This is a genomic window from Pseudomonas sp. PS01297, from assembly GCF_029959305.1.
GTDB classification, from domain to species: domain Bacteria; phylum Pseudomonadota; class Gammaproteobacteria; order Pseudomonadales; family Pseudomonadaceae; genus Aquipseudomonas; species Aquipseudomonas helleri.
In genome coordinates this window covers 1-57,671 of sequence record NZ_JASCPQ010000018.1, presented here as the reverse complement: position 1 = coordinate 57,671, position 57,671 = coordinate 1, and the positions used below count along the sequence as shown (strand labels likewise).

Here is a 57,671-nt window from a genome sequence, read left to right as displayed (position 1 = left end):
CACAGTCAACCTGATCCGTAAAAAACCTACCCGCGAATTCAAGGCATCGGTCAGCGGCAGCGTCGGCTCATGGGATGACTACCGCACCGAAGGCGATATTTCCGGCCCGTTGAATGAAGACGGCAGCGTGCGCGGCCGGGTGGTGGCGGTGTATCAGGACGCAGACTCGTACCGCGACCATTACTCCAAGAAAAATGACGTGTTCTACGGCATCATCGAAGCCGATCTGACCCCCGACACGCTGTTCACTTTCGGTATGGATTACCAAAAAATAAAGCCGCGCGGCTCGTCCTGGACCGGTAACCCGTACTACTTCTCGAACTACAGCAAGACCGACTTCAGCCGCTCGTTCAACCCGGCCACGGACTGGAGCCGTCGTGATGTCGTCGCGCAAACCACCTTCGCCTCCCTTGAGCACACCTTCGCCAACGACTGGAAGGTCAAAGGCACGCTGAACCAGCAAACAAACGACCACGACACCCAACTGGGCTCGGCCAGTGGCGGCACCCCGGACCCGGTAACTGGTGAGGGCATGTTCTTTTACTGGGGCAAGTGGGAAGGCCATCGCGTACAAACCACCGCCGACATCAATGCAACTGGCCCTTTCACTCTGTTCGGCCGCGAACATGAACTGGTTGTCGGCGCCACATCACAGTCGTCACGCCAAACCGGCGCGACCTTTGATGGCAGCGCGTTCGGTGAGGTTCCGGGCAGTATCTTTGACTGGAAGGGCCATTACCCGAAACCGGACTTCCCAAAAAACGGCAAGTACGAGAAAAACACCAATCAGAACAGTGCCTATATCGCTGCCCGCTTCAAGCCTGCAGACGATTTGTCGGTCATTGTGGGCAGCCGCTTGAGCGACTTCCAGTACAACGAAACCTACAAGTATTACGTGCAGTCGTCTGCATTCAGCGACAACAAAACCAGCTCCAAGCAGCACGGCAAAGTCACGCCTTACGCCGGTGTGGTGTATGACCTGAACGACACCTACTCAACCTATGCCAGCTACACATCGATCTACAAACCGGTGACCGAGCGCAGCCAGTCCAACACCAACCTGCCACCCACCGAAGGCAACAGCTACGAAATCGGCTTGAAGGGTGAATACTTTGGTGGCCGCCTGAACGCGACGGTGGCGGTGTTCCGCACCGAGCAGAAAAAACTGCCGATCTTCGCCGGCACAGACGCGGATACCGGGCGCGACTACTACGAGTCGGTTGACGGAGCAAAAACCAAAGGCATCGAGTTTGAACTGGCCGGTGAGTTGATGCCGGACTGGAACATCATGGCGGGCTACACCTACGCCCAGACCAAAACCGATGACGGCAAGCGCCTGTATGGCTTCCCGCTGGAAACCACCAAGCCTGAAAACGTGGCACGGGTGTTCACCACCTATCGCCTGCCAGGCGCGTTGAACAAAGTCACCGTTGGCGGTGGCGTGAACTGGCAGAGCCCGTTCTACGGCCGGATCTGGAACGACCCGAAAGGCGACTACGACATCATCGAGCAGAACAGCTACGCGCTGGTTAACCTGATGACCCGCTACGATTACAACGAGCACCTGTCGTTCAACCTCAACGCCAACAACGTATTCGACAAAAAGTACCTGTCGGGCCTGGGTAACTTCAGCACCGTTTACTACGGCGAGCCACGCAGCCTGTCGCTGACCACCAAATACACCTTCTAACCCCGCAAAAATCTGTAGGAGCGAGCTTGCTTCGCGATCTTTTGATGGTTTAAAAGATCGCGAGGCAAGCTCGCTCCTACAGTGTCCATGTGTTTTTCGCACATTGCCCTTACACTGAGCACCCCTTGCTCACAGGCACGATCATGGACCTCGACCTGGCCCGTACCTTCCTCGAAATCGTCCGCTGCGGCAGCCTCGCGGCAGCCGCCGAAAAACTTCACATTACCCAGACCGCCGTGACCGCCCGCGTGCAAAAGCTCGAAAGCCTGCTCGGTGCCGGGTTGTTTGTGCGTAACCGCGCTGGTGCCAAGCTGACCCCGGACGGCGAAGCCTTTGTGGTCTACGCCAATCAACTGATGCAAACCTGGGAGGCCGCCCGCCGTGATGTGCCGCGCCCCGAAGGCTTGCACAAAATGCTGCACATCGGCGGTGAAGTCAGCCTGTGTAACCCGCTGATTCTGAGCTGGGCGAAAACCTTGCGAGAACACCTCACCCAGCACGCCTTGCGGATTCAGATTCGCGACGGTGAGTTTCTGTTGCGCCAAATCGAAATGGGCCTGCTGGATGCCGCGCTGGTGTATCAGCCTGAGTATTGGCCGGGGATGCAGGTTGAGCAGTTGCTTGAGGAGAAGCTGATTCAGATTCGCCGCCCTGCCCTGCCCGAACCTTATGTGTACGTGGACTGGGGTGAAGACTTCCGCCGTCAGCATGACGCCGCATTGCCTGACAAGGCCCGGGCGCCGATCAGTTTTAATCTGGGGCCGGTGGCCTTGCATTTCATTCTGGAAAACGGCGGCAGCGGCTACTTTCGTACCCGGGTGGTCAAAAGTTACCTGGACAGCGGCGCCCTGGAGCGCGTGCCCAAAGCCCCTGAATTCAGCTACCCGACCTATCTGGTGTACTCACGCGAACGCGACAGCCCGGCGTTGCAACACGCCATCGAACTGTTGCGCGAACTGGTCAAGGAAGACGGCGACTGGTCGCAGCGCTGGGGCCCGGAGATTTAACCCGCGGCGGTGCGACAACCGGGCGTCTTGTGAAGATGAAAGCTTTCAGCTTTTGAGCCAATCTCTTAATCTGCGAGCGCTGAATAACAAGAACCCCACAGGTGGCACATGACCAATCTCACGCGTACCAACGAAAGCTGGCTGACTTCTGCCTCCCATCAACAGTGGCTGCACGACCAGGGGCAAGCGCTGGTGGATTTCGCCAAGGCTGCGCGTGTGCCGCTGGGGTTTGCCAGCCTCGACCGCTTCGGCCAGCGCCCGGACGATGCGCAGGTGGATACCGTGACTACCGCGCGGATGGTTCACAGCTTTTCCCTGGCGCATATTCAGGGCCTGCCGGGCTGCGGGCCGTTGATAGATCATGGCCTCTCGGCCCTGGCCGGCGCGCTGCAAGACGCCAATCACGGCGGCTGGTTTGCGACCCCCAATGGCGAGGATGGCAACCGCCGTAAGTACGCCTACCTGCATGCGTTTGTCGCCCTGGCTGCCAGCTCTGCGGTGGTCGCCGGACGCCTGGGCGCTGCTGAATTGCTCGCAGAAGCCGTGGGTGTACTGGAGCGTCATTTCTGGTGCGAAGAGCAAGGCGCCTTGCAGGAAAGCTTTGCCGAAGACTGGAGTGACTGCGAGCCGTACCGTGGGGCCAACAGCAACATGCATGGCACCGAAACCTTTTTGGCACTGGCCGATGTGCTCGACGAAGACCTCTGGCTCGACCGCGCCTTGAGCATCGCCGATCGGGTGATTCATCAGCACGCCGCGCAGTCTGGCTACTTGCCCATTGAGCATTTCGACGCGCAGTGGCGAGCGCTGCCCGACTACAACATCGATAACCCGGCCGACCCTTTCCGGCCTTTTGGCAAGACACCGGGCCATGCGTTTGAATGGGCGCGCCTGTTGCTGCACCTTGAAGCCGCTCGCAAGCAGCGTGGCCTGGAAAACCCTGAATGGTTGCTGGACGATGCCCGCCATTTGTTCGCCAGCGCTTGCCGCTATGGCTGGCAGGTGGACGGTGAACCGGGGATTGTTTACACGCTGGACTGGAACCATCAACCGCAGGTGCGTGAGCGCCTGCACTGGACCCTGGCCGAAGCCGCAGCGGCGGCCACCGCCCTGATCCAACGCACCGGCGAGCCCGAATATGACGTGTGGTATCAGCGTTTCTGGGACTACATCGACCTGCACCTGATCGACCGTGAGAACGGCAGTTGGCACCACGAACTGGGCCCGGACAACCTGCCGTCGGCCACTATCTGGCCCGGCAAGGGTGATTTGTACCACGCTTACCAGGCCACGTTGTTGCCGCGCTTGCCACTGGCGATCAGCCTGGCCAGCGCCCTCAAGCTACGTCGTTGAGGACGGGCGTGCATCACCAATCGTATTTGACTTCCAGGGCCGCCGTGCGCTGTTGGCCGTAGTAGCAGCCAAAGCTGTAGTTACACGACGACACGTACTCGCGGTCAAACAGGTTTTGCACGTTGAGGCTGGTGCTGACGCCTTTGAAGCTTGGGTCCAGCGCCGCCAGGTCATAGCTCAGGGTGGCGTCGACCACCACAAATGACGGGGTTTTGAAGCTGTTGGCCGAGTCGCCATAACCTGAGCCGCTGTAGCGCACACCGCCGCCCAACGTCACGCCCCGCAACAGGTTTGCCGCGAAGTGATAGTCAGCCCACACGCTGGCCGCCCAGGGCGCCTGGGCTTCGCTGCGGTGGCCTTTGTCGCTGTAGTTGGATTTGCTGTAAAACGCATCGATGTACGACAGCGAGGCAACCAGATCGACAGCGTTGACGCTGCTCTTGGCTTCCAGTTCGATGCCGCGCGAGCTTATTTCTCCGTTCTGAACCTGATACTCCTGGTATTCCAGGTCGCCGGTCAGCACGTTTTGCTGCTTGATGTCGAACACCGACGCCGTGAGCAACGTGGCGTCGTTGGGCTGGTATTTGACCCCCACTTCATATTGCTTGCCGGTGATCGGTACAAACGACTTGCCGCCACGCTGCGGCGCGGTAGTGCCCACCGACGGCAGGAACGACTCGGTGTAGCTGATATACGGCGCCAGGCCGAACGAGGTCAGGTAGGTCAGCCCCACGCGACCGGTGAATTTGTTGTCGCTTTGCGGCTCCCGGGTATGGGCCAGCAGATCGTTGTTTTCAACTTTGGCCCAGTCCTGGCGGCCACCCAGGGTCAGGATAAAGTTGTCGACCTTGATCTGATCCTGAACATACAACCCCGTTTGCTTGACCACGTTGTCCCACTTGGTGGTCAGGGTTGGCACGCCCGTGGTGCGGTAATTGCTCGGGTTGTACAGGTCAATAACTTCGCTGCCGTACAGGTTGTAGCCCTGGTATTTACGGGTGAAGTGGCGGTAATCGAGGCCCACCAGCAAGGTGTGCTGCAACGGGCCGGTGGCGAAGTCGCTTTGTAGGTGGTTGTCAAAGGTGTACGAGTTGTTCTGCTGACGCCAATCGAGCTTGGTGCGGCTGGCGTGGGTATCAGATACTCCGTCCACGGTGACAAAACGGTTCAGGTAAAAGCCCTTGTAGCGATCATTGACGTCGATATAGCTGAGGCTCTGCCGATAGGTCATAACCTCGTTGAAGGCGTGGGAAAACTGATACCCGACCACGTACTGATCGCGCTTGTAATCGTTCCACTTCGAATCGCCGAGGAACGCATCGCGATGAATTTTGTTGCCCTGCGAGTTGCGATACAGGCTGCCCACGGCTGGCAGGGCCTGATAATCGGCCAGGCCGTCATCACGCTGCAGTTGCGCGTAGACCGTCAGGTCAGTGCTGTCATTGGGCGCCCAGCGCACACTGGGAGCCAGCAGCTTGCGCGAGTCCTTGGTGTGATCCACTTGCTCGCCGCCGGTGTTGCCGACACCGATCAGGCGATAGCTGAGGGTTTTCGCATCGTCCAGCGGCCCAGTGGCATCAAACGCCAGGTTGTACCGGTCAAAACTGCCGGTACCGACTTTGATCTGCTGTTTGGCCTCGGTACTCGGGCGCTTGGACACCAGGTTGATCAAGCCGCCAGGCTGGTTTTGCCCGTACAGCACCGATGAAGGCCCCTTGAGCACTTCGATGCGCTCCAGGGTGTACGGGTCGATTTGCGGCGCGCCGCCCAGGCTGCCGGCTGACGGCAAGTAGGCACCGTCTAGGTAAAGCAGGGTCGGCGCAAAGCCACGGCTGGTGATTTCGTCCGCGATGGTGTTGCGATCGGTGAAGCCATTGGTGCTCAGGCCCGGCGTGTAACGCAGTGCCTGGGTCAGGTCGCGGGCGCCCTGGATCGCCACTTGGTCAGCGGTGACCACGTTGATGGTTTGCGGGATCTCCAGAATCGGCGTGTCGGTTTTGGTTGCGGTGATTGATCGGGTCGCGACAAAACCGTCCACCGGACCACGACCATCTTCGGCCTGATGCGCCGAAATCGTGGTCGCACCGAGGTTCAAGGCGCCCGTCTCCACCAATGGATAAACACTCAGCGCGCCATTTTCGGTGACATTCAACCCCAGCCCCGTGCCCGCCAGAGCTCGCTCTGCTGCCTGTTGCGGGGTATACCTGCCATGCACCGGTGCCGAAGTCTTGCCTTGCAGCAAGTTTGCCGGGATAGACAGGGTCAGGTTATTGTCGCGAGCAATCCGGCTCAAGGTCACGCCTAAGGGCGCCGCTGGCAGATCATAGGCCTGGAGGGCACTTTGCTCATTGGCCAGCGACTGCGCCACCGCACTCAGCGGGTGCCCGGCAATGCTCAGGGTGATGGTCAATGCCAGCAGGCACGGTCTTAGAGGGGCGTACGGCATGTGGGGTCCTTTCTCGTTGTAGTGAAGGCAGTTGTAACCTTGACTAACGAGCAGGACGTTCCCCTCACGCCATTTGAAAATAATTCGTATTTATTGGCTTTTTTAGCGACGCACGTCAATCACCGTCAACCACGGCCCATAGCGCGTGACTTTGAGCGGCAGGGTTTGCGCCAGTGCACTTAAGGTATGCGCGGTGTCGTCCAGCGGGAATACCCCAAAGACGCGCAACCGCGCAGCGTCCGGGCTGATGCGCAACAAGCCGGTCTGGTAAGGGCGCAAGGCATCGATCAAGGACGACAGCGGCTCATCGTGCAGCTCGACCCGGCCTTCCAGCCAATCGGCCTGACTGCGTGAGGTCGGGGTTTGCGGGTCGATCTGATTGGCAGTGAACGACACCGCCTCGCCGGTTTCAATTTTCCGTTGCAGCCCACCCAAGGTGTCGAGTTGCACGCTGTGCTGCTGCACGCTGGCCAGGCTTTCGTCGGTGCCTTGGCGAACCATAAACCGCGTACCCAGGGCTCTGACCTGGCCTTGGTCGGTCGCCACTACAAACGGGCGCTTGGCATCGGCGGCAACATCCACCTGCAATTCGCCTTCTCGCAGCCGCACACGGCGCTGGCCGGCACTGAACTCGATATCGACCGCACTGCGGGCATTCAACGTGAGGCGGCTGCCATCGGCCAGCTCGATGGTTTTGCGTTCGCCGGTGCCGGTGTGTTGATCGGCCATCAAGCCTGCCAATGGCACCACGCGATCTACCACCCCGGCGGCGCCCAGCCCGAGTAACAACAGCAGCACACCGCCTTGCAGGGCTTTTTTGCGCACCGGCGAAGGCGTATCGAGCAAGGCCTTGCGTGCCGCCTGCAACTGACCGGGGCTTCGTCGATCAACCGATTGCAAGTCGGCCAATGGATTTTTCAGCAGCCCGGCGACCCTTTGCCAGGCGGCCTTGTGCTCCGGGTTTTCGGCCAGCCAGGCTTTGAACACCTGGCGCTCGGATGAACAGGCGTGGCCTGACTCAAGGCGCAGAACCCAGTCAATGGCATCACGGGTGATGGGGTCGAGTTTGGTTTTGCTCATGAGCATTACGCCGTGTGTGACAAGCAATGAACAAAGGCACGGCGTAGATCACGTTCTACCGTCGCCAGCGAGACGCCCAATTGATCCGCGATGGCCTGCTGCGGCATGCCCTCCAGGCGGTTCAGCAAAAAGGCCCGTTTAACTCGACGCGGCAGGCCTTCGAGGACCCGATCAATGGCCTCAATGGCTTCGCGCACCAGGGCAATGTCTTCGGCTGAAGGGGCGTAGCCTTCTGGCAGTTCAGCCAGTTGCTCAAGGTACGACTGCTCCAGCTTGCGTCGCCGCCAGAGCGTGCACAGCAGGCGCCGGGCCACTGTGCTGAGGTAGGCGCGGGGTTCTTTGATGCGGTCCAGTTGCTGCGCGTCGAAGGCGCGCAAAAAAGTGTCTTGGGTCAGATCCGCGGCATCTTGCGGGCAACGCACCTGACGCGACAGCCAGCCGCGCAGCCAGGCATGGTTGTCATGATAGAGGCTCGCCAGCAGGGCTTTAGGATCTAGAGGTGCAGACACGATAGATAACCAGACTTAAATAGCAATAAGTCGCATTATCAGCAGATTGAGCGTAATTGCAATGCGCTTGTTCAGAACAAATCGCGCGCCCCGCGATCTTTTGATCGTTTAAAAGATCGCGGGGCAGGCTCGCTGCTACAGTCGTTTAACGCCCGCCGCCCAAATCCAGGAAGGTGCCGGTGGTGTAGGAGGCTTTGTCCGAGAGCAGCCAGATGATGGCTTCGGCGACTTCTTCCGGGCGCCCGCCTCGGCCCATGGGGATGAGGGGTTCTAGTTTGCTGACCCGACCCGGGTCGCCGCTGAGGGCGTGGAAGTCGGTGAAGATGTAACCCGGCCGCACGGCGTTGACCCGGATCCCCTCACCGGCCAGTTCTTTGGACAGGCCCAGGGTGAAGGTATCGAGCGCACCCTTGGAGGCGGCGTAGTCGACGTACTCGCTGGGCGAGCCCAGTCGCGCGGCCACCGATGACACGTTGACTATGTTGCCGCCCTGGCCGCCGTAGCGCGGTGACATGCGCATCACCGCGTGCTTGGCGCACAAAATCGGGCCCAATACGTTGGTTTTAAGGGTATGCATGATGCGCACTTGCGACATCTCGTCGACCCGGGACTTTTGCCCCACGGTGCCGGCATTGTTGACCAGCGCCGTGACCGGGCCCAACTCCAGGTCAACCCGCGAGAACAGGCTGATGACTTCGTCTTCGTCGCTGACGTCTGCCCGAACGGCAATGGCTTGTGCCCCCAGCGCACGCACCTCGTCCAGCACTTGATGCGCCGCCGTGTCGTCAGACTGGTAGTTGATGCAAATCCGGTAACCCTGTTTCGCCGCCAGCACAGCAGTGGCTGCGCCAATACCGCGACTACCACCGGTGATCACGATGACTCTATCCATAAATACGCGCTCCCCATTCAACCAGTGGACATGAGCACAAGAGTAACCACGATGCACCGGTTTTGTCAGGCCGAAGCCGGGTTGCCAGCGACGGGCTGTTCAGCGCGGTGAATATCCACCATAAATTGCTCGGCTGGCAGGGGCTGACCCAGCAAAAAACCTTGCAGGGAATCACAGCCCAAGGTGGTCAGGAAGCTTTGCTGGGTGTCGGTCTCGACGCCTTCAGCAACGATCCGCAAACCCAGCGCCTGGCCCAACGCCACAATCGCCGAGACAATCGCCGCATCATCGCTGTCATGTTCCAGGTCGCGCACGAAACCACGGTCGATTTTCAGCTCGTTGGCAGGCAATCGTTTGAGGTACATGAGGCTGGAATAGCCCGTACCAAAGTCATCAATGGACAGGTCGACGCCCATGTGCGAGAGCTTTTGCAGCACCGTCATGCTCGCGTCAGCGTCACTCATCGCGGTGGTTTCGGTGATTTCCAAAGTCAGGCTGTTGGCGGGCAATTGGTTGCGTTCCAGCGCCGAGACCACGCTGTCGACCAGCCCGGAGTAGCAAAACTGCAAGGCCGACAAATTGACCGCGATGCGCCAGTGGCTGTAGCCCTGGTCAAACCAGATGCGCATTTGCCGGCATGCCTCGTTGAGCACCCACTCGCCAATCGGGATGATCAAGCCAGTTTTTTCGGCCAGCTCGATAAAGTCGTCCGGTTGCAGCAAACCCTGTTGCGGATGCTCCCAGCGCAGCAAGGCTTCAGCCCCGACCGGTTTGCCGTTGCTGGCATCAAACTTGGGCTGGTAGTGCAGGCGGAACTGGTTATGTTCCAGTGCCTGACGCAAATCCTGCAATAGTTGCAGTTGCTTGCGCGCGTTGGTGTTCATCGATACGTCAAAGAAGCTGTAGCCGTTTTTACCACCACCTTTGGCGTGGTACATCGCGGCGTCGGCGTTCATCAGCAGCTCTTCGGCGGTCTGGCCATTGCCGGGGTACAGCGCAATGCCGATGCTCGCAGAGATCTGCAAGTCATGCTCATCCACCCGAAAGCTCTTCGCCAACAGGCTGACTTGGCGGGTGGCCACTTGCGGTGCGTCGTCGGGCTCACTCAAACGCACCAGCAACACAAATTCATCGCCACCAATGCGCGCCAGGGTGTCCTGGCTGCGCAACTGCTCGCGTAAACGCAAGGCCACTTCACGCAGCAAGCGGTCGCCCACGTGATGGCCAAAAGCATCGTTGACCGGCTTGAAGCCGTCCAGGTCGATAAACATCAGTGAGAAGCAGCCGCCCTGCTCCGCGACCTTGGCCATGGCCTGGCTGATCCGGTCAGCCAGCAGGATGCGGTTCGGCAGCCCGGTCAGGGTGTCATGCAGGGCCAGTTGGGTAAGCTCTTCGTTGGCCAGGGTCAGTGAGTCCGCCAGCGCTGCCGTGCGGGCGTCCAGGCGGGCATCGAAGATCGAGGTCAGCAGCGCTATCACCAGCACCGCGAGGCTGGACACCAGCACCAGGTTGTCCAGGCCTTTACCGCTCAGGCCATCAACCAGCGCGCCGCAAAAACTGCCCACCGGGAAATTCGCCGCCGCCATGCCGGTGTAGTGCATGCCGACAATTGCCAGGCCCATGACCACCGACGCCCCGCCGCGTATCAGGCGCACATAGGGGGTTTGCTTGCGCAGGCGAAACGCGATGGACAAGGCTGCTGCCGAGGCGCCGACCGCGATCACCAGCGACAGGCCAAACAGCGTCGGGTCGTAGTCAATGCCCGGATGCATCTTCAAAGCCGCCATGCCGCTGTAGTGCATGGCGCTGATCCCGGCGCCCATGATCAAGGCGCCCAACAGTAATTGCAGTGCCGGCAGGCTGGGCTGGCTGACCAACCACAAGGCAAACCCGCAGGACAGGATCGCCACCAGCAATGACCACAGGGTGAGGCCCAGGTCGTAGCCCAGCTCCAGCGGCAACTCCAGGGCAAGCATGCCGATGAAGTGCATCGACCAGACCCCGAAACCCATGGCCAGCGCCCCGCCCCCCATCCACAGATAGGCCGTTCGCCCACGTGCGGTGGCGATTCGCCCTGTCAGGTCAAGTGCGGTATACGAGGCCAGAATGGCCACGCAAAGGGAAATAAACACCAGGGCGGGAGAGTACGTTGCAGCAACCATGAGCTTTCTCTTGAACGATCCGGACCAGCATCCATGCCCAGTGAAAAATGCGCGATTGTACTGCTTCCTGAAACGAACGCACGCAAATGCTAACCCGCTTCACGCTTGACCTTGTCTATATAACGCACGACTGCCGCAGACTTTTCAAATCGGCGATAGATCAACGACAACCAGGAGGTCGCGTCACACCCTTCGATAGTCCGGTACAGCACATTCGGCAGGCTGATATGCCCCACCACCGAGGCCGGCACCACCGCCACGCCCCGGTTCAAAGACACCAAAGCGATGACAGCCACCAGCCCGCCGGGCTGCGCGCCCAGTTTAGGGGCATAGCCAGCTTGCGCCGCCACGTGCAATGTGCCGCTGATCTGCTCGGGCAAGATGAAGGTCTCGTGCTGCAAATGCTCGGCGCTGATGTGCTTGAGGCGAGTGAGCCACGCGTCGGCGGCTATCGCCAAGACAAACCCTTCGCTGTTCAGACGAATGGCTTCCAGTTCCGGGGGCAGCGCCATCGGTGAGCGCACATAGCCCAGGTCAAAACGCCCTTCGGCCACCATCGTCGGCAAACTGGCCATCGGCGCTTCGCGCACGCTCAAGCTGACTTCAGCAGACGCTTGAGCGTAAGCCTGCACTTGGCGCTGCAATACGCCGGAATACACCGCCGAGGCTACATAGCCCAATTCGATGTGCCCGGTTTCGCCGCGCCCGGCACGTTGCGCATGGCGCTGCGCCAGTTCGAACTGGCGTACGGTGGCGTCGGCTTCGGGCAGCAACGCCTGCCCCGCCTCGGTCAGGCTGACCTGACGCTGTTCGCGCACAAACAAGCGCACCCCCAGGGCATTTTCAAGGTCCTGGATTTGTCGGCTCAGGGTCGGCGGTGCAATGCCCAGCACTTCAGCTGCGCGAGTGAAATTGCAGTGCTGTGCAACGGCCAAAAAGTAGCGAAAGTGGCGTATTTCCATAGCAGCATTAGCTCAAAGGTAATGAAGTCCGAGCAGCCAGCTAACGCAACTCAGCCAGTGCAGCGATACCCTGTTGACACCGCCATACGAGAGAGACTCGCACATGTCCGTCAACTTGATTACTCACAAAGTAACGCCCTTGGTTGGCACAGGGCAACGCCCATGAAAACAGTAAGCCCACGTCTGACCCTGCTGACTGCCAGCGGGGTGTGTTCATTGATCGTGCTCGACACCAATATCGTCGCGGTCACTTTGCCCACCATCGCCCGCGATCTGGGCGCCAACTTTGTCGACATCGAATGGGTGGTCAGCGCGTATATGCTGGCGTTTGCCGCCTTGCTGCTGCCGGCCGGGAGCATTGCCGATCGTATTGGTCGCAAAACCACCTTGATCTGGGGCCTGTGCATTTTCATCCTCGCGTCACTCGGTTGCGGGGCGGCGCCCAATAGCCTGCTGCTGGAAATCGCCCGGGCGGTCAAAGGCGTTGGTGCGGCGTTGCTACTGACCTCGGCGCTGGCCTCCATCGGGCATGCTTTCCATGATGAAGTTGAACGGGCCAAGGCCTGGGCGTTTTGGGGCGCGTGCATGGGGGTGGCCATGACCGCAGCGCCCACCTTGGGCGGGCTGATCACCGAGTACCTGGGCTGGCGCTGGATTTTCTACCTCAACTTGCCGGTCGGCCTGGTCCTGATGGCGCTGGTGCGCCACGCTATCAGTGAGTCCCGTGACCCGCAGTCTGCACGCCTCGACCCGTGGGGCAGCCTGGCCTTCAGCGCCAGCTTGCTGTGCCTGATCTGGGGCCTGATCGACGCTAACCGGATTGGCTGGGATAACCCGCTGACCTATGCCCGCCTGTGCGGCGGCGCCTTGCTGCTGGCGCTGTTTGTGTGGATCGAGTCGGTGCAACAACGTCCGATGATCGACCTGCAGCTGTTCCGTCACCCGCGGTTTATCGGTGCATTGCTGGGCATGTTTGCCTATGCCGGGTGCGCTCAGGTGATGATGACCTTGCTGCCGTTCTACCTGCAAAACGGTCTGGGCCTGACGGCCATTCTCTCGGGGTTGGGCATGCTGCCGTTTGCCCTGACCATGTTGATCTGCCCACGAATTGGCGCGCGCATGGCGTCACGCTACACCCCGGCGAGCATGATGGCCCTGGGACTGACCCTGGTGGGCTGTGGCAACTTGCTCAGCGCCTGGGCCGTGGGTTATGGCGGCTACCTGAGTTTCGCCCTGGCCACCGCCGTGACTGGCGCGGGGGCCGGGTTGCTGAACGGAGACACGCAAAAAAACATCATGGCCTGCGTCCCGCGAGACCGGGTGGGCATGGCGTCCGGCATGAGCACCACCATGCGCTTTAGCGCCATCGTGTTGGCGATCGGCGTGTACGGCGCCTTGCTGGGCGGGCACACCGAGCAAAACTTGCAAGCCAGCCTCGCACAGGTGGCCAGCCCCTGGCTGGAGCAAAGCCACTTTATTGCTTCACGGGTGGTCGCGGGCGACATGTCAGGGGCGCTCAGCCAGTTGCCGCTGGCGGCACAAGCGCAGATTCAACCACTGGCGACCCAGGCGTTTGTCGCAGGCTTCAGTACCCTGCTGTGGGTGGCCGGGTTGCTCGCGCTGTTAGGCGCACTGCTGGTGGGCACGCTGATGCGTAAACCGATACCGCGGTTTGTCGTTGCCACCTGAAAAGGCTGCGCCCAGCTCACGGTGATGCCGGCATACCTTCCTGCAAGCGCTGCAACTCGCGGCGAACCATGCTGGCGTATTCGGCGGGGCTCAAACTGTACAGTTGCCCCGCCACCCAGCCCAGCCAGGCGCCTTTGAGGTCCGTGCGCCGGGCAAAAAGCTCGGCAGCCTTGGCCTGAGCCTGCTCAAGGTGCTGCTGATGAAACTCGCTGCGAGTCAGCGTCACTCTTTGCTGGCCTTGAAGGTCAACTCACCCTTGCGCCATTTGGCCGCTTTGGTGGTGACCGCCTTCAAGGTTTTGCTCAGGCCAGCTTCAAGTTGCTCGGTGGCCGCAAACACCAGCATCACGGTCTGGCCTTCCTTGAAAACAATACCTTCGCCTAACGGCGAGCTGACGTAGGCATAGTCACCAATGCCATACACCGTCATTTTGATTTCACGAAACTTGATGTCCAGCTTGCCACCTTCACGGCTCGGCATGACAGCGGCACTGAAATGATCGCCAACCTTGAGTTTCAGGCCGGGTTTGTCGTCTACCACCAACGCTGTTTCGGTATCGATTTCAGCGATGTAAATACCTTCTGCCGTTTGCTCGGTGACGTATACAAAGCGCGACTGGAACAACTTGACCAACCGGGCCCGCAAGTCACCCAACACAAATAAAGCGTGCATCTCCAAATTGCTGACTGCCAACGAAAAGCCCTCAATAACAAAAAATGAATCTGCCTGCTAAAAGGCAGGCAGCAAAAAAGACCTCACCCACCCACTTAAAAACCGAGTACGGGAAATTCAACTGACGGCTGGGGTCAGGGATGGCCTGTGACGTAAAAGTAATGGATTCCCGCCTGGGTTGCCCTGACAAAAAGGCGCCAGAACTTGAAGGAAATTAAACAGGGCATGTGCTCGCGCACAGCGGTTTGTACTCAGTTGGGCGGCTATTCTACCGACTCAGGCACAGGAATGGGTATACACATCCTGTTCCCGATTTTGCCAACGGCTTATTTTCTGCCTGATTGGCCCCATATTCAACAGGGCTTTCGTCGCACCGATGCGTTAACTGCGCCACAACCCGCCAACTGCTGCCATACTGGCGCGAAAAATTGGCCTGGCCCATGCCGCCAGGTTGTCTGCACTCCATTACTTGCAAGGAATCATGACACGTGACGGAATTTGATATTGGCGAGTATTTCATCCGTGGTGACGTCAAAGATGTCGACGGAGAGTTTCAGGCAGTGATCGTGATGCGCCCAAAACCACCGTTGACCAAAGTCAGTTACTACCAGGTTGAAAAGGACCGTTGGTTCAAGACCGCCGAGCTGGCAAAAATAGCCGGCATGGAATCTGCCCGGCAATTAAAAGAAGCCGTCGACGCAGGCGCCCTCAACGCTTAAACGCATTTTAAACAACACGTTTCATGTTTCTATTCTAGGCTTGGCCTCGAACTCTTTGCTCTCGCAGGCCTCAAAGCAGAGCACCCACTCAAGGAAATGAACATGGACGATACCCCTGTCACCCTGCAAGCATTGTTTGAACAACTGGGTCTGGACGCTGATCAAGCGTCGATCGACGCGTTTTTCCTCAAAACCCCGACACTGGCTGAAGACGTCAAGCTGGCCGATGCGCCTTTCTGGACCGCGGCTCAATCGCAGTTTCTAAAAGAAAAAATCGCCGCTGACGATCACTGGGCCATTGTTATCGACGAACTAAACGAGCGCCTGCATCAAGCACGCTGAGCGTGCTCTAGCCGTGAGCCAAGGTTGGCGCCCAGTTGCGCCAACCACGCCGTGCGACATTCTTCTGCTTCGACCCGGCTTGAGAAGGCCGTCCCCCGCTGTTCACCATTCACCAGTACTACCCAGCAAGCCTTCTGGCCCAGAGCGCGCAAGCTCTTGGGAACACCGCTACCAATCATCACGGCTACATCGACCTGGTTGGTCATGAGGGTCACTCCGCTAATTAGTTAGTCTCCTAACGATGCCGGCTATGTTAGTGCTTCCGTGACAGCGGAAAAAGCTATGTACCGAATAGATGCATTGCATCACCTGTAACAATCCCGGTGCACGCTTACCCGTACACGGGAGCCGTTTGCTCATAGATCAAACGCCCACCTTCCTGCGGTCGATTGAAAAAAGCCTGATCGACAATCCCTTCTCCCGAACCCACCGAGGCATTCCAGTTCGCCGATTGGTGGACGTAGCGCTGGCGCAAAACCCGCTCTTGCTCATCGCCCAAATCGATAGCGCCAAGACGCACTTGCGCCTGAAGACTTGCTTCAATGGGCAGCAGCTCATCAGGCAGTGCGTAAGCAGCCTGCGTCAGTACCCGGAACGGCACGCCTTGCTCGCACGCCAGGCTGTGCATAATGCGCAGGTACACCCGCGCCAAATCACCGAATACCCGGCGTTGCATAAACACCGCAGCCAGCACTTGTTGCATGGGGTCTTCGCGGCTGCCCTGGCGGCGTGAATCACTGCGCACTTGCAGCAGGCGATCCGGGTCAGTGGGGTCCAACAAGTCCCGGGCCTGCCACTGCGTCAGTTCTGCACTCGCGCGCTGCCAAGCGTGGGTCAGGTTGATAGGTGTGGACGGGCTAACCAGATTGGTTTGCCAGCGCGTCAAAAATACCTGCTCGGACATCAACGCCGGATACCCACCCCCCACATCGGCATGCGCACCGGGGACGGCGATTTCCATGGGCCACTGCCCAGCGATGCTGTTCAGGGCAAAATTGCGCCGCTGCTCATCACGTGCGGCCAATTGCACAACATACTTCGCGCAGCCAGGGCTCAGGTACAGGTTAAGGCCGGGGTTGATGTCGTCACTGATATCGCCGCCGTCTGCCAGCCCACCCATGGCGGCGACAGTATCGAACAAGCCGATAAAGGCGATTTCGCACTCAAAATCTGCGGCCAGGCTGAGCTGCGACTTAAAGGATCCACTGAGGACGAGGTTGGCAAAGTGCCGGGCGGCGGCCGCGCCACGACTGAATCCAAAAATATCCAGCTGTAACCGGCCCAAAGAAGCCGCTGGCGCAGCCTGAATAAAATGCCTCATGCACTCGAGCAGTTGCGCGTAAGCCTGTTCTGCCTTGCCCACCACGCCGCTACTGCCACGGCCATAGGTTTGGGCCGGAAAACGCGTATCGGCCGAGCCTGTGGTAGTCCCTATACCGCTTATATAGAGAGACGTCACGGCGTTGCCGTCGGCATTGAAGGTTTGTTGCGCCGGGTAATGCTGGTACAGCGCGGCAATATTGGTCGTTGCGTTGGCGTAGCTGCTGTCGCTCTCGCCCCTCAGCCTTTGCGCCCGTCGCGCCTCACCTATAGCACTGTTGTACTGGTTATTGGCGGTGCCATCAAAGAACACACCCACCCGCAACACGCGCTTTGTGTTGCTCGAATCACCCATGAATCTCACCCTCGTTCAAATCGGCCACGCGTAAAAATGCCGCGCAACTATAAGGTGCTTCACCGGTGGAACTCACTCAACGCGCGGAGATTGTTGTACAAGGTTTTACAAGGCGGGACGGGCAGCAAGGCGAATGCTCGCAGAACCCAAAAGCTACCGGGGCCGTGCGGCCCCGGCAAGGTCAGGCACTCAGGCTTGACGCTGGTGCTTGTCGATTTGCTCGTGACGCTCTTGAGCTTCGATGCAGTACTTGGTGGTCGGGCTGATCAGCAGGCGCTTAAGGCCAATGGCCTCGCCGCTGTCGTCGCACCAGCCGAAGCTGTCTTCTTTGATGCGCTCCAGCGCTTGTTCCAGCTGAGGCAGCATGCGCTGGTCACGATCGATTGCGTTCACCAGCCACGTACGTTCTTCTTCAACCGAAGCGGCATCCGCAGGATCGGCCGGAGTGTCCAGGCTCTCGATCGCAATGCGGTTTTGCTCGATGCGTTCGTGGGTTTCAACCTTCATGCCTTGCAACAACTCAGTGAAAAAAGCGTGCTGCTCGGCATTCATGTAGTCATCCGCCGGCATGGCCAGCAACTGTTCCTTTGTCATTGATTTCTCTATAAAAAATACGTGCATTAAGGCGAAATGGGGAGCGATCGGATCGTTCTTTATCCAAACCCGTTAGGTGCCATCTATCTCAAGCGCCACCCGGCACTCAATTTACGAGGGGCGGCAGTCTAAGGCCGACTTATCGAGTCAGCAACTGAAATGACAGCTATTTGTCCAGCTAAACGTGTAAAGAGACGAAAAAACCGTTCAGAGGGGCTAATGGAGTGCGTTTATAGCAAGAAATTCAATCGTGCTGCTGAAAATCATCACCCCTTGAATAAAGGCCTCGCTCAGGCAGCCGAGCCCTGACCATTTACCCTCAGCCGAAAATACTTCGGATTATTACGCCAGAGTAAAAATCAGTAAGACCCTGGCTCAACACGCAAGCGTTTGCAGGCATCTTTACGTGCGACTTTGCCGCGCTACGTCTCCCTCTTCTTGGGTTGAAAAATCCTACAAACTTCTCCGTAAATCTTATTGGTAGTTACGCACTGCCTGACAATACTGCGCGGGAAACGCGCTTTACAATCACTCGACCAAATCCCATTTCCCACGCCAAGTAAATGATCGATATGTCACTGCTTGTATCGCCAGCGCATAACGCTTTAACCGAACCGACTGCCAGATAATAAATAGCCTTTGTTCAGGGGTACGACGTGATGAGTTATTCCTTGTTTGCCGACGATCAACCCGCACGGGCGCCAAGTGTGCCAATTATCCCTATGCCAGAGCACGTGGTGAGCCTGCCCCAACTGGAGCGATTGAGCACACTGCGCGATGCCCTGTTGCTGCTAAAAGTGCCGCTGGCCAACAGTTGCGGGTTGCGTGGCCTGATTGAGAGGCAGTTGCTGAGCAATGATGTGTATGACCGCGTGCTGGGCAAATCATCAACCTCGGACCTTCCCCCCAGCGCACCGACACTGCCGTAGCCTGCACAGCTGCGCTATAACTCAATAAAATTGCAGTTAAACATCATTATTATGAATTTGCGGACTGCAAACGGTGCGAGCACACTGCGCACGTTCCTCCCCCAATAAAGGAACACTTTTAAGGGCTTGCCGGGAAACCCGCACGGCCCTTTTTTTATCCCTTCGTTGCCATATACCGGATTTCCCCACCATGCAAAACAGCTGGATCAGCCGCCTGTTGCCTGCGGCCACGAATACCCGCCCCACCGAATGGAGCCGCGCTGCAATAGGCGTCTCACTGGGTACACTGCTGTGTGTCTGGGTCTGTAGCCTGTTCTTTGGCCTGCCCGTGGCCATGCACCTGATTGGCCCTTTGGGAGCCTCGGCCATTTTGCTGTTTGCCGTGTCCTCCGGGGCATTGGCGCAACCCTGGTCGATTGTCGGCGGCTACCTGTGTGCAACGGTGGTGTCATTGGGCGTGGTGCATTTTTTCGGCCGCAACCTGGACAGCGCCTGCCTGGCCGTAGGCCTGGCGATGCTTATCATGTGCTTGCTGCGCTGTCTGCATCCGCCGGCAGGGGCGCTGGCCTTGCTGGTAGTCCTCGCAGACCCGGACAGCGCCCGCCTGGGCTGGGGAATGCTCGCCCCCGTGATGCTCAGCGCTGTGTGCATGCTGTTGGCGGCATTGGTCTACAACAACCTGACACGCGTGCGTTACCCGAAAAAAAATGCTGAGCCGGCACCGGCCATTGTGGCTCCGCATATCCCCGGTGAAGCTGGCATTACTGCCGAAGATTTGCAAAAAGCCATGGAGCAAATGGACGCCTTTATCGACGTGACACCTGAAGACCTCGAAGCCCTGGTCCGCGCCAGCGAACACAATGCGCGCCGACGCAGTGTGCGCGAGGTGTTTGCCGAAAGCGCCTGACGCACAAGCGAGCCTCATGCCTGATACGGCGACTGTCGAAAACCTGCAGACTCCTGCTAGGGTTACTGAAGCGTCGTCCGGGCGGGCTGTAATCACACACAGTTGATCACTCGGATACTCCACTCCACGTGATCAAGGCTCGCAATGCTCAGAACCATCGAGAACGAAGTCTCCAGGCAAGCCGCCCCACCCGCCTTGCAAGCTGAATTTGCCCAGCATGACTTTGAGAAGCTGCGCACGTTTTGCAGCCTGACCTATATCGCCAGCACGATTATCTGGCTGATGTTTGACCTGATTGTCAGCACCAAGGGCGGTCAGGGGTTTACGGGGCTTTCCATGCTGTTCATCGCCACAATGATTGGCCTGACCGTTCTTATCGGCTTTCTGCGCACGGCTCAACAATTCAACCTGCTGAACGTGGTCTTTGTGCTGGTGATCAGCATCGGCATACGCTTGCTGGTTGAGGGCCTGCCAGTGACCGAACAAGCCGTGTGGCTGACCCTGGCGACCTCAAGCATGCTGTATTGCGCCTCGATCCTGCCTTTGAGCCGCTGGGCATTCATCAGCACCTTGGCCATAACCGTCGTAGTGCTTAACCCGTTTGTACTGACTGAAATATCGATCATGGACCTGCGGGGCAGCATGCTCCTCTGCTATTACTCTTTCCTGGCCTGCCTGACGACGTACAGCTTTTTCAAATTGCGCCGTGTGAAGCTGCTCAACTACACCCTGTCCAAACTGCTGATTGAGCAGGCCTACATCGACACCCTGACCGAGATCCCCAACCGCCGCTCCTTTATGGCGCGGGCTGGCAGCGAATTGGGTATCCGGCCCCGTGAGCACGATCACTACCTGGCGATGATCGACATCGACAACTTCAAGAAAGTGAACGACCTGTACGGCCATGACATTGGCGACGAAGTGCTCAAACGCACGGCAGCGAATATCAAAGCCGTGGTGCAGGGCTATGAATATGCGCGCCTGGGCGGGGAAGAGTTTGCCGTGTACGTTTCAGGTGTGCGTCGGGATGACGTTGAAGTGCTGATGGATGCATTGTGCCGCCAGGTACGCGAAGACCCGCATCAATACCCGGTGACCATCAGCATCGGCCTGACCCGGGTTGACGACCACGACACCCTCAACCAGGCCCTGGCCAAGGCGGACAAAGCGCTGTACGCGTCCAAAAATAGTGGCAAGGACCGGTTTACGTTTCATGCTGATTGAGGCTGCAGAGCGTACTAAGTCTCGCGATCCTTTAATTTTTCGCAGCCTTCGTGCCTCGTCAGCGACTACAGCCGGACGTGGCCTGAGCAGGCCCTAGCGCTCGCTCACTTCCATTTTCCCGTCCCAGCCACCGCCCAGCGCGGCGATCAATTGCACGCTGGCGATCAAGCGGCTTTGCAGCAGGTTCAAAACGCTGCGCTCGGTGCTCAAGGCCGTGGTTTGAACGTTGACGACATCCAGATACGCAATCAAACCCGCTTTGTACTGGTTGGTGGTCAGGCGCAGTGATTCGCGGGCCGATTCAAGCGCCTGCTCTTGCACCACGGTTTCGTCACCCAGCACTTTCAACTGGATCCTGTAGTTTTCCACTTCACGGAAACCATCGAGCACGGTCTGGCGGTATTTGGCCACGGTCTGGTCATACACGGCTTCATTACGGTCCACTTCGGCCGAACGCTGGCCACCATCAAACAATGGCAATGAAATTTTTGGCCCCACCGACCAGAACCGGTTAGGCACGCTGATCCAGTCCTGATATTGGCTGCTGCTGTAGCCGCCTGACAGGCTCAGGCTGAAGTCCGGGTAGTACGCAGCCTTGGCCACGCCTATGTTGGCGTTGGCGGCAATGATTGAGCGCTCTGCCGAGGCAATGTCCGGGCGCCGCTCAAGCAGTTGCGAAGGCACACTGACCGGGATCACCGGCAGCTTGGGGATGTCGTTGATTTCTGCCAGTTTGAAGCCCGTAGGCGGCTGACCGGTGAGCACCGCAATGGCGTTTTCAAATTGGGCACGCTGCCAGATCAGGTCGATCAGGCTGGCCTGGGTATTGCGCAATTGGGTCTGCGCTTGCGCCACCGCATCTTTGCCGGAGATCCCGGCGCGGTACTGGTTTTCGCTCATTTTTAGCGACCGTTCATACGCCTCGACGGTCGCTTCCAACAAACGTTTCTGCTGATCAATCACCCGCAGTTGCAGGTAGTTCTGCACCAGCTCCGACTGTTGGCTCAAGCGCATGGCCGCCAGGTCGGCATAGCTGGCTTCGGCGCTGGCTTCATTGGCCTCAAGGCCGCGGCGCAATTTGCCCCAGACATCGGCCTCCCAACTGACCCCGACTTGCGCATTCAAGGTGTCGCGAATACCGCTGCTGGAACTGGTCAGGCTGGAGTTGGAGCTGCCAGTACCCTGGCTGGAACGGGTTTTACCCACGCTTAAATCAGCACTCGGCAAGAAGGCTCCACGGGCATTGCGCACCAGCGCCTGGGCCTGGCGAAATTGCGCCTCGGCCTGCGCAACACTCTGGTTGTTGCTGTTGAGCTTGGCCACCAGCGCGTTGAGCTGCGGGTCAGCGTACAACTCCCACCAGGCGCCCCGCTCCAGCGCGTCGCTCGGGTTGGCCTGGGTCCAGCCATCAACCGCGTTGAACTGCTGCGGCACGGCCAGCTCAGGGCGCTGGTAATCCGGCCCCACCGCACAGGCACTGAGCAGCACGCCGGTCAGCACCAGGCCCAACAGACGCGAGCCACGGGCGAGCGCCCAACGTTGTGGCGACAATGCCGGAGCAAGGTTAAGCAAACGAGAGGTCATAGCGGAGTTTCCAGAGCAGCATCAGTACGTACGCCACGCCATTGGTTGAAACGATGGCGCGCACGGTCGAGATAGAGGTAAACCACCGGGGTGGTGTAAAGGGTCAGGATCTGGCTGAAGACCAGCCCGCCGATGATGGTCAGGCCCAATGGCTGGCGCATCTCGGCGCCTTCAGCATGGCTGAGCATCAACGGCAAGGCGCCAAGGATGGCCGCCAAGGTGGTCATCAGGATCGGCCGCAAACGTTGCAGGCAGGCGCTGCGGATGGACTCTTGCGGGCCCATCCCCGAATGCCGTTCCAGCTGCAGGGCCAGATCGATCATCAAGATGGCGTTTTTCTTCACCACGCCGATCAGCAGGAAGATCCCGAGCAACGAAATCAGGCTGAACTCCCCGCCGGTGAGGTAAATGCTCAACAACGCCCCGACCCCCGCCGATGGTAAGGTCGAGAGGATAGTCAGCGGGTGAATATAGCTCTCGTACAGAATGCCCAGCACCAGATACACCGCCACCAGCGCGCCCAAAATCATGAAAGGCTGGCTCTTTTGCGTGGCGGCAAAGGCATCGCCGGTACCGGCCATTTTCACGATCACTTCTTCGGGTAAGCCCAATTTGGCGATCTCGCGCTCAATCGCTGCGGTGCCCTGCTCCAGTGAAACGCCGGGAGCCATGTCAAAAGAGATGGTTTCTGAGGCAAACTGGCCTTCATGTTCAACCCGATCGTCTTGCAGGCTGTTCTCGTAGTGAGCAATGGCCGACAGCGGAATCCGCGAACCATCGGCCGTGATGACCTGCACCTGGTTCAGGGTTTGCGGGTCCTGGGCGTATTTGGGGTTGACCTCCATCACCACCTGATACTGGTTCAGGCTGTCGTAGATGGTCGAAATCTGCCGCTGGCTGTAGGCGTTGTTCAGCACCGCAGTGACCATGTCCATATCGACCCCGAGGCGCTTGGCCTGATCGCGGTCTACCACCAATGTGACTTGCTGCGCACCCCGCCCTTCACGGGCGTCAATGGCAGTGAGTTCGGGCAAAGACTTGAGTGCAGCCACCACTTTGGGGTACCAGGTGCGTAATTCACCCAAGTCGCCGCTTTGCAGGATGTAGGAATACTGTGAGCTGGTTTGCTCACGGCCACCGCCAAATTGCAGGTCCTGGTCGGCCATCAGCATCAGGCGCCCGCCCGGCACTTTGGGCATGTTTTCACGCAAACGCTCGATAACTTTTTGCGCAGAAATTTTGCGCTCAGTGATCGGTTTAAGCCGCACGATCATCACCGCGTTGTTGGTGCCGCTGTTACCGCCAATAAAGCCCGCCACGCTGTCCACTGCCGGGTCTGCCAACACAGCCTTGCGGAAGATGTCCATCTTGGGCTGCATCACACTAAACGACAGGCCATCATCGCCGCGCACAAAGCCAATCAGTTGCCCGGTGTCTTGCTGCGGCATAAAGGTCTTGGGCACCACTACATACAGCGCCACGTTTACGCCGATGGTCAGCAACAGGCTGAGCAGGGTCAGGCGCTTGTGCCGCAAGACCCAATCCAGACTGCGGGCATAGCCCAGCACCATGCGGTCGTTAAGCCGGATGCTCCAGCGCTGCATGGCGTTTTCCGTGCCCGGCACATGGGGTTTGAGCCAGCGCGCGCAGAGCATCGGGGTCAAGGTCAGCGAGACCACCAGCGACACCACAATCGCCGCTGCCAAGGTGATCGAAAACTCCCTGAACAGACTTTCAATGATCCCGCCCATAAACAGGATCGACAAAAACACCGCCACCAGCGAAACGTTCATTGAGAGCAAGGTAAAGCCGACTTCCTTGGCCCCCAGGTACGCCGCCTTCATGGGCGAGATCCCGGCATCAATATGCCGTGAGATGTTCTCAAGCACGACGATAGCGTCGTCCACCACCAGCCCGGTGGCCAGGATCAGGGCCATCAGCGACAGGTTGTTCAGCGAAAAGCCGAACAAATACATGATGGCAAAAGTCCCCACCAGCGACACCGGCACCGCCAGGGTCGGGATCAGCGAAGCACGAAAATTGCCCAGAAACAGGAACACCACCAGAATCACCAGCGCTACGGCAATCAGCAAGGTCATCTCGGCTTCATGCAGCGTGGCCTTGATGACCGGGGAGCGGTCCATGGCCAGGTTCAGTTTGACGCTGGCCGGCAGGACCGCCTGCAAGGCAGGGAGCTGGGCCTTGATCGCGTTGACGGTTTCAATGATGTTAGCCCCTGCCTGACGGTTGATCACCAGCAACACCGCAGCATCATGGTTGAAGAAACCGCTGTTGTAGCGGTCCTCAACGCCGTCCTGGACCTTGGCCACATGGCCCAGACGCAAAGCCGCACCGTCCTGGTAACGGATGATCAGCGGCTCATAATCCTTGGCCTTTTCCAGTTGATCATTGGCCTGTATTTGCCAGTTATGCTCATCATTCGACACGGCGCCTTTGGGCCGGCGAACGTTGGCGTTGGCAATGGTGTTGCGCACGTCATCCAGCGCCACGCCGTACTGGTTCAGCAATTGCGGCTCCAGCTCGATACGCACGGCAGGCAGGGAACTGCCGCCGATTTGCACCTCGCCCACCCCCGGCACTTGCGACAGGCTTTGCGAGAGGATGGTCGAGGCCAGGTCGTAAAGTTCGCCCTTGGCCAACACATCGGACGTCAGCGACAGCACCATGATCGGTGCTTGCGACGGGTTAACTTTTTTGTAGGTCGGCATGCTGCGCATACCGCTGGGCAACAGGTTACGCGAGGCGTTGATCGCCGCCTGTACCTCGCGGGCCGCGCCATTGATGTCGCGGTCCTGATCGAACTGCAAAATCACCCGCGTCGAGCCCTGGCTCGAGCGGCTGCTCATGGTGTTGACCCCGGCAATCGCGCCAAAGGATCGCTCCAGCGGCGTGGCCACGGTTGAGGCCATGACCTCGGGGCTGGCCCCCGGCAAACTGGCAGACACCACGATCACCGGAAAATCCATTTGCGGCAGCGGCGACACCGGCAGCAAACCAAAACTCACACCGCCCAGCAACATAATTGCCAGACTCAGCAGCATGGTCGCTACCGGGCGCTTGATGAACGGGCCGGACAGGTTCATAGCGACGCCTGCTCAACGGTTACCGTGTTACTGCGCCAGCGGCGGCCCAGTCGATCAAAGTACAGATAGATCACCGGTGTGGTAAACAACGTCAATACCTGGCTCACCAGCAGACCGCCAACCATCACCAGACCCAGCGGTTGACGCAGTTCCGCGCCGGAACCGGTCGCCAGCATCAGCGGCACGGCACCAAACAAGGCGGCCAGAGTGGTCATAAGGATCGGCCTGAAACGCAGCAGCGCCGCCTGGTAAATCGCGTCATGGGGGGCCATGCCCTGGTTGCGTTCAGCGTCGAGAGCGAAGTCGATCATCATGATCGCGTTCTTTTTCACGATGCCGATCAGCAAGATGATGCCGATGATCGCGATCATGCCCAGGTCATTGCCGCTGAGAATCAGCGCCAGCAAGGCGCCGACGGCCGCAGACGGCAAGGTCGAAAGGATGGTGATGGGGTGAATGTAACTCTCATAGAGCACACCCAGCACGATGTACATGGTCACCACCGCCGCCAGGATCAGCAGCAAGGTGCTCGACAACGACGCCTGGAATGCTTGTGCAGCGCCCTGGAACTCGGTTTGCACGCCGACCGGCATGCCGATGTCTTTTTGCACCTGATCAATCAGTTCGACCGCCTGCCCCAGCGCCACGCCGGGCGCCAGGTTGAACGAGACCATCACCGACGGGAACTGACCAATGTGGGAAATGGACAGTTGCGACTGACGCTCTTCAACCCTGGCCAGGCTGGACAGCCGGACCTGACCGCCATCCGTGGTTTTGACGTGGATCTGCTCCAGCGACTGCGGGCCGATTTTCTCGCCATCTTTGGCCTGCAGTACCACGCGGTACTGGCTGGCCTGGGTGTAAATGGTCGAAATCTGCCGCTGGCCGAAGGCGTCGTACAGTGCGTCCGTGATGTTCGCTACCGACACCCCGAGGCGCGAGGCGGCATCGCGGTCGATGACCAGAAACACCTGCAAGCCTTTGTCTTGCAGGTCGCTGGCCACATCGGTCAGTTCAGGCTGGTTGCTCAAGGCCGTCACCAGTTTTTGGCTCCAGGTACTGAGCAACTCCGCATCAGGGGATGACAAGCTGAATTGGTACTGAGTGCGGCTGACGCGGTCTTCGATGGTCAAGTCCTGCACCGGCTGCATATACAGGCGAATCCCGACCAGCTTGTCCACCTGCGGTTGCAGACGCGCAATCACTGCCGAAGCGCTGTTGCTGCGCTCGCTGTGGGGCTTGAGGTTGATCAGCATGCGCCCGCTGTTGAGGGTGGCGTTATCGCCGTCCACACCGATGTAAGACGACAGGCTTTCAACATCCGGGTCTTGCAGGATGATCTTGCCCAGCTCTTGCTGACGCTGGCTCATGGCGCTGAACGAAATCGACTGCGGCGCCTCGGAAATCCCTTGAATCACGCCCGTGTCCTGCACCGGGAAGAACCCCTTGGGCACCACCATGTACAGAAACACCGTAAGCGCGAGGGTGCCGATGGCCACCAGCAATGTCAGTGGCTGATGCTTGAGCACCCACTGCAACATGCGTCCGTACTCGGCGATCATCCAGTCAATAAAGGCACCGCTGGCCCGGTAGAAACGGCCCTGCTCTTCGGGCTTTGGCTCAGCCTTGAGCAAGCGTGCGCACATCATCGGTGTCAGGGTGAGCGACACCACCAGCGAAATCAGAATCGCCACCGCCAAAGTGATGGCAAATTCGCGGAACAGCCGCCCGACCACGTCTGCCATGAACAACAGCGGGATCAGCACGGCAATCAGCGACAGAGTCAGCGAGATCAGGGTAAAACCGATTTGCCTGGCGCCTTTGAGGGCAGCCTGCATCGGGGTTTCGCCTTCCTCGATGTAGCGTGAAATGTTTTCCAGCATGACGATGGCGTCATCGACCACAAAGCCGGTGGCAATGGTCAGGGCCATCAGTGTCAGGTTGTTGACCGAAAACCCGGCCAGGTACATCACGCCAAAAGTCCCGATCAGCGACAACGGCACCGCAATCGACGGAATGATCGTGGCGCTGGCGCGGCGCAGAAACAGGAAGGTCACCATCACTACCAGCGCGATGGCGATCAGCAATTCATGCTGCACATCGCGTACAGAGGCCCGGATGGTTTGCGTGCGATCGGTCAGCACGGTGACATCGATACCGGCTGGCAGGTTGTTGGTGATGCTCGGCAACAGCGCCTTGATCCGGTCCACCACTTCAATCACGTTGGCACCGGGTTGACGCTGGATATTGAGCAATACCGCCTGATTTTCGTTGGCCCAGGCGGCCAAGCGTTCGTTCTCGGCCCCGTCGACGATTTCTGCCACGTCTTTGAGCCGCAACGGCGCGCCGTTGTTGTAGGCCAGAATCAGTTCGGCGTATTCCTGCGGGGTTTTCAACTGGTCGTTGGCGTCCAGCATCGATACCCGCGTCGGGCCGTCAAAGTTACCCTTGGGCTGGTTGACGTTGGAGGCGCCGATCAGGGTGCGCACATCAGCCAGGTTCAAACCATTGGCGGCAAGCGCTTCGGGGTTGACCTTGATCCGCACGGCCTGGCGCTGACCGCCGGCAATGCTGACCATGCCCACACCATTGATCTGGGCAATTTTTTGCGCCATGCGGGTATCGACCAAGTTGTTGAGCTTGGGCAACAGCATGGTTTTAGAGGTAATCGCCAAAGTAAGCACCGGGGTGTCGGCCGGGTTGACCTTGTTGTACACCGGCGGTGCCGGCAAGTCCTTGGGCAGCAGGTTGGTCGCGGCATTGATCGCAGCCTGCACCTGCTGCTCGGCGACATCCATGTTCATGTCCAGGTTAAAGCGCAGGGTCAACACCGAGGCGCCACCGGAACTGGTCGAGGCCATCTGCGTGAGGCCGGGCATTTGCCCGAACTGGCGCTCAAGGGGCGCCGTCACCGCACTGGTCATGACATCCGGGCTGGCGCCGGGGTAAAGCGTCATCACGCGGATGGTCGGGTAATCGACCTGAGGCAAGGCCGACACCGGCAGCAGGCGATACGCGATGATCCCGGACAAGACGATGGCAATCATGCACAGCGTGGTTGCCACCGGGCGCAGGATAAACAGCCGCGACAGATTCATTCGCCAGCCTTGCCCTTGCCCATACCCTGGGCTTTGGCAGCACTTGGATCGGCGTCCGCATCCGGACCACCTTGCAGTTGCCCTGCGGCCGATGTCGGTACTTCGCTGCTGTTGCTGACCACTTCGACCAGGCTACCTTCGCGCAAGCGATCGGTGCCTTCGAGCACCACGCGATCACCCGGTTCCAGGCCTTCTTTGACAACGGTCAAGTCGCCATCGGTCGCACCCAGTTTGAGGGTGCGGATCTTGACCTTTTTATCGCCGTCCATTGCATAGACAAACGAGCCATTGGTGCCGTACTGAAGCGCTGCGGTCGGGGCCAGAATCACACCTTTGAGGGTGTCAGCCAGCAGACGCACGTTGACGAACTGGTTGGGGAACAGCGCCTGATCGCGGTTCTCGAACAGCGCCTTGAACTTCAAAGTGCCGGTGGTGACATCAATCTGGTTATCGATACTGCTTAATACGCCACTGGCCAACTCTTTCTGGTCACCGCGATCCCAAGCTTGTACCGGCAGTTTTGCACCGCTGCGATAGCGCTCCAGTACCAGTGCGAGGTTGTTTTCCGGCAAGGTGAAGCTGACCACAATCGGCTCGGTCTGGGTAATCACCACCAAGGCAGTGGTGTCGTTGGCCGCGACCAGATTACCGACGTCCAGTTGGCGCAAGCCCACGCGGCCGCTGATCGGTGCACGAATCTTGGTGAACTCGAGGTTGAGCTTGGCATCATTGACGGCCGCCTGATTGGTCTTGACCGTGCCCTGATATTGGCTGACCAAAGCTTCGGCCGTGTCCAGCGTTTGCTTGGCGATGCTGTCCTCGGCGTAGAGACCGCGATAGCGCTGCACATCTACTTGGGCGTTTTTAAGCTGGGCCTGGTTTTGCAACAGCGTGCCTTCGGCTTGCAGCAGCGCATTCTGATAGCTGCGCGGGTCGATTTCTGCCAGCAATTCACCGGCTTTAACCATCTGCCCTTCTTTGAAGTAGACCTTGACCAACTCGCCTGCCACTCGGCTGCGCACATTGATCGTGTTCAGCGCAGTGACCGTGCCCAGCGCCTTGTAGTAGATCGGGAAATCCCCCCGAGTCACCTCTGCGACCAGAACAGGCACCGGTAACGTTGAACCACCAAAGCCCGGACGCATCGCCCCCGTGCGGCTGGTATGCCCGGCGGGTTGCGCGTTCTGGCCTTTTTTTGCAGCAGACGGCCATAGCCACCAGCTCACGCCAACAACGATCAACAAAACCAGCAGGCCAATCAGCCAGCGACGAGAAGTGCGAGAAACGGAGGATTGCATTGAGTGATCAACCAGTTGGGCGCGAGCGCTTAATTTCAGGAGCCTGAAAGATAAGCAGTGCAGACAGTTATGAAAAGACTCTTTACCGGCTATTTACGTTATAGCGCGTCAAAGACCTGCTTTACATTCACGACAAGGGCTTGCCCGGACTTTGATCTGTTTAGTTTCCAACACCAACACTCAACCTCAAATAATCCAGACTTAGGGCAGCCCTTGCTTCAATTGTGCCGCGCAGAGTGTCTAGAACCTGTGTGACATTACGTAGGCCGGTTTGATTATTTGATCTTTACGGGCAATAAAAAACGGCCTGGCATTCAATGCCAGGCCGTTTTCGGTGGTGCTGTACGACTTACTTCAAAACAGCCAGAGCTGCTTCGTAGTTAGGCTCTTCAGCGATTTCTTTAACCAGTTCGCTGTGCAGCACGGTGTCGTTTTCGTCCAGTACAACCACTGCGCGAGCAGTCAGGCCTTTGAGCGGGCCATCAGCGATTGCCACACCGTAGTTCTTGATGAACTCGGCACCGCGCAGAGTCGAGAGGTTTTGGACGTTTTCCAGACCTTCGGCACCGCAGAAACGCGCTTGGGCGAATGGCAGGTCAGCCGAAATGCACAGCACCACGGTGTTGGCAACGTCGTTGGCTTGTTTGTTGAACGTACGTACCGACGTTGCGCAGGTCGGGGTGTCAACGCTTGGGAAGATGTTCAGCACTTTACGCTTACCGGCAAAATCGGCCAGCGTTACATCGGACAAATTACCGGCAACCAGCGAAAACGCTGGCGCTTTGGAACCTACTGCAGGCAGCACGCCGTCGACTTGAACAGGGTTGCCTTTAAGCGTCACTTGAGCCATGAACGATGTCCTTTTTAACTGTTTTTGAAGAGCCGGAAGTTAAACACGAAACGCGCACACGACCTATGCCCGGAACATAAATTGTCATGCCGGGTGTGACAAAAAGAGGATCCCGGCATTGCCAAAGGGATCACGCCGCGTGCCGGGGCTCTTCTAATCCTTGACCTTCTGAAATGACTGGCGCATGTCCGACGCCCAGCCATCGATCACTGCTTTCACGTCATCTGCCTTCATCACCTGGCTGGCGTTGCTCAGCGGTTTGCCCGTGCCTTTGCGCACCACCTGAGCAATAACATGCTGATCTTTCCCGTCGATAAAAACGGCCTCGGTAGACAACTGGGTTTCCTGATCGCGGATCCCCGAAGCCGTCGTCACCGCTGCCGCCACCAGAGCGACCGGGATGTACTCATAAGGTGCCAGGCTTTCAGTTTGACTGCTGACGGCTGTAATCGCCGGGCGTACCACAATCACCCCCGGGCCTGGCGCGCTGGCCAACGGCAGCACTTTACTGATCTCTCGTTTGAGCGCCTGATCGTAGTAGGCCGTAATCGCGTTCAACGTGCTCTGCGGAATTTTCTCGGTAGGTTTTGGCGCCGGATAGAGCTGGCTCGGTTCTATGTACACGCTGGTGTATTGGTCGACCTTGATCGAGGGATCAACCCAGCGCATGACCTCAGCCCCCGAAGGCGACCGGGCTTCTTTAAGTCGGCTGTAATCTTTTAAAAAGCCGGAGTATTCATCCGGTTGCTGAACCTTGCTGGCGCATCCGGCCAGTACCAGCGTAGCGAGGCATAACGTACCGATCATCAACCCAGGTTTCATGGTGAAACTCCTGTATGAGACGCAACCGTTTGAACATGGAGTTGTAGGTATAGCCAATCCTCCACAGATTGCTTTTATCGCGATTAAATCTCCTGATCGGTTGCACAACGACCTTGTTCGGCGGCATTCTGCCACTTATCGTTTAAAGAACTTTTGCTCGGCGACGTACTCCATCTGTACAGCCATTAATACCTTTGAGACAGAGACGCTCATGACTTCCAAGCTGGAACAACTCAAGCAGTTCACCACCGTGGTCGCAGACACCGGCGACCTCGACGCGATTACCCGCCTCAAACCCGTTGATGCCACCACCAACCCTTCCCTGCTGCTCAAGGCCGCAGCCCTGCCGGGTTATGCCGACCTGCTGAAAAACGCAATTACCCACGCCAAAGGTGATGTTGGCCTGGCCTGCGATCTTTTCGCGGTGTCGGTGGGTAGCGGTATCTTGAAGGTCATTCCGGGCCGTATCTCCACCGAAGTCGATGCGCGCCTGTCGTTTGACGAGCCAGCCCTGCTGCAAAAAGCCAATCAATTAATCGAGCTGTATGATAAGGCCGGCGTAAGCCGCGACCGCGTACTGATCAAGCTGGCGTCGACTTGGGAAGGCATCCGTGCTGCCGAGAAGCTGGAAAAAGCCGGTATCCAGACCAACCTGACCCTGCTGTTCTCGTTTGCCCAAGCCGCAGCCTGTGCCGATGCCGGGGTGTTTTTGATCTCGCCGTTCGTGGGCCGCATCTACGACTGGTACAAGAAGTCCACCGGTATTGATTACACCGGCTCAGATGATCCGGGCGTGCAGTCGGTAACCCGCATCTACAACTACTACAAGGCCAATGACTACAAAACCGTGGTCATGGGCGCGAGCTTTCGCAACACCAACCAGATCGAGCAACTGGCAGGCTGCGACCGCCTGACCATCAGCCCGGACCTGCTGGAAAAACTGGCGCAGGATGACGGCGCACTGGCGCGCAAACTCAGCCCCGGCGCGACCGGCGAGCCGCGTTTGACCCTCAACGAAGCGCAATTTCGCTGGGCCTCGAACGAAGACGCCATGGCCACTGAAAAACTGGCCGAAGGCATCCGCCAATTCGCCCGCGACCAGGAAAAACTTGAAGCCCTGCTGTCAGGTAAATAACGGCTGACACCCCCCTTCTGTTGGCGCGTCTCGCGATCTTTTGGCCATAACAAAGATCGCTAGGCGCGTTGGCCCTTTACCAAGAGCCATAAGGCACCCCATATTTTTCGATGTAGGCTTTTGTTTCTGGTTTTAAGGGCAAGGCATAATTGCCACCAGACCGACCTCCATCAGGTCCTTCCTTAACGACTTCGCCCTGAACCCTGGCCACTTCGATTGGGCTGACGCAAGGGCCTGAAATCCATACCTTGGCAATACCGCCGGGGGCCAGCCCTACGGTCACGCCTTTGCGGTAATCAGTAATCCATTTGGCATCGAACTCGCAAAAAGCTTTTTCAGGCTTGATCATGGCCTGCTGAATGGCTTCGGGGATCACGATGTAAGCCTCGTAGGTTTGTGGCTCTACCAATGATTGCCAGCGCACATAAATCAGGCGTGGTACAGCAGCCCCGTAAACATATTTACCTTTACCCCAACCGGGATAGCTGGGCCAACCGCGAGGATTACCTTTGAGGTTTTTAGGAGTCTGGATAGCGGCCACTCCACTCATGGCTCGTTTGAATACACGGTCTCGCACATCCACCGCATCTGCGGTTTCGATCCACACTTCCATATAGTTGGGAGCGAACAGTCCAAGCCGCCAGCCATCATAGGGCAGCCCATTGCTGCCCTTGGCGCAGCCAGCCATTAACCCAAACACAGCGCACACCCATAGCAGCTTGAATCTATTCATTGGGATGTACTGCACGTGTGCGGCGGATTTTACCAAGAGCCATACGGCACCCCGTATTTTTCGATGTAGGCTTTTGTTTCTGGTTTTAAGGGCAAGGCATAATTGCCACCAGACCGACCTCCATCAGGTCCTTCCTTAACGACTTCGCCCTGAACCCTGGCCACTTCGATTGGGCTGACGCAAGGGCCTGAAATCCATACCTTGGCAATACCGCCGGGGGCCAGCCCTACGGTCACGCCTTTGCGGTAATCAGTAATCCATTTGGCATCGAACTCGCAAAAAGCTTTTTCAGGCTTGATCATGGCCTGCTGAATGGCTTCGGGGATCACGATGTAAGCCTCGTAGGTTTGTGGCTCTACCAATGATTGCCAGCGCACATAAATCAGGCGTGGTACCGCAGCCCCGTAAACATACTTGCCGGCGCCCCAACCGGGGTAGCTGGGCCACCCGCGTGGGTTGCCCTTGAGGTTTTTAGGGGTCTGGATAGAGGCACCTCCGCTCATGGCTCGCTTGAATACACGATCCCGCACATCTACCGCGTCTGCGGTTTCGATCCATACTTGCATGTAGTTGGGGGCAAACAGCCCAAGACGCCAACCCTTATAGGGCAACCCGTTGTTGCCCTTGACACAGCCCACCATCAACCCAAGCACACCGCACATCACAAGCAGCTTGAGTTTATTCATTGGGATGCACCGCTCTTTTACCGCCCGCAGCCGGCCGATTGATAAAGAGCACCTCAATGTCGCTGTTGTTCTTGCCGCTGGCAGCATTCCAATTGCCTGACAAGTGGATGTATTTGCGCTGTAGTAAAGCCACCTCTTCATGGGTCAGTCCGGGAAAGCTGTCGCCAACGGCGTACGCCTGAAGCTTTACAGCGATAGTGTGCAGGTCTGCCGGTAAGGCAAACGCAGAAGTGTCTGGAACCACATCAAATGGAACCCCGTTTCGTATTCCCAGCTCGCGCATGGCCCGCAAGTAAATCAGTGACAACTGACCATGCACTTGCCGTTCACTGCGTAGGGAGGCATACACGCGTTTCTCGGCAAACATGTCACGGCGTTTGTTGTAAGGCAGAACCACCGCCCATGTGTCGATACTCCAGCGCTGCAGATAGGGCTCCATGTCCGGCAGCATAACCTCCATCAACTGCCGGGCTCGGTCATAAGCGACCGTGGAGGTTTCTGGCATGTCGACAGGTACCTGACTGCTCTGGGGTTTACTCAGCAGCACTTTTTCAGTGGCCAAAGGCAAATAACCGCCACCAAGATCGGAGTGGACGCCGGGCAGTTCGATGTCATTGTCGGTACGAACCAGTGAGAAGTTATGACGATATTCGTGGCGCGCCACAAATTGCACCACATGGCGTGCAATGCCGGGGGCAAGGTACAGGTTAAGGCCCGGGTTACTGGCGTTGTGCGGGCTAAAGTCGCCGCTTAAAGGTGCAACCACCCCAGGCACCGTATCAAACAGGCCGATAAAGTTGAGGTTGAAATCTGTTCGGTGGCGCCATCTAAAGCCATCTGACAGGCCCTTCGTTCCCGGAGGGATTGATTGGGCGATAAGGCTTTTCGGCCCCTTCAACAAGTCATTGGCACAATGCCGTGCGGCAGCAGCGCCACGGCTGAAACCAAACAGGTCGAAGACGATTCGCCAAATTTTTATGCCGGGATTAATTTTTTGCAGCCTTCGAATCTGCTCCAAAATCAGCGCAGGCGCTTGCTCAACTCGCGCCACAATACCAGTGCTGCCTTGACCGCTGGCCTGGCTATAGCGAGAGTCAGCCTGACCGGTGACTGTACCGATGCCTTCGAGGTAGACCTTTAAAAAAGCCTCTTCCGCTTCCTGCGGCAATTGCGTATCCGCATGATCCGGATACAGCTCATAAAGCCGCGCCACATTGGTGACATCGTTGCCATAGCTGTTATCCGGCGAGTTTCCTTTACCGTCAAAGCCAAAGCTCGCGCAATGCTGACGTATATCCGCGCCTTCCTGTTCACCTATACCCAAGCTAATGGCAAGGCAACCTCGCGCCGCCTCGCTGTTGCCCTGGTTATTCCCGGTGCCATCGAAGAACAGGCCCACATGCAGGGTGATGCCGGTGTCCTCTTCGTCCTCTTCTTCCAGCTCGGGCTCAACACTGGCGGGCGCTGTTTTTTTAGGTGCCGGCGATTCGGGCCACTGAGCCAAATACTCCATGTAACTCTGCTGAGGCCCTCTGGCATCTCCCAACACTTGGCCTCTGATGTATTGGTCAGGGATCAGTCGCGGCGCAGGGCGGCACAGGCACTGGCACAAATCCCCTTCCAGCGCGGCTTGCCGCCCTCCCAGCAATTCATCATGGCGCGGGCCGCACAGCACGATAACGCCCGTGCTGCCGCACACCGGGCACTCGATGCTGTCACCTTCGCGGGCCAGAATCTGGTCGTTGATTGTCATCAGTTCCCAGCCCGTCACCACCACGCCGCCCACCGTGGTTCTGGCCCCGACGGTGATGTTCATGCGCTTCATACGCAGGCACCGGGCAAATCGTTAGCGTTGTTTTGCAATAGGGGCATGTCGGCATCCTGGTGGAGGAAGGTTGAGTGCCCGCTAACTGTCAAATTGCCAGTTAGCGGTGCCCAGCCAGTATGCCGAGGGGGTGGGGAACGGCCCTGTCAGAAGGATCCGTTTGGTTTGTAGTACGCGTAGCTTTCCGAGAATTGAGGGGGGGAATCACGCCGGTTTTTGCGTCACAAACGCGTAAGTGATGTACGGCACGCTGACTTCCCCACCGTGATTCAACACGCTGTGTGACGCGACAAACTCACGCAATTGCTGCTCCACCTTTTCCCGCTCAACAGGCGCCAGTGCCGAGATAAAGCTGGTGGAACGCACGCGATTGAAAATCACGTCTTCGACCGGCCCGTTATGAGGCTGGATGAACCGTTGCTCTTGCAGCGGCCCAAGGCCGTCATATGGAAACGCCTGACGCCAGGCGCCGGTATAGAAACGTGGCGCGTCGGCTTCCCATTGATTGACCAACGCATCGAGTTCCGCCACCCACGGTACGCTGGCATCACGCAGATTCCAGATCAGCCCCAGGCGCCCTCCTGGTTTGAGCACGCGACACATATCTTCCAGGGCTTTATGGTTGGCAAACCAGTGAAAGGCTTGTGCGCACACCACCACGTCGACACTGGCATCGGCCAACGGAATGGCTTGTACTCGGCCTTGATGCGCTTCGACCTCAGGATGGGCCTTTGACAGTTTTGCGAGCATGGCCTGGACCGGCTCTAGCACGATCACCCGTGCGCCGGTCTGCAACAGGCGCGGGGTGAATTTGCCAGTTCCGGCACCCACTTCGAGTACCGTCTGGCCAGGCTGCAGGCCCAGGGTGTCAGTCAGCCAGGTACTGACTTGGGGCGGATAATCTGGGCGCCCGCGAACATAAGTGTCAGCGCCCTGGGCATAGCCCTCAGCCGCAGCATGATGAAGGGTTGAGTCGCTCATCGTCTGGCTCCGCTTGGAATGGTTGCCCAACCATAGCCCAATCGTCCCCGCGGCGACATGAACCCCTTCTCAGAAGCTGTACTTCATCCCCAGCATCAGGTTGCGCGGATCACCATAGTAGTAGGTCGAATACAGGCCATAACCGCTGAGGTATTCGCGGTCAAAGACGTTGTTGAGGTTGACCGTGGCGCTGAGGTTTTGGCTGATGTCATAACGCGCCATCAACCCCACCACCGCGAAACTGCCTTCTTTGGCGTCGGCTTTGATCGATGAGTCCAGCTCACTGTAAGTCGAACCTTGCCAGGACACATTACCGCCCACGGTCAGGTCCTTGAGGTCACCGTCCAGTTGGTAACTGGTGGCCAGTTTGAACAACTGCTCGGGGTGGTTGCTGTTGATGCGTTTGCCGTCCTTGTCCCGTGGTTGGGCGTAGGTGTAGCCCGCCAGCAATTGCCAGCCGCGCGCCACTTCACCGGAAATCTCAGCTTCAAAGCCCTTGGTTTTAGTGCCGTCGATGGCCTTGTAGGCATCTTCGCCGTTATCGCGCACACCATCGTATTCGGCATAGTTGTCTTGCTTGATCAGGAACACGGCAAAACTGGTGTTCAGTGCACCGTCGAAATACTCCGACTTCAAGCCCGCCTCGTAGCTTTTGCCGGTCATCGGTGCGAGCACTTTATCGTTGCGATCGAAATAGCTTTGCGGGGTAAAAATCTCGGTGTAGCTGGCATAAACCGAGTGATTGGCGCTCAGATCGTAGACGATCCCCGCGTAGGGGATCGGCTTGCCGGTCTTTTTCGAATCATCGAGCGTAGGGATCGTTTGCGCAGCGTTGTAGGTCATCGTCCCTTTGCGGTCGTAGTCGACCACGCGAGCACCGAGGATGACCGACAAATCATCCGTCGGCTTAAGGCGCAAGGCGCCATAGAGCGCCGATTCCTTGGTCTTGTAGCGCTGTTTCAAGCCTTGGCTCAATTCAGCAGGGCCCGGACGCGGCGCATCGTTGTTCCAGTTCTGGTAATTGATGGTCAGGTCGTCAGCATTCTCGGCCAGGTAGTCGGTGCGGCGATTACTGATATTGGCACCCAGCACCAATTCATGGCTGCGCCCCAACAACTCAAAGGGCCCGGTGGCATAGGCGTCCAGCGTATCGGTGTTGATCTCGAAGGTTTTGGTGCCGCTCATGAACTGCGCTTCACCCGTGGTTTTGTCCGGGAACGGTCCCCAGCCCACGATATTGCCCTGCAACTGGTCGGTGTTGCCCTTCCAGTGGCTGGCTTCGACTTTCAACAGCCAATCATTATCGAAGCGCTGCTCGACCCCGGCGAAATACTTGGTGCTTTTACTGTCGGCATACGCCCACTTGGCGGCCGGGTTCATGGAGCGCTTGAAGTGGGTTCGGCTGCCATCGCTGTAGTACAGCGGCAACTGGCCAAAACTTGAGCCATTGGAGTTGATTTTTTGATAGTCGATACCGGCATACAGCGTCGTATCGTCGGTCAGATCAGCCTCAGCGATGCCATAGAACACATCTTTGATGGACGAATACCGGTCGATAAAGGAGCGCCCGTCTTCATGGGCGGCCACCACGCGCCCGCGCACCGCGCCGTTTTCAGTCAAGGGGCCCGACAGGTCCAGTTCACTGCGATAGCGGTCCCACGAGCCACCGCTGCCCGACACATAGCCCTGGAAGTCTTTGGTCGGGCGTTTGCGCACCAGATTCACCGCCCCCGACGGGCTGCCCACGCCGCTCATCAAACCGGTGGAACCGCGCACCACCTCTACCCGGTCGTAAATGGCCATGTCGCGCATGCCCAGACCGTTGGTATTGGTAGTGAAGTCCGAGGTCGGTACGCCGTCGTACTGGAAGTTATCCAGGGTAAAGCCGCGGGAGTAGAAGTTGTAACGTTCGCTGTCATCGTGCATCACGGTAATGCCCGGCGTTTGCTCCATCACTTGGGCAATGCTGCCCAGCCCTTGATCGGTCATTTGCTGACGGGTAATGACCGTGACTGACTGCGGTGTTTCACGCAGCGAAAGCGGCAATTTGGTTGCCGTACTGGTTTCGCCCGTGGTGTAGGAATTGCTGCCTTCGGTTGTCCCGCCCAATGCCACGCCGGTCACACTGGTGGCCTGTAGTTGTAACTTGCCGTCTGCGCTGCCAGAGGTCAGCGGGTACAGCGTCCACACCCCGTTGGCCCCTTCGGTGGCGGTCAGACCGCTGCCTTTGAGCAATTGCTGCAACGCTTGCGGCACCTCAAAACGGCCCTTGAGCGCTGGCGCCTGTTTGTTCTGTACCAGTGCCGGGTCGTAAGGCAGCGAAATATTGGCCTGCTGGGCAAAGCGGTTAAGCGCGTCTTCCAGCGTACTGGCCGGCACATCGAAACTGCGTTGCGCACTGACCGATGCGGCCACCGTCATCGAAAACGGTTGCACGGCTGCCAGCACAGCACCGCCCAGCAAGACCGCCTGCAGGGCAATGGCCAAGCGGCTACGCGCGGGCAAGAAAAGAGGTTGAACGGCAGCGGACATGGGTTTTGCTCCTGCAATTAAAAGGTCTTATGCCTAGTTGTCGAAGGACGCGAAAAAACCCGCAAAGAAATTTGATAATTATTCGTATTGACCTGGACGCGAGCTTGCCTCGCGATCTTTTGATCTTGGCTAAACCGCCACAATCCGCGTCCAGAACCGCGTTCTGCGCTCGATGCGCACCGCCAGCGTCTGGCTCAAGCCCTGCAATGCCTGGTCGATATGCTCGAGTTGAAATACCCCGGACACGCGCAAATCACTGACCGCAGAATCACACAACAACCAGCCCTGGCGATAACGCGACAGTTCGGCCGCCAAGTCTTCCAGGCGCATGTTTTTCGCCACCAGCGCCCCGCTCGTCCAACTGCTGACGTTCAAGGCCGAGGAGGTTTGCAAACGGGCCGATTGCCCATCGATCACATATTCCTTGCCCGCCGGCACCCACACCGGCTGCGCCACCGGCAGATGGATAGCCACCACGCCCTCTTCAACCATCAGCCGGGTACGGCCAGATTCCTGGCGCACATCAAAGGCGGTGCCAATGGCCTGTAACCGCGCCTCACGGGTGTGCACCCAAAACGGTCGGCGCCCGGTCGAGGCGTCAGGGTCATTGCCGGTACGGATAAAAATCTCGCCGTCACGCAACACAATCAAGCGCTGTTGCTCGTTGAAGACAACGTCCGCAGCGCTGTCTGTATTAAGTTGCAGGCGCGTGCCATCGGCCAGATTAAACACGCGGCGCTCGCCCACGGAGGTGGCATAGTCAGCGCCAAAAGTGCGCCACGGTTGCTGTTGCCACACCAGCGCTCCCGCCCCGGTGCCCAGCACGCCTAGCCCAAGGACCTTGAGCGCCTGACGCCGTGAGCGCAGCCGACCGCTGCCACTTAAGGTGTCCAGCGCTACCCGCCCCGACAAGGCTGACGCCTGGCGAAAAGTCGACTCGGTCACTTGCAGGGCTTGCCAGGCCGCCTCATGGCTGACATGGGCGGCGCGCCATTGCTGGCAGGCTGCATGCACCTGCGGATCCGCAGCCCCGGACTGGGTTTTCACCAGCCAGTTGATGGCCGCATCCAGCACCTCGGATGAAAACTCGACAGAACCCGACATGGCGCCGCTACCCCCGCTCACAAGGCCGTGCGCGCCAGGAAGCAATGACGAATCGCCGTCGCCATGTACTTCTCGACCGAACTCACGCTCACCTCCAACCGCTCGGCAATCGCCTGATAGCCAAGGCCTTCGAGCCGTGACAGCAAAAAAGCAGTGCGTACGTTGGGTTTCAGGCCATCGAGCAAGGCATCGATACGGGTCAGGGTTTCCAGCAGGATCAAGCGTTCTTCCGGTGACGGCATGTCCTGTTCAGGCACGTGTGCAAGCGCCTGCAAATAAGCCTGCTCCACCTGCTGACGACGATAACGGTCAATCATCAAGCCTTTGGCAATGCTGCTCAGCCAGGCGCGCGGTTCACGCAACTGCGCTACCTGCTCCGGTTTGCCGAGTACATAAAGGAAAGTGTCCTGCGCCATGTCGTCCGCATTCTCGGCATTGCGCAACCGCCGTCGCAGCCAATTGACCAGCCAGTGGTGATGGTCGCTATACAGGTCGCGGACGTCGGTGTGCAGCAGCGATGAGTTGGACGGTGATGACGACACAAGAGCCCTCGATGCACACTGGAAATAAAATGCGAATAGGAATTTGTCGCAATAGTATTCAGAGTGCAGCCCAGACTCAAGCGTTGCACGACAACAGACGATCAATCAGTGGCCTGTCGCTGCGCAGAACGGCAGCGACAGGCCCTGGATCAAGGGATAAGCGAGTAGACCAGCGACGAAATCGCCACCAGGCCGACCACGGTGACAAACACGTTAGAGATTTTGCCCGCATGCTGACGCATGCTCGGCACACGGCGAATCGCGTACATCGGCATCAGGAACAGGATGGCCGCAATCACCGGGCCGCCGAAGCTTTCGATCATGCGTAAAATGCTTGGGTTGAGGGTCGCAACCGCCCAGCACACCAGCAGCATGAAGGCCGCCGTCAGGCGCTCCAGGGTTTTGCCCGCAGGACGCTTGCCGGTCTTCAGGATCAGCCCTTTCAGGCCCTCATTGGCACCGATGTAGTGGCCCAGGAAAGACTTGGCAATCGCTACAAACGCAATCAGCGGCGCGGCAAAGGCGATGGTCGGATTGCTGAAGTGGTTGGCCAGATAAGACAGAATCGACAGGTTCTGCGCCTTGGCTTCAGCCAGTTGTTCAGGGGACAGCGTGAGCACGCAACTGAACACGAAGAACAGCACCATCACCACCATCAGCAGGTGCGCGCGCGACAAGATCTGCGAGCTGCGCTCATCCGCGCTGGCGCCATAGCGGCGCTTTTGATCAACGGCAAATGCCGAGATGATCGGTGAGTGGTTAAACGAGAACACCATCACCGGGATCGCCAGCCACAGGGTGTGCAGCAAGGCCGATGGCTCCGGCAGGGTGCTGGCCGTGGCCAGAATGCCGCCGTTCCAGTGCGGGATCAAAAACACTGCCAGAAACAGCAACGCAGCAATGAACGGGTAGACCATCATGCTCATGGCCTTGACGATCACTTGTTCGCCGCAGCGCACTACCGTCAGCAGGCCGAGGATCAGCACTAACGACAAAATGACCCGGGGCGGCGGCGTGATGTGCAACTGATTGAGCATGAAGCTGCCGACCGTGTTGGTCAGCGCCACGCTGTAGATCAGCAGAATCGGGAAAATCGCCAGAAAGTACAGCAGCGTGATCAACGCTCCGGCCGTCAGCCCGAAGTGTTCTTCCACCACGTCAGTGATGTCTGAACCTTCACGACCGGACAATACAAAACGGGTCAAGCCGCGGTGCGCATAAAAGGTCATGGGGAACGCCAGCAGCGCCAGAATCAGCAGCGGCCAAAAGCCACCAATGCCTGCGTTGATGGGCAAAAACAAAGTACCTGCGCCAATGGCCGTGCCAAACAGGCCCAGCATCCAGGTAGTATCGTGGCGGTTCCAGCGACTGAGGGTCGCAGGTGTCGCGTCGTCAAAGCGTTCATCGACGCTGTTAGCCTGGTCATTCATCCGGTCAAATCTCCGCTAGCCGGTCGTTACCACGCAGCCGGGGCGGACAAAACACACCTTACGGACCACGCCCCAGCCATAAGAGGGCCGCGATTGTCCGGGATTAGACATAAGAAGCAAAGGTTTAGCTGAGGAATGGTGAAAATGATTGATCACACTAAAGCAAGACTTTGACACCTATTGATACACTATAGCCTTTCGAAACCTGCGCTCAAGGCCTGTTGCCCATGACTGTTTGTCACCGTTACACCGCATTTGCCGGACTGCTGCTGGCCCTGTCGCTGCCTGCGGCCAACGCCGACAGTTTGATGATCACCTGGCCAGGGGGTTGGGACGTGCAAGCCGTGCCGGCCGAGGCCGACACTACCGTTCAGCGCCAGCGGGCGGTGAAAAACGACGCCAATGGTGACCCGCAGATGGTCATGGAACTGACCCAGTCGACCCTCGCGCCTGAGCATCAGGTGAACATGGACGCGGTGTTGCTGGAAATGCGCAAGACCTTGCAGAAGAACTTCGCGCAAGGGGGTTATCAGAGTGCCTGTAACAAAATCCACCCCAGCACCTTGGGCGGCCTGAAAGCGCTAGAGACCACCTGCAAAATCACCCAAAACGGCAACCACGTGATCACCCAGACCCTGGTTGCAGCGACTCAGGGCCAAAGCGCTTACGCGCTCTCTTACGCAGGCCCGGCTGACGGATACAAAGCCAACGAGGCTGAAGTCCAGGGGATCCGCGCCAGCTTGCGATTGGGCCAGACCCAACAGTGACCTGTAGCCGCTGCCGCAGGCTGCGACGGGCTGCGTAGCGGCCCTGCTTTTAAAGCGAAGGTCCTTCGGCCCTTATCGCAGCCTGCGGCAGCGGCTACAGGTTGATCATTTACGGAATCAGCACCACTTTGGTGCTCGCCCCGGCGTTGACTTCAGCGTAGCTGACCAGCCCTTGCACCAGCGGAGCTTGTTCAAGGTCGCGGGGCGCGGGCAGTAAGCCTTCATCGAAGTACTGGCCAAATTGATTGAGCATGCGTGCGCACTCGGTGCTGCTATATAGCAGGCTGTTGACGCCAATCAGTGAGCCGCCTTTGCGGTACAGCGCCAGCGCAGGTAATTGCACGTGCCCGTCCAGCGGCGCGGCAATAATGGCCAGCCGACCAAACACCGTCAGCGCTGGCACCGCGGCCGGCAACCAGTGCCCAGTGGTGTCAAAAATCACGTCCGCGCCCCCGGCAAACACCGCATTGACCTCGCCCGCCAATGCTTCGGGCTGTTCAAGCACGATCACTTCATAGCCCTGCTCACGCAGCACTCGCGCCTGCTCGGGGCGACGCACGGCAGCCAACACCTGCGCACCCAGTACGTTTGCCAGGCCCAAGGTGGCCGAGCCCACCGCGCCATTGGCGCCGATCACCAGCAAACGCGTACCGGCCACTACGCCACTGCGCTGCAAGGCATCCCAGGCCGTGGTGTAAGGCACGCCCATGCTGGCGGCCTGTACAAAGCTCAATGTCTCAGGTTGGTGCGCGACGCCACTGGCGGGCAGGGTCAAATACTGGGCGTGGGAACCATCACGGTTAAACCCCAGGTCCTTGCCGGTGCCCCAGACCTTCTGCCCAATTAAGGCTTTGGGCCCCTCAACAACGACACCGGCAAAATCGCGCCCCGGAATCCGCGGCAAGGTGGTGTAAGGGAAACGCCCCAGCACGTTCTTGACATCGCTGGGGTTCAAACCGGCGGCCTTGACCTGCACCAGTACCTGGTCAGCAGTTGGCGTCGGGGTGGGCACGTCGACCACCTGCAAAGCGGCCAGATCACCGGTTTTGGAAAATTGCAGCGCCTTCATGTTCTAGCCTCCAGATCAGTGAGATGGCCATGAGTCTATGACCGGCAAACGCCGCGCATCGGTCAAACCCTTCTGTCTGTCGGCCAGATTCAAGCGTCTGGCAGGTGGCCCTGCCCATATAAAGACGGCGTAACACCCAGCTCGCGGCGGAACATGTCGCTGAAGCTGCTCGGTGAATACCCCAGCGAACGGGCGATCTGGCTCACCGACACCCCCTGGATCAGCTCCGCCGCCGCCGTGGCCAACTGCACCTGGCGCCGCCATTGCGCAAAGCCCATGCCCAGCTCCGTCTGAAACAACCGTGCCAAAGTACGCACGCTGGCCCCGGCATGGTCGGCATGTTGTTCAAAGGCGATGTCCAGCGTGGGGTTGGCCATCACCGATTGGCACAGATTGAGCAGCCGCCGATCCGCAGCGTCAGGCATCGGCACCTTGAGCAGCGTGCGCCGGGCGCGCTGCAGCTCAAGTAAGGTCAGATTGAGCAACGCGTCGGTGTAGGCCGGTGGCGCATCGGGCTGATCCACCAGGTTGATGATCAACTCGCGCAACAGCCGCCCGACTTCCAGCACTTGCACGCTAGGGTCGAGCGTGCTCGCTGTGGCCTGGGGCAAATACAGATTGCGCATCTGTAAATCCGACACCACGCGAATCCCGTGGGGCACGCCGGGTGGCAGCCAGACCGCCCGCTGTGGCGGCACCGCCAAGGCTTCATCCGGGGTATCAACCCACATCACGCCGGTCATGGCATACAACAACTGACCCCATTCATGCTGATGCGGCTCAATGTACAAACCACGCGGGTAGGTGCGCGCCAGCGGCTTTACCGGCACGGCGGGGTCAGTCAAATCAGGCGGGGCAGCAAGAGCCATAAGCAGTTCACGTCAGAAAAGTGAGTGGGCATGTTACATCAGCGTGTTTGTGCCTAAAGTGTCGGCACCTGACAAAACTGTCATCTGAACATCAGTTGCCTGACAGCCCGCACCGTCCAGGCTGAGTTATTTCATCAAGAGGTTATCAATGAAGAACCCGTTACGTATTTTTGCGCTTTCCACACTCTTTATTACGTCATTCGCCAACGCTGCTGAACAACTGACCATGGACGTACACCGCGATGCCAACTGCGGTTGCTGCAAGGCCTGGATCTCGCACCTGCAAGCCAATGGCATCAAGGTCAATGACCACGTTGAAGACGACATGAGCCGCGTCAAACACGCGCTCGGTGTACAACCACGGCTGGCTTCGTGCCACACCGGGGTGATCAACGGTAAATTCGTTGAAGGTCACGTGCCGGCCGAACAGGTGATTGCCCTGGGCAAGCGTCATGATTTGAAAGGTATTGCGGTTCCGGGCATGCCTATGGGCTCGCCAGGCATGGAAATGGGCGATCGCAAAGACGCTTTCCAGGTGATTGGCTTGCGCAACGACGGCCGTGATGAAGTGGTTGCCGAATACCCGTAACCCCCACATAAGCCTGCAGGAGCGAGCGCGGTTTTTTGAGCTCTAAAGCTCGCTCCTGCTGTTTGTCTGAAAATTCCTCATTACCCAATATTCTTGCAATCTCGCCTAGCCCCTTGCGGCATCTCTCCTACACTCATCGCTGTCGTGTATACGACACGCGACGTCGTTTTAAACAAAGCGAACCTTCTACCCCTCTGACAGGTCAACCTGATACAGGGCTGCCTGCTTGGTGCATTCCTTGCAGCACTTTTTTCACCTTCTGCGCCTTTGGCCAAGGTGACCTTTATCAATCTGAAAGCGGAGGCTGACTGGCCCCAAGGCCGATAGCAGCTCAAATAAGTACAACGGGAGAGAGTCATGATCAGTGCTGCTGCTCCACATCAAGACGAACGGCTAAATCCGCCAGCGGCGTCTTCGATCACGCTCTCCGGGTTGGCACCTGCGGGTAAGGCTGTACCGCCAGTGGTGAATACCAACCCCAATAAAAAGAAAGTCCTGTTCGTGACCTCCGAACTGGCAGACCTGGTCAAAACCGGTGGCCTGGGCGATGTCTCAGCCGCCCTGCCCCGGGCCATGCGCCATTTGCACGATGTGCGGGTGTTGATCCCCGGCTATCGGCAAGTGCTGCACAGCGATAACCCGATCCACATCATTGGTGAACTCGGCGGTCATGCCGCGCTGCCACCGTGCAAAATCGGGCGTATGGACCTCGCAGACGGCTTGGTCATCTATGTGCTGATTTGCCCGGAACTGTACGAGCGCGAGGGCACGCCCTACGGCGCCAATAATGGCCGTGACTGGCCCGACAATCACATCCGTTTTGCCCGCCTGGGCCTGGCCGCCGCTGATATCGCCGCCAACCTGGCGCAGATCCACTGGCAGCCCGATTTGGTGCACGCCCACGATTGGCCAGCCGGCCTGGCCCCGGCTTATATGCACTGGCGCGGCCAACGCACGCCCACGCTGTTTACCATTCACAACCTGGCCTACCAAGGCGTATTCAGCCGTGCGTGCTGCCCGGAATTGGGCATCCCACCCCATGCCCTGCAACAGGACGGCATGGAGTTTTACGGCAAGCTGTCGTATCTCAAGGCAGGCATGGCGTATGCCAGCCACATCACCACTGTCAGCGCGACCTATGCTCAGGAAATCACTACCCCGGCCTTTGGCTGCGGGCTGGATGGCTTTTTGGCCAGCAAGACCCAGCAAGGTTTGCTCAGCGGCATCCCCAACGGCATCGACGACACGTGGGAAGCCTCGACCGATCCGCATCTCGTCGCGCCGTTCAGCATCGGTGACTGGGAAGGCCGGGCGGTCAATACCGCTTACGTGCGCGACTTGTTTGGCCTGCAACCGTCTGCCGGGCCTTTGTTCGCCGTGGTGTCGCGGCTGGTCTATCAAAAGGGCCTGGACCTGACGGAAGCCGTGGCCGATTTCATCGTCGCCTCGGGCGGGCAGATCTGCATCATTGGTCGCGGCGAGCCCGAAGAAGAACAGGCCATGCGTGAACTGGGGCTGCGCTTTCCAGGGCAAATCGGCGTACGCATCGGCTTCAACGAGGCCGACGCCCGACGCATGTTCGCCGGCAGTGACTTTTTATTGATGCCCTCGCGCTATGAGCCCTGCGGCCTGAGCCAGATGTACGCGCAACGCTTTGGTTCGCTGCCGGTGGCGCGCAATACCGGCGGTTTGGCCGACACCATTGAAAATGGCGTCACCGGCTTTTTGTTCGATGAGTCCACCGTCGAAAGCTACACCGAGGCCCTGACCCGCGCCTTCAAGGTCTTTGCCTTCCCCGAGCTGATGAACGCCATGCGTTGCCGTGCAATGGCGGCACCGTTCAATTGGTGCAACGCCGTGGAGCCCTACGCCGAGCTTTATGAACGCCTGGTGGCGCAGTCCATGGTGCGTACCAGCAAGTTTTAGCACCGCAACACCCTGATTTGCACGACGTTCGATAGCCACTCGCCAGACTTCAAGGGAGCCCGCCAATGAGCGAAGCGCAATTGGAAATACTCGCCGGCCGAGCCGGACTGGCCGTTGACTGGATTGATGCCAACGGCCAACCGCAAAGGGTTACACAACCGGTGCTGGAAGCCATTCTGGCCGGTTTGGGGCTGCCAGCCGACAGCCCTGAGGCCATTGAAACCAGCTTGCTCAACTTGCAGCTGGAGCAACAAAACAAACGTTTGCCGCCTTTGCTCACCGCTGACGTGGGCAAGGCGCTGGACCTGTCGCGGTATTTCCACGCCCACAGCCATTGCACGGTGTACCTGGAAAACGGCGGCTCCCTGCCCATCCAGCTGGACGCCGATGCCATGCTGCCGGGCATGATTCCTGTCGGTTATCACCGGGTGCAGGGCGAGGAACAGCTCTTTACCTTGGCCGTGGCACCGGCCAAATGCTTCAGCATTGCCGATGCCCTGCAACAGTCAACGCCCAGAACCTGGGGCTTGAGCGTGCAGCTGTATTCATTGCGCCGCGCCGGTGATGGCGGTTTCGGCGATACCCGGGCGCTTGAAGTGCTGCTCCAGGCCGCCGGGGAACGGGGTGCCGACGCATTGGCCATCAGCCCGCTGCATGCCATGTTCAGCAGCGCGCCGAAACACTACAGCCCGTACTCGCCCTCCAGCCGTCTGTTTCTTAACTGCCTGTACGCAACACCCGCAAGTATTCTGGGCGGCGATGCCGTCGACCGGGCAATTGAAGCCACAGGGCTAAAAGACGAATTTGAGCGCCTTGAGCAGTTGCCGCTGATCGACTGGCCTGCAGCGACCCACGCCAAGCAAACGTTGCTGCGCCAGCTCTACGAAGACTTCATCAGCGAAGACTCGCCACTGCTCAGTGATTTCCAGCGCTTTCGCGACATCGGCGGCGAAGCACTGGAGAACCACTGCCGCTTCGAGGCCTTGCAAGCGGTCAGCGCCGCCGAACAGCGCAGCCTCGACTGGCGCGACTGGCCCGAGCAGCTACGCAACCCGGACAGCCCGGCCCTGCTGCGCTTTGCCGAAGAACACCAGCACCTCATCACCTACTACGCGTTCTGCCAGTGGCTGATCGCGCAAACCCTCGACCGCGCGCAAGCCACGGCGCGGGCCAGCGGCATGGCCATCGGTTTGATCGCCGACCTGGCGGTGGGCGCCGATGGCGCGGGCAGCCAGGCCTGGTGTCGCCAGGACGAACTGCTGGCGCAATTGACGGTGGGCGCCCCGCCCGACTTGCTCAACCGCGCAGGGCAAGGCTGGGGCATCTCGGCTTTCTCGCCCGAGGGCCTGAAACGCAGCGGCTTCCGCGCCTTTATCGAAATGCTGCGCGCCAACTTTGCCCATGCCGGTGGCCTGCGCATCGACCATGTACTGGGGCTGCAACGCTTGTGGGTCATCCCGCTGGGCGCCTCGCCCGATCAGGGCGCTTATTTGTATTACCCGGTGGATGACCTGCTGCGTTTGGTCGCTCTGGAGTCGGTGCGCCATCAAGCCATCGTCTTGGGTGAAGACTTGGGTACGGTCCCTGAAGGCCTGCGTGAAAAGCTCAGCGAACGGGCCATTCTCGGCATGCGCGTGTTGTTGTTCGAGCAGGACTACGGCGCGCACTTCAAGCCCATTCTGGCCTGGCCGGATGACGCCCTCGCCACCACCAGCACCCATGACCTGCCAACGCTCAACGGCTGGCTGCAAGGCCGCGACATTGACTGGAACGAGCGCCTTAACCTGATCGATCCGGTCACCGCCAATGACTGGCGGCGTAACCGCCAACGTGAATGCGAAGGGCTGGACCGCGCATTGCGCCAAGACCCGCAGAATTTTCAGGAAGAAGCCCTGGGCAACGCCCCCACGCTGGACGCGAGCATCCGTTTTCTCGGCCACACCCGCGCACCATTGGTACTGCTGCCCATCGAAGATGCATTGGGCCTGGAAGAACAGGCCAACCTGCCCGGCACCGTCAGCGGCCACCCCAACTGGTGCCGCCGCTTGCCGGGAGATTGCAACACCCTGCTGGACACCCTGGATGCAACGCGGCGCTTCGAGTTACTCGCCTGCGCACGTTTGCAGGCCCATGAACGAGACCGATAAACCGAGGAGCCATTGCCATGAGTCACGACGATAAGCGTATCCGTGAGTTTGCCTACCAGATCTGGGAGTCCGAAGGCAGGCCTGATGGCCAACATGATCGGCACTGGGAAATGGCCCGCAAGCTGGCCCAGGCCGAAGCATTGGCACCGACTAAACCGGCGCCGAAAGCGGCCAAACCCAAAGCGCCAGCCAAGCCCAAACCCCCTGCCGAGAAAAAGCCGCGGGCGCCACGTAAACCTGCGGGGTCTTGAAGCCATCGGCAGTGAACGCGATGGATTATGCACGGCGTTGAGAAACGCCTGAGTACCGGCACTTATCAAGGAGCGACCATGAGCACGAGCACGTCAGCAGCACCGCAGCCCTCACGCATTCGAGAAGGTCTGCCCTTCCCGCTGGGGGCAACCTGGGATGGACTGGGGGTCAATTTCGCGCTGTTTTCCGCCAACGCCACCAAGGTTGAACTGTGTCTGTTCGACGCTGCGGGTGAAGTCGAACTGGAACGCATCGAACTGCCCGAATACACCGACGAAACCTTCCATGGCTACCTGCCCGATGCACACCCGGGGCAGGTCTACGGCTATCGCGTGTACGGCCCGTACGATCCCGAAAACGGCCACCGTTTCAACCACCATAAATTGCTCATCGACCCCTATGCCAAGCAATTGGTGGGCGAACTCAAATGGTCCGAAGCACTGTTTGGCTACACCATCGGCCACCCGGATGCCGACCTGAGTTTTGACGAGCGCGACAGCGCGCCCTTTGTGCCCAAGTGCAAAGTCATCGACCCTGCCCACACCTGGGGCCATGACCACCGCATCAGCGTGCCGTGGGAGCGCACGATTTTCTACGAAACCCATGTACGCGGTATCAGCATGCACCACCCGGCGGTGCCCGAGGCGGTGCGCGGGACCTTTGCCGGGCTGATGGTCGATGAGGTGATCAAACATATTCGCAACCTGGGCGTGACCAGTGTCGAGCTGCTACCGATCCACGGTTTCGTCAATGATCAGCACCTGCTGCAAAAAGGCATGACCAACTACTGGGGCTACAACACCCTGAGCTTTTTCGCGCCCGACCCGCGCTACCTGGCCAGCGGCAAAATTGCCGAGTTCAAGGAAATGGTCGCGCACCTGCATGAAGCCGGGCTGGAAGTGATTCTGGACGTGGTTTACAACCACACCGCCGAGGGCAATGAACAAGGCCCGACCCTGTCCATGCGCGGCATCGACAACGCCTCTTATTACCGGCTGATGCCCGATGACAAGCGCTTCTATATCAACGATTCGGGCACCGGCAACACCCTGGACCTGAGCCACCCGTGCGTCTTGCAGATGGTCACCGACTCGCTGCGCTACTGGGCCGGCGAGATGCACGTCGATGGCTTCCGGTTCGATCTGGCTACCATTCTGGGCCGTTATCACGATGGTTTTGATGAGCGCCACAGCTTTCTGGTGGCCTGCCGCCAGGACCCGCTGCTGCGTCAGGTAAAGCTGATTGCCGAGCCGTGGGACTGCGGCCCCGGTGGCTATCAGGTCGGCGGCTTCCCGCCGGGCTGGGCTGAGTGGAATGACCGCTTTCGCGACAATGTGCGGGCGTTCTGGAAAGGCGATGAAGGGCAATTGGCCGAGTTTGCCGGGCGCATGACCGCCTCTGCCGACCTGTTCAACCGACGCGGACGCCGTCCTTATACGTCCGTCAACTTTATTACCGCCCACGACGGCTTCACCCTCAACGATCTGGTGTCGTACAACGACAAGCACAACGAAGCCAACGACGAAAACAACCAGGACGGCAGCAATAACAACCTGTCATGGAACCACGGTGTCGAAGGCCCCACCGACGACCCCGAGATCAACGCGCTGCGCCAGCGCCAGATGCGCAACTTCATGGCCACCTTGTTACTGGCCCAGGGCACGCCCATGCTGGTGGCGGGTGACGAGTTCGCCCGCACCCAGCACGGCAACAACAATGCGTATTGCCAGGACAGCGAAATCGGCTGGGTCAACTGGGAACTGGACGAGCCCGCCAAAACGCTGCTGGCCTTTGTCAAACGCCTGATCAAGCTGCGCCTGCACTACCCGATCTTGCGGCGCGGGGTGTTTCTGGTGGGTCATAGCAGCGAACAGCCCGGGGTCAAGGACGTCACCTGGCTCACCCCGGCGGGTAATGAGATGACCACCCAAGACTGGGAAGACCCGCAAAACCGTTGCCTGGGCATGCTGCTCGATGGCCGCACACAAATCTCCGGCGTACAGAAATCCGGGGCCGACGCCACCTTGCTGATCATCGTCAATGCGGGCCACGACACCCTCGACTTCAACTTGCCCGCAGTCGACCATGGGGGCAGTTGGGTGTGCAAACTCGACACCACCGACCCTGAACTCAAAAGCTCGCCCGCCCTGGCGTTCAACACGCCCTACAGCGTGACCGGCCGCTCATTGGTGCTGCTTGAACTGCAACACGCCAAGGCGTCTTAAAAACCGTCAGCCACGCCCGTGCCAGACACGTGCGTGGCTAATTACGCAAAGCTTGATAAACATCAGTCACGTCCCCATTCCTTAAGCTATAACCCTGTGATTGACATGCGGCATGCCGCCTAAAAGGACAGGAGCGACCATGACCATAGATGTAGTCGGCAACACTCGGGCGCCCATAGCCTCGGTACCCGAGACTGCCGTGCACCGAATCAAAGTACTGACCGTCAACACCCACAAGGGCTTCACCGCGTTCAACCGCCGCTTCATCCTGCCTGAGCTGCGCGAAGCAGTGCGCAGCACATCAGCGGACCTGGTGTTTTTGCAAGAAGTGCTCGGTGAGCATGAAAAACATGCCTCGCGCTATGAAGAGTGGCCGAAAACCTCGCAGTACGAATTTCTCGCCGACAGCATGTGGACCGACTTTGCCTACGGCCGCAATGCGGTGTACCCGAACGGGCATCACGGCAATGCACTGCTGTCCAAATATCCGATCAAATCGTCGCGCAACCTCGACGTTTCAATCACCGGCCCTGAACGGCGCGGCTTGCTGCATTGCGTGCTGGACGTACCGGGGCATGACAACGTGCATGCGATCTGTGTGCATTTGAGCTTGCTCGAAAGCCATCGCCAGCTACAAATCGTACTGCTTCACCAACTGCTCAAGTCCCTGCCGCCCCATGAGCCGGTGATCATTGCCGGTGATTTCAATGACTGGAAGCTGCAAGGCAATGCCGCTCTCTCGCAGCGTGATGATCTGCATGAAGTGTTTGAGCGCCATCACGGGCAATTGGCCAAGACCTATCCGGCGCGCTGGCCTTTGTTAAGGCTTGACCGGATCTACCTGCGCAATGCCACCGGGCATGAACCCATCATTCTGGGCAACAAGCCCTGGACGCACCTGTCGGACCATTTGCCGCTGGCGGTTGAAGTGCATTTGTAAACCGGGACCTACCCTCGCGATCTTTTAACAATCAAAAGATCGCGAGGCAAGCTCGCTCCTACAGAGGGCAACGCGAGTTTTTACTCAGCCCGCAGTATCAACACCCCCAACGGCGGCAGGTTCAGGGCCAGTGACACTTCCTGGCCGTGGCTCGGTTGCGGGTCTGTGTTCACGCCGCCGCCATTGCCGTAGTTGGACCCCGAATAGACCCCGGCGTCGCTGTTGATGATCTCGTGCCAGGTCCCGGCCTCGGGTACGCCCACGCGGTAGGCTTCACGGGGTACGGGGGTGAAGTTGGCGACGACCAGCACCGGCTTGCCGGCTTTGCTCCAGCGCAACCAGGCGAAGACGCTGTTGGTCGCATCGTCACCAATCAACCATTGAAACCCCTGCGGCACGTCGTCCTGCTCATGCAGCGCCGGCTCTTCGCGGTAGAGCTGGTTGAGGTCACTGACCAGTTTCTGCACACCCCGGTGTTCAGGGTATTGCAGCAAGTACCAGTCCAGTTGCTGATCATGGTTCCACTCGCGCCACTGGCCGAACTCGCAGCCCATAAACAGCAGTTTTTTGCCCGGATGCGCCCACATAAAGCTCAAGTAAGCCCGCAGGTTGGCAAACTTCTGCCAGCGGTCTCCGGGCATTTTGTCGATCAGTGAATGTTTGCCGTGTACCACTTCGTCGTGGGAAATCGGCAGGATGAAATGCTCGTGCCAGGCGTACACCAGGCCAAAGCTCAACTCGTTGTGGTGGTGCGCCCGATACACCGGGTCTTGCTGGATGTAATGCAGCGAGTCATGCATCCAGCCCATGTTCCATTTGTACGAGAATCCCAGGCCGCCCTGCTCGGTCCCTTGGGTAACGCCGGGCCAGGCCGTTGACTCTTCGGCAATGACCAGCGCGCCGGGGACTTCCAGCGCGACCACGTCGTTGAGGTGGCGCAAAAAGTCGATCGCTTCGAGGTTTTCCCGGCCGCCGTGAATATTCGGCACCCACTCGCCAGCCTTGCGCGAATAGTCGCGGTACAGCATCGAGGCCACCGCATCGACCCGCAAACCGTCAACGTGATAATGCTTGAGCCAGTGCAAAGCCGAAGCCAGCATAAAACCGTGCACTTCAGTGCGACCCAGGTTGTAGATCAAGGTGTTCCAGTCTTGATGGAAACCTTCACGGGGGTCGGCATATTCATACAGCGCGGTGCCGTCAAACTGCGCCAGGCCGTGGGTGTCATTGGGGAAGTGCGCGGGCACCCAATCCAGAATCACCCCGATCCCGGCCACGTGGCAGGCATTCACAAAAGCACCGAAATCTTCTGGCGAGCCGTACCGGGCGCTGGGGGCGAACTGCGACAACGGCTGATAGCCCCACGACCCGCCAAACGGGTGTTCCATGATCGGCATCAGTTCGATGTGGGTAAAACCCAACTGCTGCACGTAAGGGATCAAGCGCTCGGCCAACTCGCGCCAGCCGTACTGACGCGACACATCCCCCACGTCATCGACTTCACACTGCCACGAGCCCACGTGCAGCTCATAAATAGACAAGGCGGCGTCGGTGCGCTGATGCCGGGCACGGGCGTGCATCCAGTTAGCGTCCTGCCAGTCAATGTTCAAGGGCGCCGCCACGATGGACGCGGTGAGCGGCGGCAGTTGGGTCTGCAGCGCCATGGGATCGGCCTTTAACGGCAGGATGCCCTCGGCCCCCAGTATTTCGTATTTGTACGCTTCACCGGCCAGCAAACGCGGCACAAACAGTTCCCATACCCCGCTCGGATGGCGCAAGCGCATCGGGTGACGGCGTCCGTCCCAGCCGTTGAAATCACCGACCACCGACACCCGCCGCGCATTCGGCGCCCACACCGCGAAACGCACGCCTGGCACACCGTCAACGTGGGTCAGTTGCGCGCCCAGGCAATGGCTCAAATCACGATGATTGCCTTCTGCGAACAAATACAGATCCATCTCACCCAGCAACGGGCCAAAACTGTAGGGATCTTCACTGATTTGCTGAACATCGCCCCAATCGACTTGCAACAGATACGCCTGCGCCTGAGCAAAATGCCCCACAAACAAGCCCGGCGTTTGAGCCTGCTCAAGGCTGCCCAGCAGCGCTTGACCCTCGCGCGCCAGCACCTGAACACTCACCGCCCCAGGCAGAAACGCCCGAATAAACTGACCGCCTTTGCCATCCGCATGCGGGCCCAAGACTGAAAACGGGTCCGGATGCTCGGCCCGGACCAGTGCTTGAATGTCCGCAATCTCGGGTAACAGCGCATCCTTACCCCCACCAGCCTGTCCACTCGAACTCATGCTGCTCTCCGTACGCTAAAGGTTTCGCATGACGCTGCATGCCGCTGAACCATCCCCTGAGCTGTACCTACAACTCGCAGTCAGTTCCTAGCCTAGTCGTGGTTGGCGTATCTGTATCGCCCGGCGCTCGACCTGCGTTGGATAACACCTCGCGCCAGCGGTGTCATGGCAAAACACTTGCAACTCTTATACCCATACTGCGTGCAGGGTTACGAGCGCAACGCCAGGGTTAAAGTTCAAACCATTGGGCGGAGCCTGAAGCCCATGCCGTTGATCGGTGGCTTCAGTGCACGTGATCAAGATCAGTTCATCTGACAGGTGCCCTGCCCGTACATGTCACGCAATTCAGGACCTGAACCCGCTGCGGTAGAGTGCCGCAGCCTGCCAAAAAACCATTCTGATCTGCTTTTTATTAAGTCAGCTGAGCCTGTTATGCAAACAGTTGGCGGGGGATAGTGCCTTGGCCTGATGGAGGCTGATGAGCGAAAGACCATGAGCAGACACATTCCCGTGCAGAGACTTGAACCTGTTGCAGCGTCGCCTGGCCGCGCTGCACCGAGAAAAAACAAGCCTGCCGACGCACAGATCCACACCCGCAGTTTTACCGGGCTGTTCCGTTCGATTCGAATCGCGGGCAGCGGCTTTTTGTTTTTACTGTTTTTCGGCACGGTCTGGTTGCATTGGGATGGCCGTCAGGCGGTGCTTTGGGACTTGTCCGAGAGCAAGTTCCATATTTTCGGCGCGACGTTCTGGCCGCAGGATTTCATCTTGCTGTCAGCGCTGTTGATCATCGCGGCCTTTGGCCTGTTTGCGATCACGGTGTTTGCAGGCCGGGTGTGGTGCGGCTACACCTGCCCGCAAAGCATCTGGACTTGGCTGTTTATGTGGTGCGAAAAAATCACAGAAGGCGACCGAAACCAACGCATCAAACTGCAGGCCGCGCCCTGGCGCATCAACAAGATTGCCCGGCGCACGGCTAAACACGCACTGTGGCTGGCGATCAGTGTGATGACCGCGCTGACCTTCGTCGGCTATTTCACCCCCATCCGGCCGCTGGCCACCGAGTTGCTGACCCTGGAAATAGCCGGCATCAGTTTGTTCTGGGTGGTGTTTTTTAGCGGTGCCACTTACCTCAGCGCCGGCTGGTTGCGTGAAGCGGTGTGCATGCACATGTGCCCGTATGCACGCTTTCAGAGCGTGATGTTTGATAAAGACACCCTGGCAATTGCCTATGACGCCCGCCGTGGCGAGAGCCGAGGCCCGCGCAAACGCGGGGTTGAACCGGCGCAGGCCGGGCTCGGCGACTGCATTGATTGCACAATGTGCGTGCAAGTGTGCCCGACCGGGATCGATATCCGCGACGGCTTGCAGATGGAATGCATTGGCTGCGCCGCCTGTGTCGATGCCTGTGATTCGGTGATGGACAAAATGGGCTATGCCCGCGGCCTGGTGCGTTACACCTCTGAACATGAATTGCAGGGCGGCAAAACCCACCTGCTGCGGCCCCGGCTGATTGGCTACGCTGCGGTGCTGGTGGTCATGATCGGCGCCTTGGTCATTGCCTTGAATCAACGTTCGATGGTGTCACTGGACGTGATCAAAGACCGGGGCTTGTTCCGCGAGAACAGCCTGGGCCAGATCGAGAACATTTACAGCCTCAAGATCATCAACAAAACCCAGCAGCCACAGCACTACCGGGTGGCGCTGCAACAGGGCGATGACTTCCAGTTAAACGGCAAAACCGAGCTGACCCTGGCCCCCGGTGAGATTGCTGAAGTGCCCGTGTCTGTCGCGTTATTGGCCGAACGACCAAAAAGCAGCTCGCAGACCCTTGAGTTTGTGGTCACCGACACCGCAGACCCCGGCGTGCGCAGCGTGGCCCAAAGCCGGTTTGTTGCACCGATAAATCGTTAAATAACACATTCTCCTGTGGGAGCGGGCTTGCTCGCGATAGCATCGACGCGGTCATTCCGGCAAACCGCGTCGTTAACATCGCGAGCAAGCC

Annotated in this window: 46 protein-coding genes (1 of these 46 running past the window's edge); 18 read left to right on the top strand and 28 right to left on the bottom strand. The window is 58.8% G+C overall.

What is annotated here, in order from left to right; translation table 11 throughout:
- From QMX84_RS08390 to QMX84_RS08380, 3 genes are all read left to right on the top strand, one after another.
- Positions 1 to 1,690, top strand: partial view of a TonB-dependent siderophore receptor gene (locus QMX84_RS08390; RefSeq protein WP_282363577.1) — the 3' portion only. 785 nt of this gene lie to the left of the window's left edge; only the last 1,690 of its 2,475 coding nucleotides appear in the window; its start codon lies off the left edge, out of view; it ends in the stop codon at positions 1,688 to 1,690.
- Between the two features lie 143 nt (positions 1,691 to 1,833).
- On the top strand, positions 1,834 to 2,697 hold the full coding sequence (locus tag QMX84_RS08385) for a LysR family transcriptional regulator (RefSeq protein WP_153334791.1): 864 nt from the start codon (positions 1,834 to 1,836) through the stop codon (positions 2,695 to 2,697).
- A 108-nt stretch (positions 2,698 to 2,805) separates the two neighbouring features.
- Complete coding sequence (locus tag QMX84_RS08380) at positions 2,806 to 4,050, top strand: AGE family epimerase/isomerase (protein ID WP_282363576.1); 1,245 nt, start codon at positions 2,806 to 2,808, stop codon at positions 4,048 to 4,050.
- A gap of 13 nt (positions 4,051 to 4,063) precedes the next feature.
- On the opposite strand, the gene QMX84_RS08375 is transcribed toward QMX84_RS08380, so the two are convergent.
- The 6 genes from QMX84_RS08375 to QMX84_RS08350 all read right to left on the bottom strand — a co-directional run bounded on the left by QMX84_RS08375 (position 4,064) and on the right by QMX84_RS08350 (position 12,101).
- Positions 4,064 to 6,496, bottom strand: a complete 2,433-nt coding sequence (locus QMX84_RS08375) for a TonB-dependent siderophore receptor (RefSeq protein WP_282363575.1) — start codon at positions 6,494 to 6,496, stop codon at positions 4,064 to 4,066.
- 102 nt (positions 6,497 to 6,598) lie between these two features.
- Positions 6,599 to 7,576: a FecR family protein gene (locus tag QMX84_RS08370; RefSeq protein WP_282363574.1), complete on the bottom strand. Its 978-nt coding sequence runs from the start codon at positions 7,574 to 7,576 to the stop codon at positions 6,599 to 6,601.
- A 5-nt stretch (positions 7,577 to 7,581) separates the two neighbouring features.
- The gene (locus QMX84_RS08365; RefSeq protein ID WP_278938410.1) at positions 7,582 to 8,085 is read right to left on the bottom strand and encodes a sigma-70 family RNA polymerase sigma factor; all 504 of its coding nucleotides are present in this window, start codon (positions 8,083 to 8,085) and stop codon (positions 7,582 to 7,584) included.
- 145 nt (positions 8,086 to 8,230) lie between these two features.
- Complete coding sequence (locus QMX84_RS08360) at positions 8,231 to 8,977, bottom strand: SDR family oxidoreductase (RefSeq protein WP_282363573.1); 747 nt, start codon at positions 8,975 to 8,977, stop codon at positions 8,231 to 8,233.
- Between the two features lie 65 nt (positions 8,978 to 9,042).
- Positions 9,043 to 11,139, bottom strand: a complete 2,097-nt coding sequence (locus tag QMX84_RS08355) for an EAL domain-containing protein (RefSeq protein WP_282363572.1) — start codon at positions 11,137 to 11,139, stop codon at positions 9,043 to 9,045.
- A gap of 89 nt (positions 11,140 to 11,228) precedes the next feature.
- Positions 11,229 to 12,101, bottom strand: a complete 873-nt coding sequence (locus QMX84_RS08350) for a LysR family transcriptional regulator (RefSeq protein WP_282363571.1) — start codon at positions 12,099 to 12,101, stop codon at positions 11,229 to 11,231.
- A gap of 162 nt (positions 12,102 to 12,263) precedes the next feature.
- Between QMX84_RS08350 and QMX84_RS08345 the strand changes: the two genes are divergently transcribed.
- Positions 12,264 to 13,790, top strand: a complete 1,527-nt coding sequence (locus tag QMX84_RS08345; RefSeq protein ID WP_262126205.1) for an MFS transporter — start codon at positions 12,264 to 12,266, stop codon at positions 13,788 to 13,790.
- A gap of 16 nt (positions 13,791 to 13,806) precedes the next feature.
- Here the strand turns inward: QMX84_RS08345 and QMX84_RS08340 are convergent, their stop codons facing one another.
- Together QMX84_RS08340 and QMX84_RS08335 are read right to left on the bottom strand one after the other, a co-directional pair.
- The gene (locus QMX84_RS08340) at positions 13,807 to 14,016 is read right to left on the bottom strand and encodes a hypothetical protein (RefSeq protein WP_048368993.1); all 210 of its coding nucleotides are present in this window, start codon (positions 14,014 to 14,016) and stop codon (positions 13,807 to 13,809) included.
- The gene (locus QMX84_RS08335; RefSeq protein WP_048388414.1) at positions 14,013 to 14,483 is read right to left on the bottom strand and encodes a hypothetical protein; all 471 of its coding nucleotides are present in this window, start codon (positions 14,481 to 14,483) and stop codon (positions 14,013 to 14,015) included. Before QMX84_RS08335 ends, QMX84_RS08340 begins: the two co-directional genes overlap by 4 nt.
- A 467-nt stretch (positions 14,484 to 14,950) precedes the next feature.
- On the opposite strand from QMX84_RS08335, the gene QMX84_RS08330 reads away from it, so the two are divergent.
- Both QMX84_RS08330 and QMX84_RS08325 read left to right on the top strand, forming a co-directional pair.
- Positions 14,951 to 15,181 carry a hypothetical protein gene (locus QMX84_RS08330; RefSeq protein ID WP_048368991.1) on the top strand — a complete coding sequence of 77 codons (231 nt, stop codon included), beginning with the start codon at positions 14,951 to 14,953 and terminating at the stop codon, positions 15,179 to 15,181.
- A gap of 102 nt (positions 15,182 to 15,283) precedes the next feature.
- Positions 15,284 to 15,523, top strand: a complete 240-nt coding sequence (locus QMX84_RS08325) for a DUF2789 family protein (RefSeq protein WP_048368990.1) — start codon at positions 15,284 to 15,286, stop codon at positions 15,521 to 15,523.
- On the opposite strand, the gene QMX84_RS08320 is transcribed toward QMX84_RS08325, so the two are convergent.
- From QMX84_RS08320 to QMX84_RS08310, 3 genes are all read right to left on the bottom strand, one after another.
- Positions 15,511 to 15,729, bottom strand: coding sequence for a hypothetical protein (locus QMX84_RS08320; RefSeq protein ID WP_282363570.1), 219 nt, complete (start codon positions 15,727 to 15,729; stop codon positions 15,511 to 15,513). The two genes, QMX84_RS08325 and QMX84_RS08320, sit on opposite strands and share 13 nt — an antisense overlap.
- 125 nt (positions 15,730 to 15,854) lie before the next feature.
- Complete coding sequence (locus QMX84_RS08315; RefSeq protein WP_282363569.1) at positions 15,855 to 17,198, bottom strand: DUF2235 domain-containing protein; 1,344 nt, start codon at positions 17,196 to 17,198, stop codon at positions 15,855 to 15,857.
- 189 nt (positions 17,199 to 17,387) lie between these two features.
- A complete protein-coding gene (locus QMX84_RS08310; protein WP_262126201.1) occupies positions 17,388 to 17,792 on the bottom strand; it encodes a TraR/DksA C4-type zinc finger protein in 405 nt (134 codons plus the stop codon).
- A gap of 659 nt (positions 17,793 to 18,451) precedes the next feature.
- Here QMX84_RS08310 and QMX84_RS08305 point away from each other — a divergent pair.
- The 3 genes from QMX84_RS08305 (at position 18,452) to QMX84_RS08295 (ending at position 20,852) form a co-directional block, all read left to right on the top strand.
- A complete protein-coding gene (locus QMX84_RS08305) occupies positions 18,452 to 18,721 on the top strand; it encodes a hypothetical protein (protein ID WP_282363568.1) in 270 nt (89 codons plus the stop codon).
- 190 nt (positions 18,722 to 18,911) lie between these two features.
- Entirely contained in the window at positions 18,912 to 19,628 is a 717-nt protein-coding gene (locus QMX84_RS08300; protein ID WP_153334780.1) for an HPP family protein, read from the top strand.
- 144 nt (positions 19,629 to 19,772) lie between these two features.
- Positions 19,773 to 20,852 (top strand): GGDEF domain-containing protein, encoded by a 1,080-nt coding sequence (locus QMX84_RS08295; protein ID WP_282363567.1) that lies wholly within the window; start codon positions 19,773 to 19,775, stop codon positions 20,850 to 20,852.
- 93 nt (positions 20,853 to 20,945) lie between these two features.
- Here the strand turns inward: QMX84_RS08295 and QMX84_RS08290 are convergent, their stop codons facing one another.
- The 6 genes from QMX84_RS08290 to QMX84_RS08265 all read right to left on the bottom strand — a co-directional run bounded on the left by QMX84_RS08290 (position 20,946) and on the right by QMX84_RS08265 (position 31,608).
- On the bottom strand, positions 20,946 to 22,436 hold the full coding sequence (locus tag QMX84_RS08290; RefSeq protein ID WP_282363566.1) for an efflux transporter outer membrane subunit: 1,491 nt from the start codon (positions 22,434 to 22,436) through the stop codon (positions 20,946 to 20,948).
- Entirely contained in the window at positions 22,433 to 25,540 is a 3,108-nt protein-coding gene (locus tag QMX84_RS08285) for an efflux RND transporter permease subunit (RefSeq protein WP_282363565.1), read from the bottom strand. Before QMX84_RS08285 ends, QMX84_RS08290 begins: the two co-directional genes overlap by 4 nt.
- Positions 25,537 to 28,638, bottom strand: a complete 3,102-nt coding sequence (locus QMX84_RS08280) for an MdtB/MuxB family multidrug efflux RND transporter permease subunit (RefSeq protein ID WP_282363564.1) — start codon at positions 28,636 to 28,638, stop codon at positions 25,537 to 25,539. Before QMX84_RS08280 ends, QMX84_RS08285 begins: the two co-directional genes overlap by 4 nt.
- Complete coding sequence (locus QMX84_RS08275) at positions 28,635 to 29,936, bottom strand: MdtA/MuxA family multidrug efflux RND transporter periplasmic adaptor subunit (protein WP_282363563.1); 1,302 nt, start codon at positions 29,934 to 29,936, stop codon at positions 28,635 to 28,637. The genes QMX84_RS08280 and QMX84_RS08275 overlap by 4 nt, the downstream gene beginning before the upstream one ends.
- A gap of 349 nt (positions 29,937 to 30,285) precedes the next feature.
- Positions 30,286 to 30,786 (bottom strand): thiol peroxidase, encoded by a 501-nt coding sequence (tpx, locus tag QMX84_RS08270; protein WP_153327417.1) that lies wholly within the window; start codon positions 30,784 to 30,786, stop codon positions 30,286 to 30,288.
- 153 nt (positions 30,787 to 30,939) lie between these two features.
- Positions 30,940 to 31,608 carry a DUF3313 domain-containing protein gene (locus tag QMX84_RS08265; protein WP_282363562.1) on the bottom strand — a complete coding sequence of 223 codons (669 nt, stop codon included), beginning with the start codon at positions 31,606 to 31,608 and terminating at the stop codon, positions 30,940 to 30,942.
- A gap of 211 nt (positions 31,609 to 31,819) precedes the next feature.
- On the opposite strand from QMX84_RS08265, the gene tal reads away from it, so the two are divergent.
- Positions 31,820 to 32,743 carry a transaldolase gene (tal, locus tag QMX84_RS08260; protein WP_153334774.1) on the top strand — a complete coding sequence of 308 codons (924 nt, stop codon included), beginning with the start codon at positions 31,820 to 31,822 and terminating at the stop codon, positions 32,741 to 32,743.
- 76 nt (positions 32,744 to 32,819) lie between these two features.
- Here the strand turns inward: tal and QMX84_RS08255 are convergent, their stop codons facing one another.
- From QMX84_RS08255 to QMX84_RS08220, 8 genes are all read right to left on the bottom strand, one after another.
- Positions 32,820 to 33,476, bottom strand: coding sequence for a DUF2931 family protein (locus QMX84_RS08255; protein ID WP_282363561.1), 657 nt, complete (start codon positions 33,474 to 33,476; stop codon positions 32,820 to 32,822).
- A gap of 29 nt (positions 33,477 to 33,505) precedes the next feature.
- Positions 33,506 to 34,162, bottom strand: coding sequence for a DUF2931 family protein (locus QMX84_RS08250; RefSeq protein ID WP_282363560.1), 657 nt, complete (start codon positions 34,160 to 34,162; stop codon positions 33,506 to 33,508).
- On the bottom strand, positions 34,155 to 35,987 hold the full coding sequence (locus QMX84_RS08245; RefSeq protein WP_282363559.1) for a DUF2235 domain-containing protein: 1,833 nt from the start codon (positions 35,985 to 35,987) through the stop codon (positions 34,155 to 34,157). The genes QMX84_RS08250 and QMX84_RS08245 overlap by 8 nt, the downstream gene beginning before the upstream one ends.
- Positions 35,988 to 36,191: 204 nt before the next feature.
- Entirely contained in the window at positions 36,192 to 36,968 is a 777-nt protein-coding gene (locus QMX84_RS08240; protein WP_282363558.1) for a class I SAM-dependent methyltransferase, read from the bottom strand.
- Positions 36,969 to 37,037: 69 nt separating this feature from the next.
- A complete protein-coding gene (locus tag QMX84_RS08235) occupies positions 37,038 to 39,500 on the bottom strand; it encodes a TonB-dependent receptor (RefSeq protein WP_282363557.1) in 2,463 nt (820 codons plus the stop codon).
- Between the two features lie 129 nt (positions 39,501 to 39,629).
- A complete protein-coding gene (locus QMX84_RS08230) occupies positions 39,630 to 40,604 on the bottom strand; it encodes a FecR family protein (RefSeq protein WP_282363556.1) in 975 nt (324 codons plus the stop codon).
- A 17-nt stretch (positions 40,605 to 40,621) separates the two neighbouring features.
- Positions 40,622 to 41,146: a sigma-70 family RNA polymerase sigma factor gene (locus tag QMX84_RS08225; protein WP_282363555.1), complete on the bottom strand. Its 525-nt coding sequence runs from the start codon at positions 41,144 to 41,146 to the stop codon at positions 40,622 to 40,624.
- A 149-nt stretch (positions 41,147 to 41,295) separates the two neighbouring features.
- Entirely contained in the window at positions 41,296 to 42,576 is a 1,281-nt protein-coding gene (locus QMX84_RS08220) for a serine/threonine transporter (protein WP_048368971.1), read from the bottom strand.
- Positions 42,577 to 42,803: 227 nt separating this feature from the next.
- Between QMX84_RS08220 and QMX84_RS08215 the strand changes: the two genes are divergently transcribed.
- Positions 42,804 to 43,343 carry a DUF4946 domain-containing protein gene (locus QMX84_RS08215; protein ID WP_262126183.1) on the top strand — a complete coding sequence of 180 codons (540 nt, stop codon included), beginning with the start codon at positions 42,804 to 42,806 and terminating at the stop codon, positions 43,341 to 43,343.
- A gap of 109 nt (positions 43,344 to 43,452) precedes the next feature.
- Here QMX84_RS08215 and QMX84_RS08210 read toward each other — a convergent pair whose 3' ends face one another.
- Together QMX84_RS08210 and QMX84_RS08205 are read right to left on the bottom strand one after the other, a co-directional pair.
- Positions 43,453 to 44,412 carry a zinc-binding alcohol dehydrogenase family protein gene (locus QMX84_RS08210; protein ID WP_282363554.1) on the bottom strand — a complete coding sequence of 320 codons (960 nt, stop codon included), beginning with the start codon at positions 44,410 to 44,412 and terminating at the stop codon, positions 43,453 to 43,455.
- An 89-nt stretch (positions 44,413 to 44,501) separates the two neighbouring features.
- Positions 44,502 to 45,281 carry a helix-turn-helix transcriptional regulator gene (locus QMX84_RS08205; protein ID WP_262126181.1) on the bottom strand — a complete coding sequence of 260 codons (780 nt, stop codon included), beginning with the start codon at positions 45,279 to 45,281 and terminating at the stop codon, positions 44,502 to 44,504.
- A gap of 148 nt (positions 45,282 to 45,429) precedes the next feature.
- On the opposite strand from QMX84_RS08205, the gene QMX84_RS08200 reads away from it, so the two are divergent.
- The 6 genes from QMX84_RS08200 (at position 45,430) to QMX84_RS08175 (ending at position 53,360) form a co-directional block, all read left to right on the top strand.
- The gene (locus tag QMX84_RS08200; RefSeq protein WP_282363553.1) at positions 45,430 to 45,870 is read left to right on the top strand and encodes a DUF411 domain-containing protein; all 441 of its coding nucleotides are present in this window, start codon (positions 45,430 to 45,432) and stop codon (positions 45,868 to 45,870) included.
- Positions 45,871 to 46,227: 357 nt separating this feature from the next.
- A complete protein-coding gene (glgA, locus tag QMX84_RS08195) occupies positions 46,228 to 47,796 on the top strand; it encodes a glycogen synthase GlgA (protein ID WP_282363552.1) in 1,569 nt (522 codons plus the stop codon).
- Between the two features lie 65 nt (positions 47,797 to 47,861).
- Entirely contained in the window at positions 47,862 to 49,943 is a 2,082-nt protein-coding gene (gene malQ / locus QMX84_RS08190; protein WP_282363551.1) for a 4-alpha-glucanotransferase, read from the top strand.
- Between the two features lie 17 nt (positions 49,944 to 49,960).
- A complete protein-coding gene (locus QMX84_RS08185; RefSeq protein ID WP_048368964.1) occupies positions 49,961 to 50,194 on the top strand; it encodes a DUF2934 domain-containing protein in 234 nt (77 codons plus the stop codon).
- Between the two features lie 78 nt (positions 50,195 to 50,272).
- Positions 50,273 to 52,420 carry a glycogen debranching protein GlgX gene (gene glgX, locus QMX84_RS08180; protein ID WP_262126177.1) on the top strand — a complete coding sequence of 716 codons (2,148 nt, stop codon included), beginning with the start codon at positions 50,273 to 50,275 and terminating at the stop codon, positions 52,418 to 52,420.
- Between the two features lie 139 nt (positions 52,421 to 52,559).
- Positions 52,560 to 53,360 (top strand): endonuclease/exonuclease/phosphatase family protein, encoded by an 801-nt coding sequence (locus QMX84_RS08175; RefSeq protein ID WP_282363550.1) that lies wholly within the window; start codon positions 52,560 to 52,562, stop codon positions 53,358 to 53,360.
- An 80-nt stretch (positions 53,361 to 53,440) separates the two neighbouring features.
- Here the strand turns inward: QMX84_RS08175 and glgB are convergent, their stop codons facing one another.
- The gene (glgB, locus tag QMX84_RS08170; protein WP_282363549.1) at positions 53,441 to 55,666 is read right to left on the bottom strand and encodes a 1,4-alpha-glucan branching protein GlgB; all 2,226 of its coding nucleotides are present in this window, start codon (positions 55,664 to 55,666) and stop codon (positions 53,441 to 53,443) included.
- 492 nt (positions 55,667 to 56,158) lie between these two features.
- On the opposite strand from glgB, the gene ccoG reads away from it, so the two are divergent.
- The gene (gene ccoG / locus QMX84_RS08165; RefSeq protein ID WP_262126174.1) at positions 56,159 to 57,580 is read left to right on the top strand and encodes a cytochrome c oxidase accessory protein CcoG; all 1,422 of its coding nucleotides are present in this window, start codon (positions 56,159 to 56,161) and stop codon (positions 57,578 to 57,580) included.
- The last annotated feature ends 91 nt before the right edge of the window (positions 57,581 to 57,671 follow it).

Coding starts and splice junctions, on each gene's coding strand:
- QMX84_RS08385 (WP_153334791.1), top strand. CDS start 1,834: ATGGACCTCGACCTGGCCCGTACCTTCCTCGAAATCGTCCGCTGCGGC.
- QMX84_RS08380 (WP_282363576.1), top strand. CDS start 2,806: ATGACCAATCTCACGCGTACCAACGAAAGCTGGCTGACTTCTGCCTCC.
- QMX84_RS08375 (WP_282363575.1), bottom strand. CDS start 6,496: ATGCCGTACGCCCCTCTAAGACCGTGCCTGCTGGCATTGACCATCACC.
- QMX84_RS08370 (WP_282363574.1), bottom strand. CDS start 7,576: ATGAGCAAAACCAAACTCGACCCCATCACCCGTGATGCCATTGACTGG.
- QMX84_RS08360 (WP_282363573.1), bottom strand. CDS start 8,977: ATGGATAGAGTCATCGTGATCACCGGTGGTAGTCGCGGTATTGGCGCA.
- QMX84_RS08355 (WP_282363572.1), bottom strand. CDS start 11,139: ATGGTTGCTGCAACGTACTCTCCCGCCCTGGTGTTTATTTCCCTTTGC.
- QMX84_RS08350 (WP_282363571.1), bottom strand. CDS start 12,101: ATGGAAATACGCCACTTTCGCTACTTTTTGGCCGTTGCACAGCACTGC.
- QMX84_RS08345 (WP_262126205.1), top strand. CDS start 12,264: ATGAAAACAGTAAGCCCACGTCTGACCCTGCTGACTGCCAGCGGGGTG.
- QMX84_RS08325 (WP_048368990.1), top strand. CDS start 15,284: ATGGACGATACCCCTGTCACCCTGCAAGCATTGTTTGAACAACTGGGT.
- QMX84_RS08320 (WP_282363570.1), bottom strand. CDS start 15,729: ATGACCAACCAGGTCGATGTAGCCGTGATGATTGGTAGCGGTGTTCCC.
- QMX84_RS08315 (WP_282363569.1), bottom strand. CDS start 17,198: ATGGGTGATTCGAGCAACACAAAGCGCGTGTTGCGGGTGGGTGTGTTC.
- QMX84_RS08310 (WP_262126201.1), bottom strand. CDS start 17,792: ATGACAAAGGAACAGTTGCTGGCCATGCCGGCGGATGACTACATGAAT.
- QMX84_RS08305 (WP_282363568.1), top strand. CDS start 18,452: ATGAGTTATTCCTTGTTTGCCGACGATCAACCCGCACGGGCGCCAAGT.
- QMX84_RS08300 (WP_153334780.1), top strand. CDS start 18,912: ATGCAAAACAGCTGGATCAGCCGCCTGTTGCCTGCGGCCACGAATACC.
- QMX84_RS08295 (WP_282363567.1), top strand. CDS start 19,773: ATGCTCAGAACCATCGAGAACGAAGTCTCCAGGCAAGCCGCCCCACCC.
- QMX84_RS08290 (WP_282363566.1), bottom strand. CDS start 22,436: ATGACCTCTCGTTTGCTTAACCTTGCTCCGGCATTGTCGCCACAACGT.
- QMX84_RS08285 (WP_282363565.1), bottom strand. CDS start 25,540: ATGAACCTGTCCGGCCCGTTCATCAAGCGCCCGGTAGCGACCATGCTG.
- QMX84_RS08280 (WP_282363564.1), bottom strand. CDS start 28,638: ATGAATCTGTCGCGGCTGTTTATCCTGCGCCCGGTGGCAACCACGCTG.
- QMX84_RS08275 (WP_282363563.1), bottom strand. CDS start 29,936: ATGCAATCCTCCGTTTCTCGCACTTCTCGTCGCTGGCTGATTGGCCTG.
- tpx (WP_153327417.1), bottom strand. CDS start 30,786: ATGGCTCAAGTGACGCTTAAAGGCAACCCTGTTCAAGTCGACGGCGTG.
- QMX84_RS08265 (WP_282363562.1), bottom strand. CDS start 31,608: ATGAAACCTGGGTTGATGATCGGTACGTTATGCCTCGCTACGCTGGTA.
- tal (WP_153334774.1), top strand. CDS start 31,820: ATGACTTCCAAGCTGGAACAACTCAAGCAGTTCACCACCGTGGTCGCA.
- QMX84_RS08255 (WP_282363561.1), bottom strand. CDS start 33,476: ATGAATAGATTCAAGCTGCTATGGGTGTGCGCTGTGTTTGGGTTAATG.
- QMX84_RS08250 (WP_282363560.1), bottom strand. CDS start 34,162: ATGAATAAACTCAAGCTGCTTGTGATGTGCGGTGTGCTTGGGTTGATG.
- QMX84_RS08245 (WP_282363559.1), bottom strand. CDS start 35,987: ATGAAGCGCATGAACATCACCGTCGGGGCCAGAACCACGGTGGGCGGC.
- QMX84_RS08240 (WP_282363558.1), bottom strand. CDS start 36,968: ATGAGCGACTCAACCCTTCATCATGCTGCGGCTGAGGGCTATGCCCAG.
- QMX84_RS08235 (WP_282363557.1), bottom strand. CDS start 39,500: ATGTCCGCTGCCGTTCAACCTCTTTTCTTGCCCGCGCGTAGCCGCTTG.
- QMX84_RS08230 (WP_282363556.1), bottom strand. CDS start 40,604: ATGTCGGGTTCTGTCGAGTTTTCATCCGAGGTGCTGGATGCGGCCATC.
- QMX84_RS08220 (WP_048368971.1), bottom strand. CDS start 42,576: ATGAATGACCAGGCTAACAGCGTCGATGAACGCTTTGACGACGCGACA.
- QMX84_RS08215 (WP_262126183.1), top strand. CDS start 42,804: ATGACTGTTTGTCACCGTTACACCGCATTTGCCGGACTGCTGCTGGCC.
- QMX84_RS08210 (WP_282363554.1), bottom strand. CDS start 44,412: ATGAAGGCGCTGCAATTTTCCAAAACCGGTGATCTGGCCGCTTTGCAG.
- QMX84_RS08205 (WP_262126181.1), bottom strand. CDS start 45,281: ATGGCTCTTGCTGCCCCGCCTGATTTGACTGACCCCGCCGTGCCGGTA.
- QMX84_RS08200 (WP_282363553.1), top strand. CDS start 45,430: ATGAAGAACCCGTTACGTATTTTTGCGCTTTCCACACTCTTTATTACG.
- glgA (WP_282363552.1), top strand. CDS start 46,228: ATGATCAGTGCTGCTGCTCCACATCAAGACGAACGGCTAAATCCGCCA.
- malQ (WP_282363551.1), top strand. CDS start 47,862: ATGAGCGAAGCGCAATTGGAAATACTCGCCGGCCGAGCCGGACTGGCC.
- QMX84_RS08185 (WP_048368964.1), top strand. CDS start 49,961: ATGAGTCACGACGATAAGCGTATCCGTGAGTTTGCCTACCAGATCTGG.
- glgX (WP_262126177.1), top strand. CDS start 50,273: ATGAGCACGAGCACGTCAGCAGCACCGCAGCCCTCACGCATTCGAGAA.
- QMX84_RS08175 (WP_282363550.1), top strand. CDS start 52,560: ATGACCATAGATGTAGTCGGCAACACTCGGGCGCCCATAGCCTCGGTA.
- glgB (WP_282363549.1), bottom strand. CDS start 55,666: ATGAGTTCGAGTGGACAGGCTGGTGGGGGTAAGGATGCGCTGTTACCC.
- ccoG (WP_262126174.1), top strand. CDS start 56,159: ATGAGCAGACACATTCCCGTGCAGAGACTTGAACCTGTTGCAGCGTCG.